Annotated in this window: 60 protein-coding genes (2 of these 60 only partly in view); 32 read left to right on the top strand and 28 right to left on the bottom strand. The window is 37.7% G+C overall.

Going from position 1 to position 57,671, the window contains the following annotated elements; all coding sequences use genetic code 11:
* The 10 genes from LC457_RS08340 to LC457_RS08295 form a co-directional block, all read left to right on the top strand.
* Window positions 1–40: the final stretch of a type I polyketide synthase gene (locus tag LC457_RS08340; RefSeq protein WP_223599415.1), read on the top strand. It extends 4,226 nt beyond the left edge of the window; the window shows 40 of its 4,266 coding nt (coding positions 4,227–4,266); the start codon falls outside the window, past its left edge; its stop codon occupies window positions 38–40.
* Window positions 28–327, top strand: a complete 300-nt coding sequence (locus LC457_RS08335; protein WP_002977699.1) for an acyl carrier protein — start codon at window positions 28–30, stop codon at window positions 325–327. The genes LC457_RS08340 and LC457_RS08335 overlap by 13 nt, the downstream gene beginning before the upstream one ends.
* Window positions 318–1,100: an alpha/beta fold hydrolase gene (locus tag LC457_RS08330; RefSeq protein WP_223599414.1), complete on the top strand. Its 783-nt coding sequence runs from the start codon at window positions 318–320 to the stop codon at window positions 1,098–1,100. The genes LC457_RS08335 and LC457_RS08330 overlap by 10 nt, the downstream gene beginning before the upstream one ends.
* Window positions 1,093–3,495, top strand: coding sequence for a glycosyltransferase (locus LC457_RS08325; RefSeq protein ID WP_223599413.1), 2,403 nt, complete (start codon window positions 1,093–1,095; stop codon window positions 3,493–3,495). Before LC457_RS08330 ends, LC457_RS08325 begins: the two co-directional genes overlap by 8 nt.
* An 85-nt stretch (window positions 3,496–3,580) precedes the next feature.
* The gene (locus tag LC457_RS08320; RefSeq protein WP_223599412.1) at window positions 3,581–4,852 is read left to right on the top strand and encodes a condensation domain-containing protein; all 1,272 of its coding nucleotides are present in this window, start codon (window positions 3,581–3,583) and stop codon (window positions 4,850–4,852) included.
* Window positions 4,849–6,102, top strand: a complete 1,254-nt coding sequence (locus LC457_RS08315; RefSeq protein ID WP_223599411.1) for a hypothetical protein — start codon at window positions 4,849–4,851, stop codon at window positions 6,100–6,102. The genes LC457_RS08320 and LC457_RS08315 overlap by 4 nt, the downstream gene beginning before the upstream one ends.
* Window positions 6,099–6,635, top strand: coding sequence for a hypothetical protein (locus LC457_RS08310; RefSeq protein ID WP_223599410.1), 537 nt, complete (start codon window positions 6,099–6,101; stop codon window positions 6,633–6,635). Before LC457_RS08315 ends, LC457_RS08310 begins: the two co-directional genes overlap by 4 nt.
* Before the next feature lie 91 nt (window positions 6,636–6,726).
* A complete protein-coding gene (locus LC457_RS08305) occupies window positions 6,727–9,534 on the top strand; it encodes a DEAD/DEAH box helicase family protein (protein ID WP_223599409.1) in 2,808 nt (935 codons plus the stop codon).
* Window positions 9,534–10,871, top strand: coding sequence for a restriction endonuclease subunit S (locus LC457_RS08300; protein ID WP_223599408.1), 1,338 nt, complete (start codon window positions 9,534–9,536; stop codon window positions 10,869–10,871). Before LC457_RS08305 ends, LC457_RS08300 begins: the two co-directional genes overlap by 1 nt.
* Before the next feature lie 26 nt (window positions 10,872–10,897).
* A complete protein-coding gene (locus LC457_RS08295) occupies window positions 10,898–12,412 on the top strand; it encodes a class I SAM-dependent DNA methyltransferase (RefSeq protein ID WP_223599407.1) in 1,515 nt (504 codons plus the stop codon).
* A gap of 18 nt (window positions 12,413–12,430) precedes the next feature.
* Here the strand turns inward: LC457_RS08295 and LC457_RS08290 are convergent, their stop codons facing one another.
* Window positions 12,431–12,802 carry an XRE family transcriptional regulator gene (locus LC457_RS08290; protein WP_223599406.1) on the bottom strand — a complete coding sequence of 124 codons (372 nt, stop codon included), beginning with the start codon at window positions 12,800–12,802 and terminating at the stop codon, window positions 12,431–12,433.
* A 234-nt stretch (window positions 12,803–13,036) separates the two neighbouring features.
* Between LC457_RS08290 and LC457_RS08285 the strand changes: the two genes are divergently transcribed.
* From LC457_RS08285 to LC457_RS08265, 5 genes are all read left to right on the top strand, one after another.
* Window positions 13,037–13,540 (top strand): hypothetical protein, encoded by a 504-nt coding sequence (locus LC457_RS08285; RefSeq protein ID WP_223599405.1) that lies wholly within the window; start codon window positions 13,037–13,039, stop codon window positions 13,538–13,540.
* A 776-nt stretch (window positions 13,541–14,316) separates the two neighbouring features.
* Window positions 14,317–16,953, top strand: a complete 2,637-nt coding sequence (locus LC457_RS08280) for an AAA family ATPase (RefSeq protein WP_223599404.1) — start codon at window positions 14,317–14,319, stop codon at window positions 16,951–16,953.
* Window positions 16,953–18,212 carry an McrC family protein gene (locus LC457_RS08275; RefSeq protein ID WP_223599403.1) on the top strand — a complete coding sequence of 420 codons (1,260 nt, stop codon included), beginning with the start codon at window positions 16,953–16,955 and terminating at the stop codon, window positions 18,210–18,212. Before LC457_RS08280 ends, LC457_RS08275 begins: the two co-directional genes overlap by 1 nt.
* A gap of 763 nt (window positions 18,213–18,975) precedes the next feature.
* The gene (locus LC457_RS08270) at window positions 18,976–19,263 is read left to right on the top strand and encodes a GIY-YIG nuclease family protein (protein WP_308116401.1); all 288 of its coding nucleotides are present in this window, start codon (window positions 18,976–18,978) and stop codon (window positions 19,261–19,263) included.
* Between the two features lie 1,170 nt (window positions 19,264–20,433).
* Window positions 20,434–21,576: a 1-acyl-sn-glycerol-3-phosphate acyltransferase gene (locus LC457_RS08265; RefSeq protein WP_223599402.1), complete on the top strand. Its 1,143-nt coding sequence runs from the start codon at window positions 20,434–20,436 to the stop codon at window positions 21,574–21,576.
* Between the two features lie 135 nt (window positions 21,577–21,711).
* Here LC457_RS08265 and LC457_RS08260 read toward each other — a convergent pair whose 3' ends face one another.
* On the bottom strand, window positions 21,712–22,761 hold the full coding sequence (locus LC457_RS08260; protein WP_223599401.1) for an alpha/beta fold hydrolase: 1,050 nt from the start codon (window positions 22,759–22,761) through the stop codon (window positions 21,712–21,714).
* A 226-nt stretch (window positions 22,762–22,987) separates the two neighbouring features.
* Here LC457_RS08260 and LC457_RS08255 point away from each other — a divergent pair, with 226 nt between their 5' ends.
* The gene (locus tag LC457_RS08255) at window positions 22,988–23,533 is read left to right on the top strand and encodes a hypothetical protein (protein WP_223599400.1); all 546 of its coding nucleotides are present in this window, start codon (window positions 22,988–22,990) and stop codon (window positions 23,531–23,533) included.
* A gap of 17 nt (window positions 23,534–23,550) precedes the next feature.
* Here LC457_RS08255 and LC457_RS08250 read toward each other — a convergent pair whose 3' ends face one another.
* The 3 genes from LC457_RS08250 to LC457_RS08240 all read right to left on the bottom strand — a co-directional run bounded on the left by LC457_RS08250 (window position 23,551) and on the right by LC457_RS08240 (window position 26,218).
* A complete protein-coding gene (locus LC457_RS08250) occupies window positions 23,551–23,979 on the bottom strand; it encodes a DUF3592 domain-containing protein (protein ID WP_223599399.1) in 429 nt (142 codons plus the stop codon).
* A gap of 91 nt (window positions 23,980–24,070) precedes the next feature.
* Complete coding sequence (locus LC457_RS08245; RefSeq protein WP_223599398.1) at window positions 24,071–25,558, bottom strand: class A beta-lactamase-related serine hydrolase; 1,488 nt, start codon at window positions 25,556–25,558, stop codon at window positions 24,071–24,073.
* Between the two features lie 87 nt (window positions 25,559–25,645).
* On the bottom strand, window positions 25,646–26,218 hold the full coding sequence (locus LC457_RS08240) for a helix-turn-helix domain-containing protein (RefSeq protein ID WP_223599397.1): 573 nt from the start codon (window positions 26,216–26,218) through the stop codon (window positions 25,646–25,648).
* A gap of 188 nt (window positions 26,219–26,406) precedes the next feature.
* Between LC457_RS08240 and LC457_RS08235 the strand changes: the two genes are divergently transcribed.
* Window positions 26,407–27,300, top strand: a complete 894-nt coding sequence (locus LC457_RS08235; RefSeq protein ID WP_223599396.1) for a CPBP family intramembrane glutamic endopeptidase — start codon at window positions 26,407–26,409, stop codon at window positions 27,298–27,300.
* 85 nt (window positions 27,301–27,385) lie between these two features.
* On the opposite strand, the gene LC457_RS08230 is transcribed toward LC457_RS08235, so the two are convergent.
* Window positions 27,386–28,855 carry a hypothetical protein gene (locus LC457_RS08230; RefSeq protein WP_223599395.1) on the bottom strand — a complete coding sequence of 490 codons (1,470 nt, stop codon included), beginning with the start codon at window positions 28,853–28,855 and terminating at the stop codon, window positions 27,386–27,388.
* A gap of 422 nt (window positions 28,856–29,277) precedes the next feature.
* Between LC457_RS08230 and LC457_RS08225 the strand changes: the two genes are divergently transcribed.
* From LC457_RS08225 to LC457_RS08215, 3 genes are read left to right on the top strand one after another with little or no spacing between them, the layout of a single operon-like run.
* Window positions 29,278–29,493, top strand: a complete 216-nt coding sequence (locus tag LC457_RS08225; RefSeq protein WP_034697211.1) for a RebB family R body protein — start codon at window positions 29,278–29,280, stop codon at window positions 29,491–29,493.
* A 17-nt stretch (window positions 29,494–29,510) separates the two neighbouring features.
* Window positions 29,511–30,026, top strand: a complete 516-nt coding sequence (locus LC457_RS08220) for a hypothetical protein (protein ID WP_223599394.1) — start codon at window positions 29,511–29,513, stop codon at window positions 30,024–30,026.
* Between the two features lie 38 nt (window positions 30,027–30,064).
* Entirely contained in the window at window positions 30,065–30,253 is a 189-nt protein-coding gene (locus LC457_RS08215; RefSeq protein WP_223599393.1) for a hypothetical protein, read from the top strand.
* A 478-nt stretch (window positions 30,254–30,731) separates the two neighbouring features.
* On the opposite strand, the gene LC457_RS23490 is transcribed toward LC457_RS08215, so the two are convergent.
* A complete protein-coding gene (locus LC457_RS23490; RefSeq protein WP_374200542.1) occupies window positions 30,732–30,794 on the bottom strand; it encodes a Vmc-like lipoprotein signal peptide domain-containing protein in 63 nt (20 codons plus the stop codon).
* A gap of 324 nt (window positions 30,795–31,118) precedes the next feature.
* On the opposite strand from LC457_RS23490, the gene LC457_RS08205 reads away from it, so the two are divergent.
* From LC457_RS08205 to LC457_RS08175, 7 genes are all read left to right on the top strand, one after another.
* A complete protein-coding gene (locus LC457_RS08205) occupies window positions 31,119–31,502 on the top strand; it encodes a hypothetical protein (RefSeq protein ID WP_223599391.1) in 384 nt (127 codons plus the stop codon).
* Window positions 31,503–31,525: 23 nt separating this feature from the next.
* The gene (locus LC457_RS08200) at window positions 31,526–31,753 is read left to right on the top strand and encodes a RebB family R body protein (protein WP_223599390.1); all 228 of its coding nucleotides are present in this window, start codon (window positions 31,526–31,528) and stop codon (window positions 31,751–31,753) included.
* A 456-nt stretch (window positions 31,754–32,209) separates the two neighbouring features.
* Window positions 32,210–32,467 carry a RebB family R body protein gene (locus tag LC457_RS08195; protein WP_047378383.1) on the top strand — a complete coding sequence of 86 codons (258 nt, stop codon included), beginning with the start codon at window positions 32,210–32,212 and terminating at the stop codon, window positions 32,465–32,467.
* A 79-nt stretch (window positions 32,468–32,546) separates the two neighbouring features.
* Window positions 32,547–32,804, top strand: a complete 258-nt coding sequence (locus tag LC457_RS08190; protein WP_223599389.1) for a RebB family R body protein — start codon at window positions 32,547–32,549, stop codon at window positions 32,802–32,804.
* 82 nt (window positions 32,805–32,886) lie between these two features.
* Window positions 32,887–33,144 (top strand): RebB family R body protein, encoded by a 258-nt coding sequence (locus LC457_RS08185; RefSeq protein WP_223599388.1) that lies wholly within the window; start codon window positions 32,887–32,889, stop codon window positions 33,142–33,144.
* Window positions 33,145–33,228: 84 nt separating this feature from the next.
* Window positions 33,229–33,486: a RebB family R body protein gene (locus LC457_RS08180; protein ID WP_105703711.1), complete on the top strand. Its 258-nt coding sequence runs from the start codon at window positions 33,229–33,231 to the stop codon at window positions 33,484–33,486.
* A gap of 83 nt (window positions 33,487–33,569) precedes the next feature.
* Window positions 33,570–33,833 carry a RebB family R body protein gene (locus LC457_RS08175; protein WP_223599387.1) on the top strand — a complete coding sequence of 88 codons (264 nt, stop codon included), beginning with the start codon at window positions 33,570–33,572 and terminating at the stop codon, window positions 33,831–33,833.
* A gap of 67 nt (window positions 33,834–33,900) precedes the next feature.
* Here LC457_RS08175 and LC457_RS08170 read toward each other — a convergent pair whose 3' ends face one another.
* The 4 genes from LC457_RS08170 to LC457_RS08155 all read right to left on the bottom strand — a co-directional run bounded on the left by LC457_RS08170 (window position 33,901) and on the right by LC457_RS08155 (window position 36,647).
* Entirely contained in the window at window positions 33,901–34,578 is a 678-nt protein-coding gene (locus tag LC457_RS08170; protein ID WP_223599386.1) for a response regulator, read from the bottom strand.
* A gap of 8 nt (window positions 34,579–34,586) precedes the next feature.
* Window positions 34,587–35,231, bottom strand: a complete 645-nt coding sequence (locus tag LC457_RS08165; RefSeq protein WP_223599385.1) for a sensor histidine kinase — start codon at window positions 35,229–35,231, stop codon at window positions 34,587–34,589.
* Window positions 35,232–35,305: 74 nt separating this feature from the next.
* Window positions 35,306–35,950, bottom strand: a complete 645-nt coding sequence (locus LC457_RS08160) for a hypothetical protein (RefSeq protein ID WP_223599384.1) — start codon at window positions 35,948–35,950, stop codon at window positions 35,306–35,308.
* Window positions 35,937–36,647 (bottom strand): hypothetical protein, encoded by a 711-nt coding sequence (locus LC457_RS08155; RefSeq protein ID WP_223599383.1) that lies wholly within the window; start codon window positions 36,645–36,647, stop codon window positions 35,937–35,939. Before LC457_RS08155 ends, LC457_RS08160 begins: the two co-directional genes overlap by 14 nt.
* A gap of 205 nt (window positions 36,648–36,852) precedes the next feature.
* Here LC457_RS08155 and LC457_RS08150 point away from each other — a divergent pair, with 205 nt between their 5' ends.
* The 3 genes from LC457_RS08150 to LC457_RS08140 all read left to right on the top strand — a co-directional run bounded on the left by LC457_RS08150 (window position 36,853) and on the right by LC457_RS08140 (window position 39,341).
* Complete coding sequence (locus LC457_RS08150; RefSeq protein ID WP_223599382.1) at window positions 36,853–37,488, top strand: LysE family translocator; 636 nt, start codon at window positions 36,853–36,855, stop codon at window positions 37,486–37,488.
* Window positions 37,489–37,664: 176 nt separating this feature from the next.
* A complete protein-coding gene (locus LC457_RS08145) occupies window positions 37,665–38,537 on the top strand; it encodes an AraC family transcriptional regulator (RefSeq protein ID WP_223599381.1) in 873 nt (290 codons plus the stop codon).
* A gap of 81 nt (window positions 38,538–38,618) precedes the next feature.
* Complete coding sequence (locus LC457_RS08140) at window positions 38,619–39,341, top strand: siderophore-interacting protein (protein ID WP_223599380.1); 723 nt, start codon at window positions 38,619–38,621, stop codon at window positions 39,339–39,341.
* A gap of 96 nt (window positions 39,342–39,437) precedes the next feature.
* On the opposite strand, the gene LC457_RS08135 is transcribed toward LC457_RS08140, so the two are convergent.
* The 4 genes from LC457_RS08135 to LC457_RS08120 all read right to left on the bottom strand — a co-directional run bounded on the left by LC457_RS08135 (window position 39,438) and on the right by LC457_RS08120 (window position 43,889).
* Window positions 39,438–40,016 carry an NAD(P)H-dependent oxidoreductase gene (locus tag LC457_RS08135; protein WP_223599379.1) on the bottom strand — a complete coding sequence of 193 codons (579 nt, stop codon included), beginning with the start codon at window positions 40,014–40,016 and terminating at the stop codon, window positions 39,438–39,440.
* Window positions 40,013–41,035: a saccharopine dehydrogenase gene (locus tag LC457_RS08130; protein WP_223599378.1), complete on the bottom strand. Its 1,023-nt coding sequence runs from the start codon at window positions 41,033–41,035 to the stop codon at window positions 40,013–40,015. Before LC457_RS08130 ends, LC457_RS08135 begins: the two co-directional genes overlap by 4 nt.
* Before the next feature lie 53 nt (window positions 41,036–41,088).
* A complete protein-coding gene (locus LC457_RS08125) occupies window positions 41,089–41,655 on the bottom strand; it encodes a Crp/Fnr family transcriptional regulator (protein ID WP_223599697.1) in 567 nt (188 codons plus the stop codon).
* A 464-nt stretch (window positions 41,656–42,119) separates the two neighbouring features.
* On the bottom strand, window positions 42,120–43,889 hold the full coding sequence (locus LC457_RS08120; RefSeq protein ID WP_223599377.1) for an aminopeptidase P family protein: 1,770 nt from the start codon (window positions 43,887–43,889) through the stop codon (window positions 42,120–42,122).
* A gap of 307 nt (window positions 43,890–44,196) precedes the next feature.
* Here LC457_RS08120 and LC457_RS08115 point away from each other — a divergent pair, with 307 nt between their 5' ends.
* Window positions 44,197–44,634, top strand: coding sequence for a DUF6526 family protein (locus LC457_RS08115; protein ID WP_213280177.1), 438 nt, complete (start codon window positions 44,197–44,199; stop codon window positions 44,632–44,634).
* Between the two features lie 197 nt (window positions 44,635–44,831).
* A complete protein-coding gene (locus LC457_RS08110) occupies window positions 44,832–45,938 on the top strand; it encodes a DNA topoisomerase IB (RefSeq protein WP_223599376.1) in 1,107 nt (368 codons plus the stop codon).
* Window positions 45,939–46,072: 134 nt separating this feature from the next.
* Here LC457_RS08110 and LC457_RS08105 read toward each other — a convergent pair whose 3' ends face one another.
* The 13 genes from LC457_RS08105 to LC457_RS08045 form a co-directional block, all read right to left on the bottom strand.
* Entirely contained in the window at window positions 46,073–46,963 is an 891-nt protein-coding gene (locus LC457_RS08105) for a helix-turn-helix domain-containing protein (RefSeq protein ID WP_223599375.1), read from the bottom strand.
* Between the two features lie 170 nt (window positions 46,964–47,133).
* Entirely contained in the window at window positions 47,134–49,380 is a 2,247-nt protein-coding gene (locus LC457_RS08100; RefSeq protein WP_223599374.1) for a TonB-dependent receptor plug domain-containing protein, read from the bottom strand.
* Between the two features lie 106 nt (window positions 49,381–49,486).
* Window positions 49,487–50,374 carry an urea transporter gene (locus LC457_RS08095; RefSeq protein WP_223599373.1) on the bottom strand — a complete coding sequence of 296 codons (888 nt, stop codon included), beginning with the start codon at window positions 50,372–50,374 and terminating at the stop codon, window positions 49,487–49,489.
* Between the two features lie 216 nt (window positions 50,375–50,590).
* Window positions 50,591–51,292: a hypothetical protein gene (locus LC457_RS08090; RefSeq protein WP_223599372.1), complete on the bottom strand. Its 702-nt coding sequence runs from the start codon at window positions 51,290–51,292 to the stop codon at window positions 50,591–50,593.
* A gap of 177 nt (window positions 51,293–51,469) precedes the next feature.
* Window positions 51,470–52,258 (bottom strand): urease accessory protein UreD, encoded by a 789-nt coding sequence (locus tag LC457_RS08085; protein ID WP_223599371.1) that lies wholly within the window; start codon window positions 52,256–52,258, stop codon window positions 51,470–51,472.
* The gene (gene ureG / locus LC457_RS08080; RefSeq protein WP_223599370.1) at window positions 52,259–52,897 is read right to left on the bottom strand and encodes an urease accessory protein UreG; all 639 of its coding nucleotides are present in this window, start codon (window positions 52,895–52,897) and stop codon (window positions 52,259–52,261) included. It lies immediately after the preceding gene.
* Between the two features lie 261 nt (window positions 52,898–53,158).
* Window positions 53,159–53,857 carry an urease accessory protein UreF gene (locus tag LC457_RS08075; protein ID WP_223599369.1) on the bottom strand — a complete coding sequence of 233 codons (699 nt, stop codon included), beginning with the start codon at window positions 53,855–53,857 and terminating at the stop codon, window positions 53,159–53,161.
* Complete coding sequence (ureE, locus tag LC457_RS08070) at window positions 53,850–54,359, bottom strand: urease accessory protein UreE (RefSeq protein ID WP_223599368.1); 510 nt, start codon at window positions 54,357–54,359, stop codon at window positions 53,850–53,852. Before ureE ends, LC457_RS08075 begins: the two co-directional genes overlap by 8 nt.
* The gene (locus LC457_RS08065) at window positions 54,349–54,993 is read right to left on the bottom strand and encodes a hypothetical protein (RefSeq protein WP_223599367.1); all 645 of its coding nucleotides are present in this window, start codon (window positions 54,991–54,993) and stop codon (window positions 54,349–54,351) included. The genes ureE and LC457_RS08065 overlap by 11 nt, the downstream gene beginning before the upstream one ends.
* Before the next feature lie 109 nt (window positions 54,994–55,102).
* Window positions 55,103–56,824, bottom strand: a complete 1,722-nt coding sequence (ureC, locus tag LC457_RS08060) for an urease subunit alpha (RefSeq protein WP_142718677.1) — start codon at window positions 56,822–56,824, stop codon at window positions 55,103–55,105.
* 1 nt (window position 56,825) lies between these two features.
* Window positions 56,826–57,194, bottom strand: coding sequence for an urease subunit beta (gene ureB / locus LC457_RS08055; protein ID WP_047378418.1), 369 nt, complete (start codon window positions 57,192–57,194; stop codon window positions 56,826–56,828).
* 11 nt (window positions 57,195–57,205) lie between these two features.
* Entirely contained in the window at window positions 57,206–57,508 is a 303-nt protein-coding gene (gene ureA / locus LC457_RS08050; protein ID WP_223599366.1) for an urease subunit gamma, read from the bottom strand.
* A 155-nt stretch (window positions 57,509–57,663) separates the two neighbouring features.
* Window positions 57,664–57,671: the end of a hypothetical protein gene (locus LC457_RS08045; RefSeq protein ID WP_223599365.1), read on the bottom strand. The gene runs 358 nt beyond the window's last position; the window shows 8 of its 366 coding nt (coding positions 359–366); the start codon falls outside the window, past its right edge — the gene reads right to left on this strand; its stop codon occupies window positions 57,664–57,666.

Below are 57,671 nucleotides of genomic sequence, written 5' to 3'. Positions count from 1 at the left end.
TATTAAACATAAAAATTATATTATCGGATGGACACTGTAAACGCAACATTAAAAATGAACCACGAAGAACTTTTTACTTTATTAAAAGGTTTTATTACTGAAGTGATAGGTGCTGAATTTGTAGAAGAGATGGACATTACTCCTGAAAGTTCATTCACCAAAGATCTTGAAATGGACAGCATCGAGATTGTCTCTTTCTCTGAAAAGATCAAGGCGCATTTTGGCGATCAGATCGACTTTACGGGTTGGTTATCTTCTATGGATCTTGACCAGCTTATTAATCTTGACCTTAGTATGATCATCAATTATATCTACGAATGCCAATAATCACTGTCAATAACAGACAAGTTCATATACAGGAACTCAACAAAGGAGCCGAACAAACCGTGGTACTCATCCACGGTATGTTCAGTAACCTGTCCATTTATTATTTTAATATTGCCCCGGTGCTGGCCAAGCATTTCCATGTGGTGATGTACGATCTGAAAAGTCACGGTATGAGTGAACGCTTTTTGGATGGGTACGATCTTGACAACATGTCATCCGATTTAATAGGTTTAATAGATCACCTTCAACTGGAAAAAGTACACCTTGTCGGCTATAGCTTTGGAGGTCTTATTGCGCTGAAAACAGCTTTGGAATACCCAGATCGCGTGAATCAGCTTGTAGTGACGGAAGCTCCCGATCCTCAGGACGAAAAAGCCCGTAACATCATTGATGAATACAGCAAAGAATTTCTTGAGCATTATGTAGCCAACTTTACAGATACCACCAAAGTGCAGATGGGGAAAAGACAAATGGAAAAGAACCATCGTATGTATGAATTTCTGTTTAACCAGACCACCATTAAAGCAGATATGATTAAGGAAAAACATTTCCTGGGTGAAACCGACTTCAACAAACTGACGGCTTCTACTCTATTGCTTTATGGCGCTGATTCCAACTGCAGACCTACCGGTGAGTGGCTGCAATCCCAAATCAGCCAGTCTGAACTTGAATTAATTCCGGGTGATCATAATATTCCTATTCAGGAACCTCAGCTCATTGCTGAAACGATCGCTCAATTTTTATCTAAAATTTTAACACAAAACCATGGCTAAATTTGCATTTATAGTTCCACCCTTGACAGGACATGTCAATCCTACCTTAAGCATCGGTGCTACCCTGCTGGAGAGAGGACATGAAGTAGCCTGGATCAGCCTTGACCCTACTTTAGAGGCTAAACTTCCCGAAGGAGGAAAATTATTACTGATCCAATATGATCAGACTGACGAAGAAAAAAAAGAAAGTGAACAGTATCTTGATATTATTTCCAAAAAAGTAGTGTATGGTATAGACAGCGTTAAGTTCCTGTACGAAGATGTTCTTATCCCGCTGAACAGACATTGCTATAATGGAGTTATTGCTTTACTGAAAACATATCAGCCTGATTTGGTTATCGGGGATCATCAGTTATTTGCAGCCCCGGTTGCTGCGAAAATGCTGGGAATTCCTTATGCCACTTCCGTTACCGCTCCGGCTGCCATTAAAATCATGAATGAGCTGCCTAAAGTACACGAATGGGAAGTGAATCAGATTGTAGCACTACAGAAAGAATTAGGAATCAATGAAGAACGTTCTCTAGCAACTTCAGACCTTCTGACACTCGTTCTGACCTCCAAGTATTTCTTTGGTGACATGGAAGATCTGGCACCTCAATATAAATTCACAGGTCCCGTTCTTACAGAACGTCGTCTTTCTTGTGAGTTCGATTGGGACAGATTGAAAAATGCTACCAACAAAAAGATCCTGATAAGCATTGGGACTACCTTCGATCATGATCATAAAAAAGCATTCTTCCAGAAGGTCATTGATGCCTTTAAAGATGAAAACTTAACCGTTGTAGTCGTTTCTGATCCACAGCTTTTCGAGCAGTGGCCGGAAAACTTCATGGTCTATCAACAAGTTCCTCAGCTGGATCTGTTACCTCATCTTGACGGTGTAGTTTGCCATGGTGGTCATAATACCGTATCTGAAACCTTATCAAACGGAATTCCTTTGGTTGTGATCCCGATTGCGTATGACCAGTCGCATGTTGCGGGACGTGTGGTTCGTACAGAAGCGGGTGAGCGTCTTAATTTTAACAGATTTAAAGCCAATCACCTGAGAGAAGCGGTACAACAGATTTTAAATAATCCAAGCTATCGTGAAGCAGCCCAGAAGGTAGGGCAATCTTTTGTGGAAGCAGGAGGTGCACCTACAGCAGCTAATCTATTGGAACAGGCTATATCAAAGGCTTCAAAACCTGAAAAACCGTCTAAGTTTTTATTCGTTGTTCCTCCGTTTTTCGGACATGTGAGCCCTACTTTAAGCGTGGGAGCGAGTCTGATTGCCCGCGGACACGAAGTAAAATGGTTCGGAATTACGCCTTTAGACAGTAAACATATTCCTGAAGGCGGTTCTTATTTCTACCCTGAAGAAGATCTTATCCCATATCAGGAGGAAATTGCCCGTATTTTAAAAAGACAGGATGACGGCCCGGCCTGTTCCGGACCTGAAGTGATGAAACTTGCACTGGAAGAAACCTATGTTCCTTTCGCTAAAATGATGATGCCGGGATTAACCAGACTGACAGAAAGCTGGATGCCGGATGTGATCGTGAACGACTGTATCACTTTCGGAGGGGCTCTTTTCGCCCACAAACACAATATTCCTTGTGTAACCACAACTCCGGTTCCGCCGGATGTGATGGGAGACACGGAAAAAAGTGCGCCAAAAATCTGGGAATGGCAGCAAAACCTCATCAAAGACCTGCAGAAAGAAGTGGGAATTCATGAGGAAGGAATTTACATCCATTCTCACAAGCTGAATATGGTGTTTACATCTCAGGCTTTCGCTGGTTTTGAAACCGTTCCGTCTCATATGAAATTTGTAGGTCCGGTAAAAGGCCGTCCAAACGATGCTCCATTTGACTGGGATAAACTGAACGCTTCTACCACTCCAAAGATTTTCGTATCATTGGGAACGCTGCTCGTAGATATCAGAAAAGCTTTCTTTGAAAAAATTATCGCTGCATTCAAAGACCAGCCGGTAACAGTGATTGCCGCTACTCCACCTGAAATCTTTGAAGAATGGCCGGACAATTTTATCGTGAACAGCTTTGTTCCTCAATCTGCAGTAATGCAGCAAATGGACATGGTAATCTGCCACGGTGGTTTCAATACGGTAAACGATACTTTCCGTAACGGATTACCGATGCTGATCACACCTATTGCTTACGATCATTTCCATATTGCAAAACTGATCGAACAGGCAGGCTGCGGAATCAGCATCCGGTACAAGAGACTACGTGTAGATGCCCTTCGTGAAACCGTTTTTGAATTGTTGGAAAATCCAAAATACAGAACCGCTGCTCAGGAAGTCAGAAATACATTTACCCTTGCCGGCGGTAACGATAAAGCAGTAGAATTATTAGAAAATTTTGTACAGGAACATTCAACATTAGCTTCTGTATAATGATGAAATCACAATGATTTATAAACACAAAGGCAGATGAAAACATAAGGATTCATAAGGCCTTACAAAAGACAGATATCAGCATATGAAAAGAAGATTGCTATTTGGTGAGCGCATGTTACTGGGAGACGGAACAGAACCTTTTAACGCGGTCATTCCGTTCAGACTGAGAGGGACTTTTACCTTAAAAGAGATCCAGCAGGCTTTAGCCAAAATTCAAAATAAACACCCATGGCTGAGAGCATTGATCAGTCATGATGAAAAAAATATTCCGTGGTTCAATGTTCCGGAACAACCCGTTTCCATTCCTGTAAGAATCGTCACCAGACAAAATGAAGATCAGTGGCAGGAAGAATCCAGGAAAGAATGGAACACCACTTTTAATTACGAAAAATTACCCCTGATCCGGTTTATCTGGATCAAGGGGGAAGAAGTTTCCGATATGCTGTTTGCATTTCACCATTGTTTATGCGATGGTGGCTCTGCAATGGCCTTTTTAAAAGAGTTCCTGGTAGTACTGGACAATCCGGCTGTCGATATCGGGACAGAAAACCCGATCTTAGGAATCGAAGATGTGGTTCCTCCCAATATTCTGAACAGCCGCAGACAGAAACTGAAAGCTAAATTTATCGGAAGACTGGCGGCTACTGCCATCAAATGGATTCCGGTAGGCAAAAAAGCTGTGGAAAGACAGAGTGATTACCTGATCAACTGGAAGCTGGATGAAACGGTAAGCAAGGAACTTATCGCTTACTGTAAATCCCAGGGGGTAACAGTGAACACATTTTTGAGTGCAGCGGTATTGCAGGCATTTAAAAAAGTAAGAGGAGAAAAATCCTTCAATAAAGTTTCCTGCCCGGTAGACATCAGGCGTTTTGCCCAACAGATCAAAGAAGACCATATTTTTGCTTTCGGGCTGATGATTGTGGTTTCTGCTGATGAAAAGCTAAGCTTTACAGACAATCTCCGTGTCATGCAGAAATCTGTGGAACAGAAGACCTCAAAGCTGAATCCTTACCTCACCATGATGGTTATGGAATCCGGACATCATGCGCTGAATAATTTCACCAAATTGCTAAAGAACGGAAAGTCATCCAACGACTGTATGTTTTCCAATCTGGGCCGTATTCAGATCCCTCACGAGTACAAAGAATTTACGATAGAGACTATCTTCAGCCCTTCTGTCATTGGTCCTCTAGGGAATACCACTACCCTGGTGGTTTCTACCTACCGTGGAAAAATGGATTTTTCATTCATGGGAAGCGAAGGCTATTTACCGTATACTGATGCTATGGCAGTACGTGACGAAGTTATGCAGACCATTCATTCACAACTAAAACAAATGGCAGTATCATGATCAAAAGACCTTTAATGATGGTGGAAAGGATCATGTATGTAGATCCTGAAACGCCTTTAAACTGTATTTATACCGCAAAGATCAAAGGGCAGGTTTCTGAGGAAACTTTTAAAACAGCTCTGATCAAAATCCAGCAGAAACATCCTATGCTGAGGGCTATCGTTGATCACAAGGTCGGGCGGTATCCTTATTTTATGGGACAGAAAGATATTGAACCTATTCCACTCCGTATTGTAGAACGAAAAACAGACGATGACTGGTTTAAAGAATCCGAAAAAGGATGGTTCAAACTGTTTGACCAACCCAAAAAGCCTCTGGCCGAAGTAGTATGGGTGAAAGGTCAGGATACTTCCGAAATCCTCTGGATCATGCCTCACTGTATTTCAGACGGAACCACCGGAGTGACCCTGATGCGTGAACTTCTGAGTTTGCTGGACAATCCTTATTCCCCGTTAATTCCTTATGTTGCTTTTGAATCGGTAGATGATTTTCTCCCTTCCGATTTTAATACAGGAATTAAAAAATACAAGGCCGGTCTTTATCTCCTGTTCGCCAGAATATTCTTTTCTATCCAGCGAAAAAGCAAAAAGAGAAACCTTGGAAAAAGTTATGCCATCCACTGGAAAATGACTCCGGAGGATACCAAACTGATCACTGAAAAATGTAAAGCCAACGGAATTTCCGTCCATGCTTTGCTGTGTTCTTCCGTGATGCAGGCCTTCCGTGATATTCAGGGAGACCGTGCGAAAGGTAAGGTGATCAGTCCCGTAGATGTACGACATTTCATTCCCGAAATCAAGGAAGATCATTTGTTTGCTTTCGCCCCAACGGTAGAGCTTTCCATCAGGAAAGACAGCAAGGGTGTGATGGACAATGCCAAGCAAATCAAAAAAGACCTTATTGAGAAAATCAGTAAGCTCGAAGCCCGTGAACTTCTTTGGATGGGAGAACGTATGCACCCTGTTGTGAGCCGTATGATCAGGATGCTGAAATCCAGCGAAGGCGGACATGATGTGACCTTATCCAATATGGGAAAGGTGAATATCCCGAATGATTACACCAATTTCAACCTGGAAACCGTGTTCAGTCCTACCGTGGCTTTCCCATGGCTGAACTCCAATACTTTAGTTGCCAGTACGTACAACCAGCAGATGGACTTCACCTTCATGTCCAATGAAAATTTTCTTCCCAAAGAAGAAGCCCATCTGATAAAAGATAAAGCCATCGAGCTATTGACCACCTCTGTATGAAATTTAAAATAAAGCCTCCGAAGCCAAAACCCATCAAGAAAACCACCCTGAAACGCTTTCTCATTAAGCGTACAATTTACTATGTCCTTCCGAATGTATTTTTTAATTTCATCATCGCCTATGCCAGCTTCAAAGAATTAGGTTACACCCATTTTTTCTCAGGAACACAAAACCTGGCCCGCCTTACCCTTCCGATGGCCATCTTCCTTCCTGTAGTCCTTACCATTGATATCATCAAAAGAGTAACCGATGCCGCCAGCCAGGAAGCCATAGAATTTACCGTAGACGAACAGCTGAATATTAAAAAGTTAATGACCAAACTAAGCATATTACATGGCTTAATTACAGGTTCATTAGTACTCTCCCTACTCTTTATAGGACAGTATAATTTCTCAAAGGATTATAAGCTGGATGCTACGGCAATGGCCGTGGTCGTGGGTGTATTGGCTGGGATTTTGTCTGTTGTGTTTGTGTATTTGCCGGTGTGGAGATTGAGGAGGTGGATGTGTAGGAGGATTAAGATTGTAACATAAATTCATTTGAACTCTTTACAATAGTTTAAGGCTTCATTTGGCTTTCTTATTGAGGTTTCCTTATATTTACCTCTTAAACTAAGAAGACCAAATGTTTAATCAAAACCCTGAACAAATTGCTCGTGATCGTATAGACGAAATGCTTCGTCAGGCAGGATGGGCTGTACAATCTAAAAACCAAATAAATTTTAATGCTGCAAAAGGTATTGCTGTTCGTGAATATCAGACTTCGGTAGGTCCTGCTGATTATGTTTTATTTGTGGATCAAAAGCCTATTGGTATCATTGAAGCCAAAAAGGAAGAAGAAGGGTTTAGGTTAACAACAGTTGAAGAACAATCAAAGAATTATGCGCAAGCTCAACTTAAATTTTTTAAAAGTACAGAAGTAATTCCTTTTGCATATGAAAGTACTGGTGTAATCACTCGTTTTACAGATTATCGTGATCCCAATCCACGTAGCCGGGAATTGTTTCATTTTCATCAACCTGAAATGTTAATGGAATGGTACAAAAAGGGAAAAACATTACGAGGACGCTTCAACGATATACCGACGTTAGAAGAAACAGGATTACGTCCTGCTCAGATTGTTGCCATAAATAATTTAGAAAAATCATTTAGACAAAATAAGCCTAAAGCTTTAGTACAAATGGCAACCGGAGCTGGTAAAACATTTACGGCAGCAACATTTATTTACCGCTTACTTAAGTTTGCAAAAGCAAAACGTATCTTATTTTTAGTTGATACTAAAAACCTTGGAGAACAGGCGGAGCAAGAATTCATGGCTTTTCAGCCAAGTGATGATAATCGTAAATTTACAGAGCTATACAATGTACAACGATTAAGCTCAAGTTATATCGCACCAGATAGCCAGATATGTATTTCCACTATTCAAAGAATGTATTCTATTTTGAAAGGTGAGGAAATGGATGAAAGCGAAGAAGAAAATAGTCCTATTGAACAATCGTCCTGGCTTCAACAAAAGCTGGCTGAAAAAAAAGCTGTTCCTGTTTCTTATAATGAAAAAGTACCCATTGAACAATTTGATTTTATTGTCATTGATGAGTGTCACCGTTCCATTTATAACCTATGGAAACAAGTTTTAGATTATTTTGATGCCTTTTTGATTGGGTTGACAGCTACTCCAGATAAACGTACTTTTGGTTTCTTCAATCAAAATGTAGTAAGTGAATATACTTACGAAGAGTCTGTAATTGATGGCGTGAATGTTCCTTACGAAATTTATTCTATTGAAACAGAAATCTCCAAGAAAGGAGGTCTTATAGAATCAGGATGGTTTGTGGACAGAAGAGATAAACTTTCCCGAGCTAAACGTTGGCAACAAGAAGATGAAGATACAGAATATCTGCGTAATGATCTGGATAAAGCTGTAGTAAATGTATCACAAATCCGTACAATCATTAAAGAGTTTAAGCAGGCTTTAGAAACCAAGATATACCCCGATCGTTGGCAGAATGATGAATATGAAGTACCAAAAACTTTAATATTTGCCAAAACAGATTCCCATGCAGACGATATCATTAATATTGTGCGGGAAGAATTTGGGGAGGGCAATGATTTCTGTAAAAAAGTAACTTATAAAATTGATGAAGATCCAAAATCTTTATTAAATCGTTTTCGTAATGATTACTATCCTCGTATAGCAGTTACAGTAGATATGATCGCAACAGGAACAGATGTAAAGCCATTAGAAGTATTGCTCTTCATGCGTGATGTGAAAAGTGTCAATTATTTTGAACAAATGAAAGGACGTGGTACACGAACTATTAATGATGATAAATTACAATTGGTAAGTAAAACAGCTCGTGTAAAAAATCATTTCGTTATTGTAGATGCTGTGGGAGCTACTAAATCTAAGAAAACAGATAGTCGACCGTTAGAACGTAAACCTTCAGTCTCAATGAAAGAATTGTTGGGGGCAGTTACTATGGGAATTTCAGATGAAGATGTATTTCTGTCTTTGGCCAATCGACTTATTCGCTTAGATAAACAATTGAGTGAAAAGGAAAAAGAACATATTATTGAGCTTTCCGGAGGCAAAGCATTACTGCAGATTATCCGTGAGTTAATTGAAGCTTTTGATATTGATAAAATAGAAGAAAATGCCCAAAAACTATTACAGGTTATTCCTATACAGGAACGCACACCGGAAAAAATAGAAAGAGCAAAAGCAGAAGCCCACGAAGCTTTGATCAGAAAAGCTTCATTATCATTTAACGGTCCGTTGAATGAATATATTGATAATGTAAGAAAACAACACGACCAAATTATTGATCATATCAATATTGACACTGTACTAACTTCAGAATGGGATACAACAACAGTTGATAAAGCTGAAAGTTTAATTAATAATTTTGAAGAATATCTGCGAACTAATAAAAACGAAATCACCGCATTAAGTATTTATTTTGATCAGCCATTTCGAAGAAAAGAAATAACTTTCAAAATGTTGAAAGATCTTATGGAGAAAATACGACTGGAAAAACCGATATTTGCACCCCTGCATATCTGGGATGCTTATAAAAATATTGGAGCAACGACCACTCATGCTCCTAAAGATGAATTAACAGCTTTAGTCTCATTATTACGGAAAATCTGTGGAATAGATGATGTTCTAAAACCATATGATAAAACAGTAGATGACAATTTTAAGCAATGGATATTTGCTCAAAATGCCGGACAACATAATAGGTTTTCATCTGAACAAATGGAGTGGTTAAGGATGATTAAAGATCATATTATTAGCTCTTATCATCTGGAATTAGATGATTTAGACTATACACCATTTGATGTACAAGGTGGGCGTGGTAAAATGTATCAATTATTTGGCAACGATATGCAGACTATTATTAATGAATTAAATGAAGCTTTAGCAGCATAATGAAAGAAGATTGGGCAGAGTGTAAGATAATTGACATAGCACAAATATTGAATGGAGATAGAGGTAAAAACTATCCATCACGTGCACACTATACAAAATATGGAATCCCATTTATAAGTGCCGGTAATATTACTGAAAAGAATTCTTTAAACATTGAAACTCTTAACTATATTTCACAAGAAAGGTTTGAATTATTGAGAAGTGGATTGTTATTAAAAAATGACATTATATATTGTATAAGAGGGAGCTTAGGCAAATATGCTATTTTTAATTTGGAATCTAAAGGTGCAATTTCCTCCTCTTTAATGATTATTAGAAACTTACATATAAATAATCTTTTTCTTTATTATTATTTGGGATCACCTAGCGTTAAATATCAAATAAGTATTTTTGATAATGGAACGGCACAACCTAATTTAGCTGCAAAGGATTTTTGCAAGTTTAAATTTCCACTCCCACCACTTCCTGAACAAAGAGCAATTGTCAAAAAAATAGAAACTTTGTTTTCCTCTTTAGATGCTGGTATTGCAGATTTAAAAAAATCTCAAGAACAACAGAAAATCTATAGACAAGCTGTTTTGAAAAAAGCTTTTGAAGGAGAATTAACAAATACTAAGATTATAAGAAAAAAATTTAGTGAAATTTCAAGTACTATTGGAGATGGATTGCATGGAACACCAAAATATGACATAGATGGAAAATATTATTTTATAAACGGTAATAATTTAAATGATGGGGTAATCATTATTAAGCCAGAAACAAAAAAAGTAAATGAGACCGAATATTTGAAATACAAAAAGGGATTAAATAACCTTACAGTTTTTGTTTCTATCAATGGTACTATTGGTAATACTGCTTTTTATAATAATGAACCTATTATTTTAGGAAAAAGCGCTTGTTATATAAATCTATTAGAGGATATAGATAAAAAATATATTCATTATCATTTAAAAACGACAGAATTCTTAAATTATGCATTGAAAAATGCCACAGGAAGTACAATTAAAAATGTAGGATTGAAAACCATGCGTGAATATTTAGTTCCTATTCCATTATTATTAGAAAACCAACAACAAATCGTCAAAGAAATAGAGTCCCGTTTATCAATTTGTGATGCAGTAGAAAAACAAATCAAAAATAGTTTGGATCAGGCAGAAGCTTTACGCCAAAGCATTCTGAAAAAAGCTTTTGAAGGAAGTTTACTTACTGAAGAAGAATTAAGAGCTTGTAAAGCAGAACCAGATTATGAACCAGCTTCAGTTTTATTAAAAAGAATAAAGGCAGAGAAAGAGGTTCATAAACCTGTAAAGAAAATAAGTAAGAAAAAAGTGTCTTAAATAAGGGATTAAAAGAAGTTAGAAGAATGACTGAGTCAACAATTATATCAAAAATATGGAACCTTGCTAATGTGATGCGAGATGATGGTGTAGGTTATGGAGATTATCTTGAACAAATTACCTATTTACTATTCCTGAAAATGGTGGATGAATTAAATAAGCCACCTTATAATAAAAATATACCATTACCTAGAATAAAAGATGTTGAAGGGAAAGAGATTCCTAACGGAGATATTTGCAATTGGGAAAATCTAACGTCAAAAAATGGAGCTGAATTAGAAAGTTTTTATGTACAGCTTTTACGTACCCTTTCAAGTGAAAAAGGGATGTTGGGGCAGATTTATGCGAAAAGTCAAAATAAAATTCAAGATCCATCTAAATTATTACGCATCATTACATTGATTAACAATGAAGAATGGTCTGTAATGGGTTCTGATATTAAGGGAAAAATCTATGAAGGTTTACTTGAGAAAAATGCAGAAGATACCAAATCTGGTGCTGGACAATATTTTACTCCCCGTGCATTAATCAATACTATGGTGAAGTGTGTACAGCCTAAACCGCTGAAAACAATTATAGATCCAGCGTGTGGTTCAGGAGGATTCTTTTTATCTGCTTATGAGTATATTACACATCACCACAAGTTAGATCGTGAAGAAAAAAAGTTTTTAAAAGATGAAACTTTTCATGGTAACGAAATCGTAGCAAGCACACGCCGTATGTGTCTTATGAATTTGTATTTACATGGCATTGGTGAGATTGATGGTGAACCTTTAATTAAATCTTCCGATGCACTAATTGCAGCAGAGTCTAATACGTATGATTATGTATTGGCCAACCCTCCTTTTGGAAAGAAAAGCTCCTATATAGTAACCAATGAAGAAGGAGAAGTAGAGCGTGACGATATGAGTTATAATCGTCAGGATTTTTGGGAAACAACTTCCAATAAGCAGCTGAATTTCTTACAACATATTAAATCTTTGATGAAAATTGATGGTGAAGCCGCAGTTGTTTTGCCTGATAATGTTTTATTTGAAGGCGGAGCCGGAGAAGAAATCCGTAAGCAATTATTAAAATCTACAGAATTACATACCATTTTACGTTTACCAACTGGTATTTTTTATGCTAATGGCGTAAAAGCGAATGTTTTATTTTTTAATAATAAAGTAGCATCTAAGAAGCCGTGGACAAAAGAAATTTGGATTTACGATTACAGAACAAATGTACATCATACACTAAAGAAAAAACCTTTAACAGAAGCTGACTTAGAAGATTTTGTTACCTGCTATAACAGTTCTAATATAAACAACCGTAAGGAAACCTGGTCGGAAGAAAATCCAGATGGGCGCTGGAAAAAATTCACCTATGAAGAGATCATAGCCAGAGACAAGACTTCTTTGGATGTATTTTGGATTAAAGATCAAAGTCTTACAGATTTAGATAACCTACCAGAACCTGATATCTTGGCACAAGAGATTATTGATAATATAGAATCTGCCTTAGCAAGCTTTAAAGAGATTATGAAGGATTTGGAAAATTAAAATCATATACAAAAAGGTTCAGCATATGCTGAACCTTTTATAATATCTTAAATTACTTTTTATCAATAAGCTTTTCAAGTCTCCCATCATCTCATCCTTCTCCTTCAGCATCCTTTCATAAAGCTCCATCTTTTCTTCATGCATTTTCAGAATAGCTTCTACTGGGTTAAAAACAGGATGTCTATTAATTGCTGAAGCTCCATCTTTGAAATCACTAAACGTATTAGAAATAATATTCACTGCCTGTTCCTCATCAAAATTCTGAAATGCTTCTACTGGAATTTTCAATACTTCAGAAATTCGTTTCAGTAACAGGTCTTCAATAATTTCTTTCTGTTCCAGCAGAGAAACTTTCTTCTGGTTCCAGTCGTCCCCAAGGTCAAAAGCCAATGCTTCCTGCTTGATGCCCAGTATTTCTTTGAACCCTTGAAATTGATCTCCTCTCCTATTTCATCATTTCCTTCATTACACACTCTTTTTTTCTTCAAAAATCCATAAAAAACAAACTCTATTATCTCGTTTTAATTTTCTGATGAACGCTCCTCGAAAATCTTACAACACCCTATTTTTCTATGCTTTACACTCCCTATATTTGATCATAGTAACAACCAAAAACACAAAATCATGGCACTAGACAATTTAATCAGTGTAAGCTTTTCAGAAAGCGATTTACAAACCATTGACAAAGCAATTCAGGACATCCAGACCGTCCTTACCGGGAAAACCATCAACCTTACACCGGATCAGAGACAGCAATACGGAAGAATTGCAGAACAGAACAAACTCTTCGTAAATAAAGCCAAAACCTATATGGAACAAAACGTTCAACATATTCCGGGTTTCCTCGATAAGGCAGAATTCGACAGAGATTATATAGCCAGAGAACAGATAGAACAAAGGCTGCAACTGTTAGATTCCCTGGTCGAGCAGCTTTCAGATACCAAGGTATTACTGGATCACGATAATTATCATAATGCCATCAGTTTCTACCGAAGCATCAGATATCTTTCTGAAGAAAATGTACCGGGTACCAATGTAATTTACGAAGGAATGAAGCAGTTTTTTGTAGCGGGACAGACTCCAGGACAAACTGAAACACCTCCACCCACTTCTAATAACAATCAATAAGAATATACCCTTTTTTTGAGAGCGCGTGAAAACGTGCTTTTTTTGTGGTTATCTGTTTACCATATTTTGGTTGGAAATCGCAAAGACGCAAGTTCTTATTATAATGACGCTTTTTAAGGCGCAAGGATTTTATCTCCGATAAAATTTCTATACCCCGATCTATTCACCTGCTGAAAATCTTTGATTTTCTTGCGCCTTAAAAAACAGATCAATATTTAAAACTTTGCGACTTTGCGTTTAAAAGAAAATAATAAGCCATTGTATCTGAAGAAGTAAGATATTTTTAAAACGTAAAGTTTTCATTGGTTAGAATTTATGATTAGAGGGAGCAAAGGAATGGTGGCTACGCCACTATGAAGTCAGATGGACAGTGCTCATGATTCTTACAATAGTATTTTAATCCTCTTACCTTTACTAACACCCTCCAGGTAGTATAGCAACGGTCTCTACCCTCTTAGGTAACAGTCTCTATCCCCTTATATAAGTCCCTGAAGCCCCTTGCACAACACCCTTTACCCCCTTACCCAAGGGGGTATAGCCCCTTCATGAAGGGGGTGGAGACCGTTCATGAAGTCCCTCCAGGGGCTTGATGAAGGGGCTAGAGGGACTTCCGAAGGGCCTATGGGTATTTTCTGAGCAATATTTATAGTGACTTTAAAGAAAATTTACGCTTTCCCGTAAGTAGAAACTGGAGATTTTTATTATTATTGCTACTTCTAATGAAGAATCTGTTCTTTCGCTAAGAAGACAGCTAAACTAAACACCCAGAAAACCAAATGTCAGTAATAGAAACAGCAACAAGTTATTTTGAACGTCTTATCCAATCCGATGAATTTTATTTTCAGAAAGGAAAAGATGCATTAGAAAAATGGATGGATCTTTATTTATCCAATGAGGGACAGGTAGAACTGCAAAATCTTTTAGAGGACTATACTGCTTTTGCTGAAATTAGAGAGGGACATCAATTCTTTTCAATAAAGGAAATTCTCTTTAGCATCATTTCTTATTGTGATATTCACGCCCGTGGTAAAGCTATTTACAATCAGTATGACGATAAAAGAGTATTGGCTAAAGCAGGGGTAAGAATGAAACCATGGGTCATCAATACTTTTAATTACAAGTATCATAAAGATGATGTAAATATCACCGTAAAAAATGCCTTAGATATGCTGGCTATGCCAGAAAACAATATCAATTCTATAGCATTAAGCCATAGAGAACTTATCTCCAACCATTACCTTAATCATTCCTATAACCCGGACACTTTTGTTTCTGAACTGAAAGAAAAATTCTCAGATCTTGACAGAACCAAAAATCCGGAAAATCAAACATTATTAATAGCTGCCCATATCTATGATCAGAAAAAAGAATGGGATAAAAAACAAATGGATTTTAAAACCTTTATTGCCAATCTAAAAGAATATGCTGAGAAAAACCAACTGGAGTACGGTTTTGGAGATCTTAAAGGAAATAATATATGGATCTTTGATAAAGAACAGCATTTTAATCATAAAAGAGCTCATTATGAAGTGATTGTTAAAAAGGGAAGTATTTCCGTTGACCTACATTTTGAAGACGAGAATGAAAACGCAGAAATAATGAGAGCGTTATTAGGAACTCTTCCTTCCTTTCTGGAATGGAAAAAGTGGCACTTCGGAAACTCTGTTTCTCACATTAAGAAATTTACACTCTCCGATGAAGACCTTGTAGAAAAAGTGGTAGAATGCTTAGATGAGCTTTATGATGCCACCTCAGAAAAGCTAATTGCCTCCATAAAAACAATGAAATCAGAACTTAATATGAATAATACAATCCTCCATCCTCTTAATCAGATCTTATACGGTCCTCCCGGAACCGGAAAGACCTACAATACCATTAATAAAGCTATTCAGATCGCTAACCCTGATTTCTTGCTGTCTGAGCATACCAGAAAGCAAATCAAAGACGAATATAAAAAACTGGTAGATGAAGGAAGAATTGTATTTACCACCTTCCACCAGAGCATGAGCTATGAGGATTTTATTGAAGGGATAAAACCTAAAATTGATGAAGATGAGGACGGTAATAAAAAAGTGATTTACGAGGTAGAAAGTGGTATTTTCAAAAGAATTGCTGATAAAGCCAGAAAACCAAGATTAAAGAGTGAAAACTCAACCAAGCCCTACACTTTCGACGATGCATGGAGCGACCTAGTTCTGGATGCCAATACACACCTGGAGGATAAAAATCCGCTTGTATTAACCATACAGACTCCTGATTTAGGATTGAAAATAGTGGATGTTTCTGACAAGGGAAATCTAAATCTGAAACCCATCTATTCTGAAGATTCAAAAATCTATACCGTATCCTATTCCAGAGCTGAAAAACTGCAACAGGCATTTCCTGACCTCTCAGTGATTAAAAATGTGAATAAAGAGTTCAGAGCCGTAATCGGAGGTTCCAATTCTACGGCTTACTGGTCTGTTTTAAACTATATCAATACTAAAATAAAGGAAAAGTCTATTACCGAAGTAAAAGAAGAAACTCTTCCTCCGCTTCCCCATGTGCTTATCATTGATGAAATAAACCGTGGAAATGTTTCTCAGATCTTTGGAGAACTCATTACTCTTATTGAAGAAGATAAACGCCAGGGCAATAATGAAGCTTTAGAAATTCCCCTTCCTTACAGCAAAAATAAATTCGGAGTTCCTTCCAATCTATATATTATCGGAACCATGAATACGGCAGACAGAAGTGTGGAAGCTTTGGACACCGCATTGAGAAGAAGATTTTCTTTTGAAGAAATGCCTCCTAAGCCTGAGCTTCTGAATCCGTCAACAATGGTAGAAAATCTTTTATGGGAATATAAAAGTCACGAATGGACCGATGAAGAATATCTGGCTGAAGAGAATAAGTTATTCTCTGCTTTAGGTGTTTCTGAAGATTTCAAGAGTAAAAAAGAAGGCATCTGGGAACAGATGAAGAAAGATAAGGAAACGAAAACAGAAAAAGAATCCAGATATTTTCAGGATTTTATCTATAACAGGATAGATTTCGAGAAATTACTCAATATTATCAACAACCGTATAGAAAAACTGATTGATAAAGACCACGCCATTGGACATGCTTATTTTATCGGAAAAGACAATGCAACCATTAAAGATTCTTTTTATAAAAATATCATTCCTCTTTTACAGGAGTATTTCTTCGGAGATTATGGTAAAATAGGATTGGTATTGGGCAAAGGATTTGTAAAAAAGAAAGTTACTGCATCCTCTGTTTTTGCAACATTCGATGATTATGAAAGTGAATATTCAGAAAGAGAATCCTATGAAATTATAGATTATAGAAAACCAAATCATAATTATAAAATCGGAGAAACTGACATGGATTTCTCAAAAGCAGTTCTTTTGCTAATGAATCAGGCTATTTAATGAAACCAATAGAATCCATTGTTGTTTTTGAGCATGAAAAGCTCTACTTTACTGACGAACACAAAAAACTAAAGCTGGACCAGGCTTTAGAGAATTATTATGGTGATGGGACACCGTTTTTTAGCCTTATAAAAAACGGTGTAAAATTTAATCAACATGTCGGAGTCATAAAAATCGGCCAAACAACCATTGAAATTCTTCCAAAAGCAGATCATAATGGCAAAGATGAATGGAGACAATTATTGTACGACATGATACGGACAGTATGGGGATTTGAAGTAAAGATTTCCAGCAGTGCCTCATTAAAGTTGAAAAAAAACTCCATTCTGGATCTTTATTATGAACTGTATATAAAAGAATTAGAGTACCTTCTTCACAGGGGACTCATTAAAAGATATAACAAAAAGGAAGGAAATCTTCATGCTTTAAAAGGGTCTCTGCAATTTTCAAAACATATAGCGCAGAATCTGGTTCACCACGAAAGATTTTATGTAAAGTATTCTCATTATGATGCAAACCATGAAGTACACCGTATTCTATACAAGGCTCTGAAGCTTATTGAACAGACGAATAGCAAGCCGGATCTGAGCAGCAGAATTGGTACATTACTGTTGAATTTTCCCGAAATGAATGATCTCAAAGTCACAGATTCAACGTTTGAGAAAATCAACTTTGACCGAAAAAATCAACATTATGAAAAAGCTCTGCAGATCGCAAAGCTGCTTCTACTCAACTACCATCCTGATGTATCGAGAGGAAAGAATAATGTATTGGCTTTACTATTTGATATGAACCGTCTTTGGGAACAGTTTGTATATATAGTATTAAAGAAAAATATAAAATATACTGACGTAAAAGTAAAAGCCCAACAATCAAAGGAATTCTGGAGATCAGAATCCTCAGCCAGCAAAATGAAACCGGATATTGTTCTTGAAGCTAACGGTAACACAATTGTTCTGGACACGAAATGGAAAAACCTAAACGGAAGTTATCTTCCGTCACCCGAAGATCTGAGACAGATGTATGCTTATCACCTGTATTTTAAAGCAACAAAAACAGCCCTGGTATATCCGGGAGAAGAAAGTAAACTGATTAAAGGTGATTATTCGGCTATAGAAAATGATATGACAACTGATAAACTTACCTGTGGAATAGCTTTTATCTCAGCTCACAAAGATATTCACCAATGGAAACAGAATATTGTATCATTTGTAAAAGATCATTTTATTAGCTCAGCCAATTCGGAGGAGATATTTTAAAAGATTGATTGGGATATAAATTTTTATAACAAAAAGTTTAGATTCCTTCGGAATGACAAAGTGGGCGGGTATCATGCGTATATGGATATTTATTTCCTTAAGACTTTACCACAAAAACTATTCGCTCAGACTCTACACGCAGTTTGTCATTCCGTAGGAATACTGATACAGAAAGGTTTTTGATAATGAATAGTCATAAAATAAAAGTTTAGATTCCTGCAGAATGACAAGGTGAGTGGGTATCATGCATATCTGGAGACTTATTTACTCAAGACTTTATCACAAAAACTATTCACTCAGACTATCCACACAGTTCGTCATTCCGTAGGAATCCAGATTCAGAAATGTTTTTTGAAATAAATGATTATAAAATAAGGGTTTAGATTCCTACGGAATGACAAAGTGGGCGGGTATCATGCATATTGGGATACTTATTTGCTCAAGACCTTGCCACAATACTTATTCGCTTAGACTATCCGCACAGTTTGTCATTCCGTAAGAATCCAGGCACAGAAAGGTTTTTGGATAATAAATGATGATAAAAAGAGTTTAGATTCCTGCGGAATGACAAAGACTGTGTTTTATGACTTTGTTTAGGTTGAAGGTACATCTTAATCTTACTCCATTTCTTACAAATTTAAATGAGAGCTTATACTCAATTCAAAACGAAACTCCTATTTCTTCTTTCAATTACATTGATTAAATCCAATTGAAAAAACAAGTAGAGTATATTTTTTGTAACTTTTGTAAAACAAACACACAAATGATTGAGTTTTCAAGAGGAAGATATACCTACTATATCTATATTCTCACCAATAAAAACAGAAAAGTACTTTATACTGGCGTTACAGGAAACCTCCACAGGAGATTACATCAACACAAAACAAAGCTAAATCCCGGTAGCTTCACAGCAAGATATAATCTTGAATTTCTAATTTATTACGAGAAATATGATTGGATTCATCATGCCATTGAAAGAGAAAAGGAAATTAAAAACTGGTCAAGAATTAAGAAACTTGAACTTATAAGGAGAACAAAAATACTAATTTAGAATTTTTGAATTACCTGTTTGAAAATTAGTTTTGATATGGACTATATTCACACAGATTGTTATTCCGTAGAAATCCAGATACAGAAAGGTTTTTGATAATAAATGATCATAAAATAAGAGTTTAGATTCCTACGGAATGACAAAGTGGGCGGGTATCATGCGTATTTGGAGACTTATTTAATCAAGACTTTACCACACAAACTATTCGCTCAGACTATTCCACACAGATTGTCATTCCGTAGAAATCCAGATACAGAAAGGTTTTTGATAATAAATGATCATAAAATAAGAGTTTAGATTCCTACGGAATGACAAAGTGGGCGGGTATCATGCGTATCTGGAGACTTATTTACTCCAAACTTTACCACAAAAACTATTCGCTTAGACTCTCCACGCAGTTTGTCATTCCGTAGGAATCCAGATTCAGAAAAGTTTTTGATAATGAATGATCATAAAAATGAGCGTTTAGATTCCTGCAGAATGACAAGGTGAGCGGGTATGATGCGTATGTGGATACTTATTTGCTCCAGAACATGATACAAACTATTTCGCTCAGACTATCCGCACAGTTTTTCATTCCGTAGGAATCCAGACATAGAAAGGTTTTTGGATAATAAATGAGGATAATATAAGAGTTTAGATTCCTGCGGAATGACAAGGTGAGCGGGTATGATGCGTATGTGGATACTTATTTAATCCAAGACATTAATACAAACTATTCGATCAGACTATTCACACAGTTGTCATTCCGTAGGAATCCAGATACAGAAAACTTTTTGGATAATAAATGATGATAAAAATATTAGTTTAGATTCCTGCGGAATGACAAGGTGGGCGGGTATAATGTGTATGTGGAGACTTATTCACTCCAGACCTTGGTACAAAAACTACTCACTTACACTATCCACAATATTCGTCATTCCGTAGGAATCCAGATTCAGAAAGGTTTTTTGATATTAAATGAGGATAAATAAGCGTTTAGATCCCTGCGGAATGACATGGTGGGCGCTTATAGCGTGACAAAGTGGGCGCCATTATATGGATTTATTTGTTATACACAGTTATTTCAATTAACTCCTACGCCCTTCATAATACTTTAACAAGCATTATACCCATTCCCCAGATAAATTTTCGTTCTTTTGCAAAAAGTTTTAATTTTTAAATAATCGCATGTCGAAGTTTGATGAAATACGGTATTTTCATGATCATGAAGTGAATGAAAGATTGCAGAGTGTAGCCCGTGATCCTATGATGAAAGCACTGATGAACTTTACTTTTCCCGGTGTGGATGAGCAGGTCTGGCTGGAACAGTTTAAAGAGATCCACTCTATAAGTGATTTTCAGCATCATTTTGTAGCGTATACCGTTCGTCAGATCCTTGCAAAAAGTTCTGAAGGTTTAACGACCTCAGGCTTCGATAAACTGGATAAAAATACTCCATACCTTTACATTTCAAATCACAGAGATATTGTACTGGATACTTCCCTGCTTAATCTGGCTCTTCTGGAAAGCGGCCACATTATGACTGCTTCAGCCATTGGGGATAATCTTGTGAAAAGAAACTTTTTGAATGTATTGGCTAAACTGAACCGTAACTTTCTGGTTCAAAGGGGACTGTCGCTTCGTGATCAGCTTAAAAGTTCACAAACGATGTCTGAGTATATTGATCATCAACTGCACCACGAAAACCGTTCTGTATGGATCGCCCAGCGTGAAGGCCGTACCAAAGACGGTAATGATGCCACTCAACAGGGTGTTTTAAAAATGCTTGCCATGGCATCAGGAGATCAGTCACTGATAGAGTATTTTAAAACCTTAAAGATTGTTCCTATATCTATTTCTTACGAATATGATCCTACAGATTCTTTGAAAATGCCTCAGCTTCTCGCACAGCACAGGGATGAGGAATACATCAAAGGTAAAAATGAAGACTTTACCACTATGCTCAGCGGAATATTAGGACAAAAGAAACGAATTCATCTGCATGCCGGTGATGTTATTGATACAGAACTGGATGAAATTGCCACTACGATTGAGAATAAAAACAAACAATTGCAGGCCGTTGCGCAGGTGATTGATCATTCTATCATTAAGAATTATAAGCTTTGGCCGACAAAATATATTGCTTATGATCTGATTCATAACACAGATACCTATGCTTCACAATATACTGAACAGGAGAAACAGTTATTTATCCGAAGGCTTGAAATGCGTATAGACCCGTCAGATCCAGTTTCTAAGGAGTATTTTCTGGCGATGTATGCCAATCCTTTGGTGAATAAACTGAAGCTTGAAGAAGGTTTTGAAGGATAGTTTACGATAAGAAAGAGACTGTCTCATAATTAAATCATTTGACTATGTCATTTTACGAAGGAAGAATGTTATTAATGAGATTCTTCCTTCGTCAGAATGACACTTTTAACAAAGCCTCTTAAATCCAACAGATTTTTATTTAGACTGTGACATGAAGTCTGCTTCTATAATGGCATCTGCAAATGCTTTTGGAGCTTCCTGTGGTAAATTGTGTCCAATTCCGCCTGTGAGGGTATGATGGGCATATTTTCCTGTATATCTGGAAGCATAACTTTCGGGGGCAGGAAATGCAGCTCCGTTGGCATCACCTTCCAGGGTAACTGTTGGGACTGTAATGGAAGGAGATTTTGCCAGTTTAGCTTCAAGCGCATCGTATTGTTTTTCTCCTTTCGCCAATCCCAGACGCCAGCGGTAATTGTGGATCACAATATCAACATGATCAGGATTATTGAATGCTGCGGCAGAGCGTTCGTAGGTCTGGTCATCAAAACCCCATTTTGGTGAAGCTGTTTTCCAGATCAGTTTATTAAATGCTGTAGTATTGGTTTTATAGCCTTTATACCCTCTTTCAGTTGAAAAGTAATACTGATACCACCATAAAAATTCAGCATTTGGAGGGAGAGGTTTTTCGTTGGCCTTTGGGCTTCCAATTAAATATCCGCTTACGGCGACCAAGCCCGTACAACGTTCTGGCCACAATGCTGCCATGATATCTGCAGTTCTGGCTCCCCAGTCAAAACCGCCGATGATCGCTTTATCAATTTTCAGGGCATCCATAAAAGCAATGATATCTAATGCAACAGCACTTTGCTGACAGTTTCGTTTTGTATTGGGTGAAACAAAGGTCGTTGTACCGTAACCTCTTAAATAAGGGACCAAAACACGGTACCCTTTTTCGGCAAGGATAGCTGAGGATTGTTCAAAACTGTGGATATCATAAGGCCATCCATGAAGAAGGATGACAGGTTTCCCATTTTCAGGTCCTACTTCTGCGTAGCCTACATCCAGTAGTCCGGCTCGGATTTTCTTTGTATTCTGGAAAGCTGATCTGACAGCTGTATTTTCTGTATCTTTCCCGCCAGTGGCAGAAGTCTGTGCTTTTAGAGATAGTAACCCCATTCCTATAAAAATGACCATGGATAAAATGGCCTGTGTTTTTTTACTGAAGTTCAATGTAGTATTCATAATAGTGATGTTTTGTGATGGTAAAATTATGATATAACAGAGTCAGGAATAAGTGTAAATACTTTGAACAGGTCATATTGAACGTTGAATGCTGATTTTCGGGCGGTAAACCGGACAGCAGAATATATTAAGATGTCTAGCATTAATATTAAATATGCAAAACATAGTTCATCATCAAGCAGTTTTTCCAAAAACATTATCTTCGTATCTGAAAAAATTTGACAAAATGAAGAAAATAATATTTCTGGCTTCGGCGGTCCTTGTTCTCAATTCATGTGTGGTAAGAACGGCTACAAAAGTAGTATCTGGAGCTGTAAGCTTAAGTTATAAAGCAGTAAAAGGAACGGTAAACGGAATCAGCTGGGCGGTAAGCAAAGCGAAGGGAAAGATTGATGAAGACCGTGTGGACGGAACCTGGAAAGTGGTAGGTGTTTACCGTGGTTCTTTCGAGGATTTTTCAAAAGATCAGAATCCTGACGGCTCATTCACCTCAGAATGTACGGAAGGTTTTGATCAAATTGTGTTCAAGGCTAAAAAGTCTAAATTCAAACCGGTACACTGCAGTTCACAGGATGAAGACTGGGTAAAATATTCTATGGAGTTCGGAAAAAATCCTTCAACGAAAGAAAAAGAGAATTATATAGAATACAATTCCAACAATTATATTTCTGTCATAGATGCCAATAATAAGACTATGATTCTGGAAGGAAACCTGATGCCTAAGCAGGCATTTTCCGGAGCTAAGCTGTATCTTCTGGAAAAGGTAAAATAGAATACAGAAGGAGCAGGTTATTTTAAAAACTGGTGTGCAATAAAATAACCTCCTCCTACCACCAGTAATGGCAATGCAATAGAAATCAATATTAAAGGCCAGGCAAAAATTCTGAAATACGTATATAATTCTACGGAAGAAGGATCATCCGGATCATAGATAACGGTCTCTGTCTCTCCTACCGACCATGCTGAAGGATTGGTGCCTTCCGGCAGTTCGTAGGTATATTCAATATTATTTCTGGTACGGAAGGTAAAGAGAGGACTGAATACTATTCCATCCGAATCAAATTCCCGCAGTGAAGTAACAGTTGCGGTGGTCTTTTCTGCTTTCTTTAAGAATGAAAGAGTGTTTCTAAAACTTAAGAATGCAAAAATAAACAGCACTATTCCCGCACCGAGAATTAAATAATATTGCCACATAACTTTCTTTTTATTTCTGCTCATATCTGTTATATTCTGAAAACAAATAGTATGTTATTTCATTTGTTTTCAGATCAATAACCGAATATACAAAGATTTATTATAGCATGAATAGTTATTTGGTTTCTATCTTAATAATTTTTTGCCCCTGCTCTCCTAAGTAATGAAGGACCAGTTTTTCATAGACTTTGTAGCCATCATCTACATTGGTAAATATCACAATTCCTTTTCCTGAGTTGGGCAGTACAATAGCAATACACCTTGTTCCCTGGTCTGCTCCACCATGGGATAAAGCATATTCACCATTTCCCAGATCGTAGATTTCAAGTCCCAACCCAAAATATTTACCCTCTTTTACTTTTACCTGTTTTTTGATCATTTCCTGAAAGACTTCCGGTTTCAGATTTTTTCCTTTCATAACGCTGATCATAAAATTCCCGTAATCTTCTATCGTAGTATGCAGGTCATCGGCAGCATTTGCGGTTTTAATTTTTTCTATTGGATATGCATCTCCTTTTTCGTTGTATCCCGTTATAAATCTTGACTCATCCGTGTTCTGATCCCAGATATAGTTTGTATTACGCATTTTGAGAGGCTGAAAGATCAATTCTTTTGCAAGCTGGTCCAGTGATTTTCCAAACTTCTTTTCCAATGCTTTCCGAAGGTATTCAAAACCTTCTCCTGAATATTGGTATTTTGTACCGGGATCAAACTGAAAGTTCAGTTTTTTGTCAGCATTCATCCATCTCCAGTTGGGAAAGCCGGTCTGGTGGGTCAAAACTGTTCTGGTGGTCAGTTTGTGATGTCTGGGATCGTTGATGATATCGGGATCTGTCCAGTAGGTATCTAAAGGTTCGTCCAACTTCCATTTTCCTAAACTTATCAGCCTTAATGCTACCATTGTAGTGACAGGTTTGGTAAGGGATGCTACATTAAAATAAGCGTTGACGTGAGCTGGAATTCCTTGTTTTGTACCTCCAAAAACTTTTACCTGCTGTAATTTTCCCCCTTCGATAATTCCTAATCCCAGGGTTGGAACCTTATTCTCTTTCAGCCAGCTTTGCATCGACTGATCGTTATCAAACATGGTTTCACTATCAGTAGTCTGCTTAGGATGGTGATCAAAGCTCAATGAATTTTTAAGTTTCCACTCAGCATTTTCTAAGATCCACAAGTGAGTAAATTTTGCTTCCCCGACTAATTTCTCGGCCTGATCTCCTATTTTTTCATAAAACAGATGGTCTCCATTCTGAATGGCAGCATATATTTTTCCCTCTTTATACATGGGATAAATCTCAGTACTTTTATCAACCAGGACTCTTTTTAACTGATAGGTTTCCGGAGATTTGCACAATCCATTTTTAAAATCAATGATGAATTTCTTTTTATCCTCAAAGCCGCCTTTATCATGATAAAATTCAAACCCGTCGCTTAACATGCTTTCCATCTTTCCTATGTTACAGGTATTGTAACCTGCTGAAAAAAACAGGCTGTCTTTTGATATAATTGTTTTGTAAAGAGGATCTGTTTTTTCTGTCTGCGCTTGAACGATATTCATCAACAGAATAAGAAAAGGAAGGATAAGCTGTGCCGATTTTGTCATTGTTATTTTTTTGACAAAGATTCAATTTCATTTTGTTTTTCAAATAAAAAAGAACCCGACAATAACCCGACAAAGCCCCGACAATAATTATAACATACTGAATTTCAACTTAAAATACAATTTCTTTTTACGGTCAATCTCAGCAGCATTCCGGAGGATCATGAATACATTGGACAATGCAATAAGGATCATCAGAATAAGAGTAAACTCTTTTCCAAGCTTTAAAAAGATACCGAGCATAAATACAATGGGTGCTATAGCAGTCCAAAACATCTGCAGAGAGATAATCTGTTTAGTAAGACTATTTCTCTGTTTCGTAATAAACATCAACAGAAAGGGAGCCAGAATATTTAATGGTGGTACTACCACAAATAATAAGGAGGATAGATTGATCATCTTAATCATAGAATAATTGACCGTTTCAGATTCTTCTGCGGCTTCTGTTTTTACCTCATCATTTTCCTGGGAAATAATGATTTCTTCCTGCAGTAATAAAGATTCCTCTATTTCCAAAGTCTGCGCCAACGCTCTTAAAGTATGTCCCTTAGGTTCTGTTCCGGATTCTATCCGCTGAATGGTTCTTACAGAAATTTTTGATTTTTCTGACAGTTCCTCCTGAGTCAGATTTTTTTGTTCTCGTATCGCTTTTAGTCTGGACATGTTCTGGGGTAATTCGGAAAAAAATGTTTTGGCTAATTTACAGTTTTCCATTATTAAAAACAGAAGACCTCTTTTTTTAAATTGAATAGTGCTGAAAATTATTATTCATATAAGAAATAAGTGTACTTTTATTAAAAAATAACCTTCTATTTTTCAACCATTTATAAACATCAACACCAGATCAGTTTATGGAAAATACAATATCCAAATCCGAAATCAGGAAGAATATTGCCACTTACCTGTGCCTTACCTTGCTTTTCTGTCTCCCTGTCTATTATATGTGTATTCGTACGGGGAAACTCGGCGGCGGGATTATATCTTACGCTACGATTGTAATGTGGTGCCCGGCTATTGCAGCACTTCTTACCTGTCGTATCCGGAAAATTCCTGTTTCTTCCCTGGGTTGGAAATGGGGCCTTACGAAATACCAGATCATGGCTTACTGTATTCCAATTGTCTACTCTTTTGTTCCTTACCTTATCATCTGGATCACTGGGGCTGGCGGATTTTATAATCATCAGTTTGTAGCAGAAGCTGGTAAAGGGATGGGATGGAATCTTTCCGATGGTCAGACCATTATCCTGTATGTCATTCTGATGAGCAGCTTTGGTATGGTACGTTCTGTGGGCTCGGCGTTGGGTGAGGAAATAGGCTGGCGGGGTCTTCTTACTCCGCAATTGGCTAAGATCAATTCTTATACTGTCACCTCTCTTTGGATGGGGCTTATATGGGCTATTTATCATTATCCTCTTCTGCTGTTTTCCAATTATAACACGGGTGGCCCGAAATGGCTGGCTCTTTTATGTTTTACGGTGATGATATTTGCTTCTTGCTTTATTTTCACCTGGCTGCGGTTAAAATCAGGAAGCTTATGGACGGGAGCTATTTTGCATGCCAGCCACAACCTTTTTATACAGTCTATTTTTACACCGCTTACTGTAGATACGGGAAACACCAATTATTATATTGATGAGTTTGGTATTGCTCTGCCCATTGCAACTGCTGTTGTAGCTTATTTCTTTTGGAGAAAGAGAAAAGAGTTGCCTGAAAGGGATTCTGAAGATGCTCTTCTTTCTGCATAGCATTATAGTCAAAAAAACAGCCTTCTGTGTAGAAGGCTGTTTTTTTGAAATATCAATGAAAATTCAGCAGAGTTCGGCTTACTGTTTAATTGGCAATTTCTAACAGTTTTTTGTAATCTTTTCTTTTCTGTGGGATGATAGGGTCGTAAGTAATTTGTTTGTAAATCCAGCGTTCAGGTCGTAAGAAAGAGAGTATAAGCTCCATATCTTTGTCATTAAACCCTTCATAAAACCTACTTTTTTCTTCTTTTGATATAGGTGTTGGAGGTGTTCCATCTTTTTTACGAGGAGCATAATGTGCCCCTATATAATCTCTTTTTTCTCCTCTGAATTTTTTTTCTATTTCAGGTTTATGTTTTATTTTCAGATCTGCTATCTGTCTGTCTGTTTTGGGTCCGGTTGTCCTTATTATTCTGCTAATTTCTTCATTAAGTTCTTCCTCAATTTTTGTATTTATTTCTTTTATTTTTTCCTGAAGAAATTTACCTGATCGTGTTGGAGGTTGACTCAACAGTAAGCGTTCGTATCCGGTGGCATCTCCTCTTTTTAAAGTCTTACCTCTGCCTATATCCTTCCAGGCAAGCATTCTGCGGCCACTCTCGCTTCCTTCTTCTTCCATATACCTTACCGTGTATCCTAACATCGCCATCACTTCAAGGTTACCGCTTCTGAAGCCCAGATGCTTTACATGGGTAAAGTTTTTCTCAAAGTACTCATACAGCTTAAACTGTCCAAAACGGGTATTACCTCCCCATGCTAATAAAGATGGTGTTTTTTCATCCCAAAATTCGGTGATATTGAATACTTTGGAAGGGTGAATAGTACTTTTGACCTCATTAACAATATCATCAAACTTAGATCCTCTCTCTTTCACATAGCCTTTGTCACCCGTAATAATAATTGCATCATACATATCTGCTACCCTATAAACAATCTGCCTGATTCCTGTATAGCTGGTATCGTGTTCTATATGGATATCTCCTCCTTTCCCACTGAAGCGGGACCATAAAATAAGTAAGTTGTTTCCACTGGTAGGGATTCCTTTTTGTTCCAGCCATCTTTTTATAGCCTGATTCTCATCGTCATTGATATTTACCTTCCATCTTTCTTTTAGCTTATCCCGTAAGGCCGGTGAGTATTTTCTGGCAATGTAATCTGTTCCATAGTTCACCCCTTTAGTATATCCTTCTCGCTTATACTTGTGTGCTTCATTTTCTAATTTTCTATTACCTGCTCCCCTTAGCTGTTTTACTTTTACAATATGTATTCTTTCCTCACCTATTCCGGAATCTTCATAGAATTTTTTTATAGAATCTGCTTTATCCGTATGGTCTGTGAAAGTACCGTCGCCTTTTGAAATGACAACATGAAGTTCCTCATCATCAATTAAAGCCGCGGCAATCCCAAACATATCACCTGTAGCATATCCGGGTTGGGTAAGTACTTTAACTTTAGGTTTAGGGGTACGTTGAGGTGCTGGTCTTGGTGCTGGTCTTCGATTAGCATCAACTGTATTGGAAGCACCTTCTTTCTTTTTTTTCTTATTTCTTGGCATATCGTTTATTATTACGTTAGGAAACAAATTTCAAGGTAAAGCTCCCGACTCAGTAGAGGGGATCCACCCATTTTCAGAAATTCAGGGTTTACCCGTATGGGTAGACAAGGTATTTGTGTATTCACCTGTTATGATTATTAAATACACTTATATATGTGAGTCTGTTTTCGGGATTTTAATTATGCACGATATGATATTGTATAAAAATTTCACTCATAGGAGAATTCCCTTATTTTTTAAAATTCAGTTTTTTCCCTTAATGAAGATTTATTTCGTTTGATGAAATTTGTATCAGACAAAAGAGATCAACAGTCTCACAGTTAAGACTTAATCAGGAAATACTATTAAGGTTGAGTTGAAAGAAAGTCTTTGAAAAAAGATGTTTGAAAATAAAAATAATAATAACCCATTAAAACCAGAATATGGCAGAAACAGTAAACACCCAGACTACAGATGCAGTAACGCAGACCAATGTTACCGTACTTGGTGAGTCTCCCGCACAGGCTATGAGTATGCTTTACCAGATGGCCACCCATGCCAGTGGAATATCCATTCAGAATTCTGTAACGAATCAGCAGAACTTGAACCAGCTCAACCCTGCGATTGTTGCAGATGCCATTAAAATTTTAAAAGGATAATATAAAACCTTACGATCATGAGTGAACACAACAGTGAAACCCAACAATCCCAGGCAGCCAATGCTACCACTCCGGCGGAGAAAGCTGTAGTATTTGTGAACAGTGAGGTACTGGCCCCTCCTAAGGCTTCCCCAATGACCGGAGTAACAAAAGTAATGATAGAACAGTCTACAGGAATGATGGTTCAGGATTTACAGTCTTTTTTGAAAGGATTTGAGCAGGTAGGTTTGATTGCATTAAGCAGATTGGCCAATAATCTACTGACGTATGGAACGACTTTCGGGCCGGCTCCCGGCAGTAAGGAAACCTCCACTCAGATGGCAGAGCACCTGCAGGGTCAGGATGCAGGAAAAGGAAATGAAATGATGAAGGATTTATTCAAAATGGTAAGTGAATATGCTGAAGTGAAGGCTAAAATTTCCAATACTATTTACAATGTCAACACATCTCCGGTTCCAGCCGCACTTCCTTCTCCCCCTTCGTTTACGGAAGTTTCTCCTGAGCCTGAAGATCCCGAAAAAAAAAACGAGTAGATCCGGTTCCGGAAGAAATCTCATCAGAAAAGGAAGGTATGAGAAAAAGCTTTATCACGGCTGATCATGGGGGAAAATTAGTATTAAAGTCAGTAAAACTGACACAGCCACTCGTAAAACCAGAGATTAAGGAAGCAGTAATTCCTTCAGTAGAACCTGAAGTTAACCGAAAGAAAAAAACAATAATAAGCCAACTCCTTGAAAAAATTAAAATAAATAAAATATGAATTATTCTTCAACAACCAAACCCGCCAAAATTTTAAACCTGGAAAATTTAAATGATTTAAATGAACGACTTTACCTGACCCGAAGCAGTGATATTTCTTATTTTGACACGAGAAGTGCTGATGTGAAAAAGACGGAACATAATGCAGAGCGAGTTGTATTTAATCTTCAGACCTCAAACATTAATATTCAGCCTGCCATAAGACTGGTGAACTGCATCAACAGAGGAAATAAAAGATACAATCATTTCCAGTCTTTTGTAGTGGAGCCCATAGATAGATCAACGGGAATTGCCGTCATCATGGTGAAGCTGGATGATCCGAAAGCTTTTTACTGTAATGTGAGAATTTTACCTTTTACCACCTTAAACGAAATTGCAGTTTCAGATCTTGATTCAAAACTTCTTACGATTAATCTTGAAAAGGCAAAGTGGATTCTTAAAACAGATATCACGATCACCCCATCTGATACGGGAGAAGCTCAGTATTCGGTACATGATGTGGATGTAGCTGCTATTGCCGAACTGGTAAGCCAGGAAGAAATAATTGAATTAAAAAGAGAACTGGAATTTCAGGCTTCTAAACTGATCGCACATTATTTCCAGGAAATCCTGAGTATTGTAGTGAATGAAAATCCTCCCAACAACGGCCGACTTCCTGTGATTCCGGATGATTATATCCTTACCCTTCCTCCCAACCAGTTAAAAGAAATGTTGTCAGCTACTGCTATTTCAGCATGTATAGCATTGGAGATAACAGGTTATAATGTAGTAAAAGATATTAACCACGACTGGAAGGCTGCGGCAGCATTTATTAATTATCTGCTGTAAAGTAAACGCTCATTTTTCAACTTTATAAAACAATACTTATGCGAAGAAGAATCCGCAAAAAGGCACCCGCTCACAAACCTCCGCTCCCAGTAACGGAACCTGAAATCATAGAAAAAGAAATCATGCCTTTTGTTTTAAGACATGAAGATGAGATCATTACTTATATCAGGGATAAAGCCATCAAAGAAACGATGAAATCACTGGCTCCTTTGCTGGAAAAGCTGGAAGAAGCCGTGAAACAGCAAGAAATTCCTCAGGTACAGACTGCCACACCTGCCCAGGCTGATCCTCCCATGATGAACTACGAAGAACAATTGAAAAGACTTCAGGAGGCATCTACGGCAAAGGTAAAGGAGAAAGAGCTCAAAATAATGGACAGAATGAACAAGCTGAGTGCCAGATTTGGTAATATCCGCCCATAGAAACATCAAAACCCAAAGATATTATGAACGAAATTGATACTATAATTATGGGAATGTCTACTGCTGTACCTAACGCTATTTCAACACAGGTAAGTGCACATTCTACAGGTGCAATGCAGATCAATTCTGCCTTGAACCAACAACGAAACAACATGACCGCCATCAGCAACTATGTCATGGGAGTAAAAAAAATGGGATCCGGAAAGCTGAAACACAAAGAATCAGGACTATTTAGAAAAGGACGTTTCTAATTCCGGTTTCACCACCACGGATGCGGTTTATTTTCTCTGCAAAGATGAATTCCGGTGCCCTCAATATATACAATCAGGTCAACATTTATTTTGCACCGTTTTTCAGATGCTGTCTATTTGCAGAAGCAATTATTCAGAATCCATCTTTAGCCCAAAAGAATCCAGCATAGCCAGTATACCTGCAGCAGATATTTATTTTTAAGACAGATATTAAAAATGAAAACCGCATCCTTTTTATCAAGAAATATGCTTTAAACTCACGCAGATTTTACAGATAGGGTCTCAACCATTGTATTCAGAGCCACCTTCAGATCCAATCACTTATAACCTGTCAATATCAATGCTTTTGAAATGTATCCATCTGCAGGATCTGTAGTGAGTTTAAAATAAACATAAAACTAGTTTACCTCAATAATTATTAACCGAGATCACATCTCAACAAAAACAAAAACAATTATGCCAGTTAATGAACAAATCACAGACGCAGTAACGCAATCGAACGTGAAAGTAGTAGGAGAATCTCCTGCAATGGCTTTAGCCAACGTGTACCAATCTGCAGCACATTCTACAGGAATCATGTTTGAAAATGCAGTGAATGCACAAAACCAACAGAACATTTTAGGCCAGGCAGCTACCACTCAGGGTATTCTGCAGATCTATAGCCTGGATACGGTAGCAGATGCGGTATCAATAGCTAAGATTCTTAAGCCTTAATTTTTAAGCTTTTTTGATAAAAAGTAATTCTCAGCCGGAAAATCCGGTCGTTTTTTAACCTAAATAAACAATAATCATTATGCCAGTTAACGAACAAATCACAGATGCAATAACGCAGTCGAACGTAAAGGTAGTTGCGGAATCTCCTGCAATGGCTTTGAGTAATGTATACCAGACCGCAGCACATTCTACGGGAATCATGTTTGAAAATGCGATGACCAACCAAAATCAGCACAACATTGTAACGCAGGCAGCTACTACACAGGGTATCACTCAAATCTACAGTAAAGATACTATTGCAGATGCTATCTCAATTGCTAAAATTCTTAAACCTTAATCTATTCCTGCCAACCGCAGAATATAACCATTTTCAGATCCGGAACATCCGGGTATTTTAATCAAAATAAACAATAATCATTATGCCAGTAAACGAAAAAATCACAGACGCAGTAACACAATCCAACGTAAAAGTAGTAGCAGAATCTCCTGCAATGGCCTTAGCCAACGTATATCAATCTGCTGCACACTCTACAGGAATCATGTTTGAAAACGCAATAAATACACAGAACCAGCAGAATATTGTCTCTCAGGCAGCTACTACACAAGGTATCACTCAGATCTACAGTCTGGATACCATTGCTGATGCTGTTTCTATGGCTAAAATTCTTAATCCGTAATTAATTTTAGCGAACAACTTAAATTCCATTCTCCGAACAACCGGAAAATCCGGTTGTTTTTAATCCCAATAAACAATAATCATTATGCCAGTAAACGAACAAATCACAGACGCCGTAACACAGTCGAACGTAAAGGTAGTTGCAGAATCTCCTGCAATGGCTATAGCCAACGTGTATCAGACAGCAGCACATTCCACAGGAATTATGTTTGAAAATGCAGTGAGCGCACAAAACCAACAGAACGTTGTTACTCAGGCAGCTACTACACAGGGTATCGCACAGATCTACAGTCTGGATACCATTGCAGATGCTGTTTCTATGGCTAAAATCCTTAATCCATAATCCATTTGCGGACCCCTTTAAAACTATTATCCGAACAACCGGAAAATCCGGTTAATCTTTAACCCCAATAAACAATAATCATTATGCCAGTAAACGAACAAATCACAGACGCAGTAACGCAATCAAACGTAAAAGTAGTAGCAGAATCTCCTGCAATGGCTTTAAGTAACGTATATCAGTCCGCTGCACATTCTACAGGAATCATGTTTGAAAATGCAGTGAATGCACAAAACCAACAGAACATTTTAGGTCAGACGGCTACCACTCAGGGTATTCTGCAGATCTATAGCCTGGACACTGTAGCAGATGCAGTATCTATTGCTAAAGTATTGAATCCTAAATTATAGTGTATTTTTAGATTTCTTGTTATCAGGGAGTACATTCATGTGCTCCCTGATTCTTTTTGAAGAGAAACTACTTATCAAATAATACGATTTCGTTCGGATCTATAACCTGATTCTGTACTGCGTAAATCACAAGCCCGGCCATATTTTTCACTCCTGTTTTGATCATCAGGTTGGTTTTATGGGTTTCTACCGTTTTGGGTGAAATAAAAAGAGAATCTGCAATTTCCTTGGTACTGAGCTGCTGGCAAACCAGTCGAAGAACATCAACTTCTCTATCGGTAAGCTCATTCTTAGAAAAGGCATGAAACTCCGGAAGCTTGTTGGAAAGCTGGCTTCTCATAACATCAATCTGATCATTGGAAAAGTAATGTCCTGTGTGATGAACGGTTTTGATGACAACTAATAGTTCTTCCAGTTCAATTTCTTTAGGCAAAAAAGCATGGGCTCCCATTTTCAGCATCTGCCCCATAAATGAACGGCGGTAAAAACTGGAAAGAACAATAATTTTTGTTTCAGTTTCCCTTTTGGCCAGTTCAGCCATGACTTCAAGACCATCACCGTTCGTCATTCTCAGATCCAGAATCAGAATGTCTAAAGATCCGGAATCCTCAGTGAGAAACTGATAACCGCCCGTTGAGGTCAGTGTAACCTGATAATCTCCATTATTATCAATATAATTTTTCAAAAGCTGTACAAACAGCAGGTCGTCATCTACAATTCCGATTTTAATTTTTGCGTGTTCCATGTTTATTTTTATTGTATTGCCATACAGGCTATGAATTTTGTGCCTTTTTCAGGCTGTGTTTTAAGTTTATAAATGGCTTTAATTTTCTGTGCTCTTGACTGAATATTCCTCAATCCAATACCTCCCGAGTGGGTTTCCATAATAAAACCCCGTCCGTTATCTTCTATAGTTAGCATCAGATAGTTCAGAGATATTCTCAGCGATACATCTACTCTGGTAGCTTCAGCATGTTTCAAAATATTGGTGACCAATTCCTGAACGATTCTGAAAAGGTTCAGTTTTACCGGACTGCTGATTGGAGTTCTTATGGTAATATGGCGGAAAATGACTTCTATATTTTTATTAACCTGTTCAAGATAATCTGCAATTAAATCTGCCAGTTCAACCTCATCAAGGTCCGGTGGTGTAAGATTATGGGAGAATTCCCTTATCAGCTGCATCGATTTTTTCAGATCACGATTAAGCTCTTCGGGATTTTTATCTGTAAGATTCAAACGGATGAGGTTCAACTGTGAGATAATATTATCATGAAGTTCTTCCGCCAGGCGCTCCCTGTCCTTTTCCTGTATAAGCAATGTATTCTCCCAATATTCCTTTTTTGTATTCCGGACCAGCTGAGAGACTTTCTGTTTATTTTTCTTTATACTTTTCAAATAATTAATGACCAATAACGTAATGAATAACGTTGTTAAAAAAAATAGTCCAATACCGATCCATATCCATAGAACTATCTGATCCTGATTTTCCCAACGCCACATCCCAGATTAATAAAAGCAATATAAAATGACAATAGCAGGAGGCCTCTGAAAAGCCAGATAGGAGCTACCCAACTCAGATGGTTGCTGATTAAAAAATTAAAGGTCGTGGATATGATACATTCAATAGAAAAAAACAGGAAAACAATGATGTTCACGATAAACATATCCCTGTCTGCCCTGCCTTCTCTGATGATCTTCATAAAATAAGAGGCGGCATAACTGCAAATAATAATACTGGTGATAATATTGGAATAAAAAGTAACCTGTGTATCGTCTTGCACATACAACAAATTAATAATCAATGCCAGTATTGCATACCCATAGATCATCCATTTTAATTTACGGGAAAGCTGGATGTAGTAATTGCTATAAATCACAGTAAGGATCATTAATCCAAAAAACTGGCTCAATGTATAGTTGTAAATATTGAGTGTATTTAATTTCATCATCCGGTCCGCTAAGTCCGTCAGCTCCAGCATGAACTCTCCTGAGAGAAGTATAATCACAGGAAGTTTTGTTTTTATCCCTTCTTTTACCAATAGAATCAGTCCTGTACACAAGACCAGGTTAATAATAATTTGTAAATACAGGGATAAACTGTTATACGAAAACACTGGTGCTTTGCTTCAAAAGTTGATAGTCATTGGGAGTATCAATGGTAAAAGGAGGTCTTGGGGTAGAATAATTTTCTGCAGTCTCACTCATATGGTTAATCGCAAGACTTTTCACGGTAATAATTTCGATATGAAAAGGAAAATCCGGATCTTTTTTCTCCAGATCATCAGTAAGCCCAAAGAAGCTGGTACAGGTCTGCCCTCCTGTAATCCCCATTTTGTCATAATCTGAAAACGGAATAGAAATAAGCTGAAAAATATCTTCTGTTTTCTGGGCCTGTATCCATGAGGTTCCAAACATATTCCATCTGAAATTACGGTTAATGGCAGATTCAGCTGTAATTGGAGGTGGAGTCACTTCTTCGTGATTGCTGCTTTCCATCTTTTCTTCAGTGAAGTTTCGGGAAAATTCTTTAATAATGATGTTACTAAAATTGGCATCCTTATCACTTTTAGAATCAATCAGAAAAAATTTCAACTGTTCTTCATGAATACCTACATACGCATGGATCGTCTTAAATTCTACTGTTCCAAGGATTTGTTTCCATTGTTCAATTTCCTCACCTGAAACACTGAAATGAGTTCCCTGATTTAAAAAATTCAAAATTTCTGCCCCATTTATATCAATTCCATTTTTATAGGAATCAATAAGATTTTTCCATTTTCTGATGGCTTCAAAGATGTTTTCAGTAGTCATGATAGTATTTATTTGTGAATGATAATTATTTTATGTGTTGAAATTTACAAAAAAAACAGACTGGTATTTATTTTAAATCACATTCAAGTGGAAAATAAAATTCAATTGAGTGAAAATTAATATTTCTTGAATTTTTTATAATAACGGATAAGGGACAGTCTGTATCTTTGTGCCGGGAATACGCCCATTTAAATAACTACTACCAATGATTCCATTTCACGAACTGATATTTTTCATCCTGGCAGCACTCATCTTAGTGATCAGTCCCGGCCCTAATATGATTTACCTGATTTCAAAGTCTATAACACAAGGGAAAAAGTCCGGATTTATTTCCCTGGCCGGAGTGGTGTGTGGGTTTTTATTCCACATTATCATGGTATCTTTTGGCCTTACTGCAGTTTTGCTGGCCGTTCCGTTGGCTTATACTCTACTAAAAGCCGTGGGAACTGTCTATCTCTTATATCTGGCTTATCAGGCTATAAAACCCAAGAGCAGAAATATTTTTGATGTTGATAGAAATGTGGCTCATGACAGTCCTAAAAAGCTTTTTACCATTGGTTTTTTAACGAATGTATTAAATCCGAAAGTGGCCGTTTTTTACCTGTCTTTCTTTCCTCAGTTCATCAAACCTGAGTATGGTTCCATATTTACCCAAAGCTTTGAACTTGGAGTTATTCAGGTTCTGATCAGCTTCAGCATTAACTTTATCATTGTATTAACGGCTGCAAGAGTTGCCCTGTTCTTTTCCAATAATCCGGTCTGGATAAAGGTTCAAAAATGGTTTATGGCCAGCGTGTTAACCTATTTAGCAATAAAAATGGCACTTTCAAAAGCAAAATAAAATCCGGAACAGGTTTCTTTCTGTTCCGAATTCCGGTGTATATTCATATAAAATCTGATCTAAAGAAAACATTATCATTATGCACCGCGAATTTGAGATTAATATTCCGACTGTAAAACCGTGAAAATACGTAATTTTACAGTTGCGTATTTATCCTCATAACAACAGGTTTACAGATGAAGCAGACAATTCCTACTTATGATTTAAACGGCATTTCTCACCACAGATTCCATGTCAAAAGAATGGATAAGCGGACTCAGAATGCGGAGGATATTCTTCTGGACAAAGGGATACACAGGGACAGTCATTACATTTTCACCTGCATGGAAAGCGGTCATGTAAAAATGATGGTAGATTTTAAAACAGTTGAATCAAAAGATTCCACTCTTTTCTGTGTATTGCCGGGACAGGTACATCAGGGGCTTTTGATGAAAGACGTTTGCGGATGGTTTGTAGCAGTAAAAGCAGAACTTGTTCCCGATACCGTACGTTCTTTTTTTGATGAATCTCTGGGTGAAATACAGCCGCTGCCGATAGACAAAAGTCTCATCCAGGAAGTGAATACAACAGCCAGTATGCTCCATGCTTCTTATACAGACGAGATGCTTTCCTCTAAAGAAGGATTTCTGGTTGTACAGTCATTGCTTAATGCGTTCCTGGGAATGTTTGCCCTGATCTATTCCCGGAATAATCTGTCTCCTTCTTCCAGTGAAAGCAGAACTTTACAACTATCAAGAACATTCAGAAGTTTGGTTAGAAAGGATTTTAAAACCTCGAAAAGTCCATCCGAATATGCAGAGATTTTAAATATTACAAGAGGATATTTGACGGAGGCAGTTCGGGAAGCAACGGGGAAACCTGCGCAGCACTGGATTCACCAGGAAATTTTAATTGAAGCTAAAAGATTATTGGTCTTTACGAGCCTAAGTATAAAAGAGATCGCTTATGAGCTGGGATATAGTGACCACACTTATTTCAGCCGCTTATTTTCTAAACTGGAAGACCAATCTCCATCAGAATTCCGGAATTTGCATATAAACAAACACTAACCACGAATAGTCCAATTATTCCCCCGAAACAGCTATCGGTATTTTCTGATTTTGCAACGTCCTTTGCAATAAAAATGATTTATGCCGAGTTTACCAAAATGGATCAATGACACAGTAGAAAATGTCTGGTCCTCAAAATTTAAAGACTGTACGGTTATCCATATAGAAAAAATCACGAATGATCTTCGTCTTATACGTTTTCAAACAGATTTACAGGATGTTTCTTATGAACCTGCATATGCAATAGCGATAAGAATCAATGGCCGCGATTTCCGGAATTATTCTCCTTTCAACTTCAATCAGGAAGCAGGAACTTTTGATGTTTTATTTCATCTGCATGACTCTTCTGCTGCCGGAAGTCATTTTGTGGCCCAACTTTCTCCCGGAGATTCTATAAAGCTTTTAATGCCCAGAGGAAAACAATTCTTTGCTCCCAATGCGAAAATTCATTTCTCTGTGGGTGACGAAACTTCACTGGGAAGTTCTCTTTCAATCAAAGAAGCCGTGGAAGAAAATGGTTCTTTATTTATCTGTCTTCATGAACTGGAAGAATGTTCTGCTCTTGAAAAACTGAATTTATTTGGTTACCACAGCCCGAAAAACAATACCATGAGAATGATTGAAGCTTTGAATGATTTTCTAAGGGAAGAAAAAGAATCTATCTCTGATGATGAGGTTATTTTTTATCTCACCGGAAACGGAGGAAGAATGTCTCTGATCAGGAAATTTCTTAAGGCCAGAGGAGTTTCTCCCAAGTGCATAAAATCACAGGCGTATTGGATTGAAGGAAAAAAAGGACTGTAAAACAGCAAAACAACTGTATTTAAAAAAATGAAACTTTATCTGACAATAGGAAATTATTGCCGGATAAAGTTATCATTACACATCCTAAAATTTAAATTATTTCTGTTTCTTCCCTAATTCATTCACTTTTCTCAGCCATTGAACCCTTTGCTCATCTTTAGAATTCCGGATGATTCCGATATAAGTCAGTTTTACAGGTTTTACCCCACAATATTCCAGTATGGATTTCTTAAGCTGATTGACGCTGGGTCTGCCAAAAAACAGACGGTAATACCAACCCGGCTGGTCTAATGTGGTAATTATATGTGCTGTTTTACCTTTTAAAAGCTTATCCCACCATACAGAATTCTCACGGTATTTATAGGCCAGTCCCGGTAAGAAAAGACGATCTATGAATCCTTTCATCAAGGCTGGAAATCCTCCCCACCAAACGGGATGCACCCAAACCAAATGGTCAGCCCACTGAATAATTTCCCATGCTTTCATCAAATCCGGTTCAAGTTCCATTCTTTTCTGGTATCCAAACTGCAGATTGGGATTAAATTTCAACTCTCTTATGACAATTTCCTTCACTTCTGCTCCTGTTTCTACTGCTCCTGTCTTATAAGCTTCTGCAATTCCAAAGTTGAAAGAATCTTTATTGGGATGCCCGTTGATAATTGCTATTTTTTTCATTGTGTGACATTGATATTGATGGTTTCATAGGTATGAAGCTGTGCCATTAATGATAGAGGCTCATGCAGCTGATGGCTGAAATACACATTGTTTTCATGCGGATTTCTCAGCAGTTCTTCGGTGTGCAGCACAGCAGATAAAGCAGTAAGTTCCGCCTGTCCTTTCATACTTCGTAAGCTCAGTTTCTTCTGACCTTCTTTATCTTTTACCACAATTTCAAACACAGCCTGATCTCCGTTTCCACTGGATCCAAAAATCATTTTTCTTTCTTTTAATGATAAAATATTGAATATTCTCAGGTATTGAAAGGATCCCAGCAGCCAGGTAATGAACCTGGAATTATAAGTCATTTTTACGCTTACTCCGGGAATTCGTTCCACTTTGTTAAGAATATAGAGATCCGGCACATCAAAATTATAAGCCTGTCTCTCTCCTATTCCAAAAGAGAATTTAAAAGATTCAGTATCCAAAAAGTGTCTGATAGAAACTGGCTTGTCATTCTTATAATGTACAAAAGGAACGGCTACATTTTCTGCCATAAAATGGGCTGAACTCTCCCCTGCCAGGTCTTTTACTGAATAATATACAAAAACTTTTACTTCCTTAATATCATCTGAAGGGTAAAGGGTATTGACCAATCCCGGTACAATTCCGCCCATCCAGCCTGAACTGAAGACAATTCTGCTGTTTACCTCTGATTTTCTGGCAATATCATAAGCTTTTACCAAAGCCGGAGTAGGTTTTGTAATATCCAGATAATCTATGTGGTGAGCAATTGCGAAACGAAGGACATCATCTTCTCTATCATTCACAGAAAGAATAATGAGATTTATTTTTTTTTCCAGAATAACATTGAAAGAAGAAGGATCTGTAACGTCGATTTTCAGGTCTTTATCCGTCTGTCCTCCTTTTCGTCCGCCAATATAAACAGTAAGATGAGGGTTTCTTGATTTCAGAATGCGGGAAATAGTTTTTCCGACCAATCCATTTCCTCCAATGATTAAAATATTTTGCTCCATAACTTTTTTTGACAAAAGTATAGCGCGTCCATTTCAATAAGCAGGACAAATGTCTAAAAAGAAATTTCCTTTCTGATACGGCTCAAATGCCGTTGTGTAATTCCAAGGTAAGAAGCCAGATACTGCAATGGTATGTTTTGAATATAATCAGGATGATTCTTTAATAATGTTTCGTATCGTTGCGCTGCACTGTCTCTCTGAAGCTGAAAAAAACGTGTTTCAAGTTCAAGATATTCCTGTTCTGCAATGATTCTTAAAAATTTCGTCCAGTTAATGCTATTCTTTACCAACTCATCTACTGCTTCTTTTTTAAGAATAATCAGCTCTGCATTGGTAATAGCCTGCATACTTTCTTTACTGGGGCATCCTGAAACAAATGATGAATAGGCAGCGATCATATGATTGGGAAATCTGAAGCAATAGGTCATGTCTTTTCCTTCATCTGAAGTATAAAAGGAACGGAAGATACCGGATTTCACCAAACCTACTTCCTTGCAAAGCTCTCCTTCCCGTATGAAATAATCATTTTTATTAACGAGTCTTAGCTCAGAAAATTTCAGGAATTCTTCAATTTCATCCTCTGAAAACAGGTTAAAGCTTCGAAAGTAATCACGTATCATCATTCTTCAAATTAAATGCATTCTAATGAACCACGAAAATAGATAAAAGATGAATGCGACATGCTTTATAAACGTAAAGTTTTCATTTTTTCTAAGATTTTATTTTAAGTGAGCAAAGATGAGATCAATTCCATCCTTTTTAAGCTAATGTATACCCCATACAAGTTTCAATTAACAGCAAAAAAAATCATCTCAGGACGAGATGATCAACCGTTTTGAATTTACTTGAGTTATTTATGAAGATATGAATGATGTTTTGTTGTAACAAAGATAGGTCAACGCTGTTTTTTATCCATCAGTAGAATCCCTAGAATTATATCCGTAAAAATACGGTTGTATAAAAAGAAAAGCCCTGCAGGAAATACCTTACAGGACTTTGGTTTATCTAACAATATTCAGTTTAATATTTAAAGTTCAAGGTTTAAAGTTATGATTGTCATTTACTTTTCACCTTTGAATTTTTATTAAAGAGGGCTTACCAATTGCAGGAACCATTCTTTAACTTCTCCATCCAGATGAGGAGCCAGCTTTTCTTCACATGTTTTATGGTAACCATTTAACCATGCGATTTCACTTTCTGAAAGGATTTCTTTCACTACGGTATCTTTAAAGAACGGGCAGAATGTTAATGTTTCAAACTCATAGAATGTTCCATGAATTGTTTTTTCTGCTTCTTTTACTGCGATCAGATTTTCATGACGGATTCCATAATGTCCTTCAAGGTAATATCCAGGTTCGTTTGAACATACCATTCCCGGAAGAAGTTCCTGAGGATTCAGGTCTTTTCTGATGTTTTGCGGTCCTTCATGTACATTCATGAAGCTTCCTACTCCATGTCCTGTTCCGTGATTGAAATCTTTGCCTTCCATCCATAACGGAAGTCTTGCAATAGCATCAAGGTGTACTCCTTTTGTTCCTTTCGGGAATTTTACCATTGATAAACGAATCAGTCCCTGTAATACCAATGTTGAATTTCTTTTAAACTCTTCCGAAGGTGCTCCTAAGGCGAAAGTTCTTGTAATATCTGTAGTTCCTTCAAGGTACTGACCTCCTGAATCTACCAGAATGGTTTCCTCATTGGTTACTTCTTTACTTCCTTCTTTTTTGGCAGAATAGTGCATGATGGCACCGTTATCTTTATATCCTACGATAGAACCAAAACTTTCTCCCACAAAGTTTTCTCCTTCTGCACGGAATCCTCTCAGTTTTTGTCCGATAGAATATTCATTCATGGCTTCTTTTCCTGCATTGTGAGTTAACCAATAAAGGAATTTCACCATAGCAACTCCATCTCTTACCATTACTTTTCTGAAACCTTCCAGCTCAGCTTCATTTTTCTGGGCTTTCATCAGGTTACCCGGAACCGGAGCTTTGATAAACTGGTTGTCTGCTTTTAATGTTTCAAAAATCTGTTGGTTGCTGTTTGGAGAAACCAGTACTTTTTCATTTTTGAAGGTCTTCAGGTAATTGTAGAATTCTTCGTAAGGCATCATTTTCACAAAGGAATCATCCATTTGCTTTCTTGCTCCTACTTCCATTTTTTCTAATCCTGTGAAGAGTACAGCATCGTTTTTAGTAATTACAATATACCCTAAAAATACAGGATTGCTTTCTACATCACTTCCTCTCAGATTAGCAGTCCATGCTACATCATCCAGACTTGATATGATGTGTACGGTAGCTTCCTGATCTTCCATTTTCTGGCGGATGGCAGCAATTTTATCAGAAACAGATTTACCTGCTCTTTCTACCGGATGTACAAAAATAGGATTGGCAGACGGCGTTCCTCTTTCTTTCCAAACTTCTTTTAAAAGTGGAAAATCTACCAGCGTAATATTTTTTGAATTAAATTTCTGAGAAAGCAGTTCCCAGTTGGCATTAGAAGCTGCCAAAGCATTTACAGCCACTTTACCGCCTGAAGGGATTTCTGAAATGATCCAGTCAATATAATTAGGAGTTCCTTCCATACCATCTTTGAAAAGATCGATTCCTGAACCATCCAGCTCTATAGCGGCTTGTGTAAAGTATCTTCCGTCTGTCCAAAGTCCGGCTTTGTCTTTGGTAACTACCACAAAACCAGCAGAACCTAAGAAACCTGACAACCAAGCTCTCTCCTGCCATTCCTCGGGAAGGTATTCGCTCATATGCGGGTCTGCAGAATATACTATAAATGCATCAACATTATTTTTCTGCATTTCTTCACGAAGCGCAGCAACTTTTTCCTTTGAAGTCATTCTTTTCTTTTTTAAACACCGAAAGTTACGAAAAATTTAAAGTCGGGAGCTGAAATCTAACGGCTATTTTGCTTAATAATCTGTTATTTTAACTGGAATTCTTTTTGAAGAGATCTGCAATTTGATTTTTTATGGTTTTATATTAAATCATGTTAAATTATTCCCCCCTTAAAGTCGCAAAAACGCTTTTGACATCCTCATTAAAATGTTAAACATATTTAATAAAATAAATCATTTTCATCTAAAAAAAACTACCACATTATTAAAACAATAAATTTTTGGAAAGATTATTGCTATATTCAACTCCATGAAACAGCAGAACTATAATAACCACAGGAAGTTTTATCCACCTCATCATTTTATTTATCTTCCTTTGCTCATCCTATTGGAGATTTTCGGAATTTATAAAATCTGGGATGATCCGGGAAATCAGCTGACCTGGATATTATTTTCTATCGTGATTTTTCTGCTTTTTTATCTGGCATTTATGACACGGCAGCATTACGCATTGGGACTTCAAAACCGAATGGTAATTCTGGAGTTTCAACAGCGGTATTTTGAAATTTTCAATAAAAGATCGGATGAAGTTGCTGAAAAACTAAGATTTGATCAGATTGCTGCACTGAGATTTACCTATGATGATGAATTCAAGGAGCTTTTATACAGAGCTCTTCATGAAAACATCTCAGGAGATGAAATTAAAAGGTCTATTAAAAAATGGAGGGCTGACCGACTCAGAATCTAACACCTCAACAAAATATAAATATGAAAAAGTGGAGCTTTTACAGTATTACGATATTAAGTTTGTTGACACTAACAAGTTGTGAAGCAGTAGAAACAATTTTTAAGGCAGGAATGTGGTGGGGAATTCTCTTAGTCTGTGTAATAGCAGGGATTCTTTTACTGATTTTTTCGAGGGGTAAAAACTCTTAACCATGCTTTATGGAGAAGAATACAGATTTGGAGATGATTTCTCACCTTAAACCTTCCAAAATTGTTAAAATAATGAAGGACCCGGAAGCTTCTGCAAAGGCGGTACATCTTGTATATACCACCGATGCAGAAACCGCCGGAATTACCCGTAAGAAAACAGGAAAGAAATATTCCTATTATAAAGACGGTGAAAAAATAAAGGATAAGGACGAAATTACAAGAATCAACAGCCTGGTACTTCCTCCCGCCTGGGAAAATGTATGGATCTGTGCCCTTGACAACGGGCATCTTCAGGCCACCGGCTTTGATGTCAAAAAAAGAAAACAATACCGCTACCATCCTCTTTGGAGCGCTTTAAGAAATCATACGAAATTTTACAGGATGCTTCAGTTCGGATATGCATTACCGGATATAAGACTGCATGTAGAACAGGATCTTGCGCTGAGAAATTTTGAGAAGCGGAAAATTCTGGCCTTAATTGTAAGCCTTATGCAAAGAACCAATATCCGTATTGGTAATAATGTGTATGAAAAACTGTACGGTTCTTTTGGACTGACTACTTTAAAGGATAAGCATGTAAAGGTAAAAGGACAGAAAATCACTTTCTCTTTTAAGGGAAAGAAAGGCATTATGCATAACGTTGACCTCAGAAGTAAAAGGCTGGCAAGACTTATTCAGAAATGTAAGGATATTCCGGGGAAAGAACTTTTCCAGTATTTTGATGATGAAGGAAACCGTCATTCTGTGGATTCCGGTATGGTGAATGAGTATATAAAAGAGATCAGCGGCGAAGATTTTACCGCTAAGGATTTCAGGACATGGTCCGGAACGGTAAGTGCTTTGATTGCATTTAAAGAAATTGGCTATGCTGAAAATGACAGTCAATATAAAAAGAAAGTAAAAGAAGTCCTGGAGATGGTGGCAGAAAACCTGGGAAATACATCGGCTGTCTGCAGAAAATATTATGTTCATCCTTTAGTCATCAATCTTTACGAAAACAATACCATCAAAAAATACCTTGACGAACTTGAAATCATAGAAGAAAACGACGGAAAAGCCGATCTGACAAAAGAGGAAAGGCTGGTGCTGAAAATTCTTGAAAATGAGAGGATGTAGGGAATTTTTGGTCAATAGTGAATGGTGAATTTGCTTCGCAGTGAATTTTTTATTCTGTACTTCATCAACTCATTGACTATTCACTTGCGCAGCAAAAATTGACCATTGACATTACACAAATTCGATTCTTTATATCAGACTGAAATCCTGCTGGTATTCAAAAACTGGATTCTGTATTCCTTCGGGGTAATGCCTGCGATCTTTTTAAAAAGCTGGGTAAAATGGGATGCGGTATGAAAGTTCAGTTCGTAAGCAATCTCTGCAATATCTTTACTGGAGTGAAGTAATGCCTTGCTGTAATTGATATCTATCTCATTAATCCACTGTTTGGGGGATTTCTGGGTAACGCCTTTTACACATTTATTCAGATAGCTTTCTGTTACAGACAGTTTATCGGCATAAAATGCCACTCTTTTTTCTCCCACATGATATTTAAACAAAAGATCCCGAAACTGAAGGGACAGTTCCATAGGACGTGTCGCAGACTTGTGATGGGTATCAGAATCTGTGCTCAGCATTTTGATCAAAATAAGGTGAAGCATCGTAACGACAACATCATTAACATTTAAATTATTCAACCATAACTCCTGTTCCATAATGGGAAGAAGCTGGATAATGGTACCATAAGTCAGGCTGTCCAGATTCAGGAATGGAGTCATGAAAAAAATACTGCTTTTGTGCTTGGGCAGCTCTTGCTCGGACAGAATATTATTTTCATAAGCAAGGAAAAAACCTTCAATATCATCGGATAGTTCTACGGTTGCCGTGATGGTTCCCTGTTTAATGAAGATTACTCCCCCTTTCTCGGCATGGTATTCTTTATTTTCAAGGTATTGTCTGATATGACCGTTGGTAACGAAAATAATGAAATTAAACGTTGTACGGTACGGAATCACCGGCATCAGAATGCCTTTAAGGTAATTTTCTATCCGATAGAGCTGTATATCAGCATTATTGGCTAATATTTTGTCCGTAATATTCGGAAGAAAAAGTTTTTTATATTGAAAATTGGATAGAACTTCCATATCCTGGTTATGATTATTTAAAGTTATACAAAATATTTTAAAGCAAAGGAGGCAAGTAAAAGAGTGAAAAAGCTAAAGCGTAAATGGTAAAAACCCCGAAACAAAGTATCCCGAAACTCATAATTTACTCTCTCAAACTCTCTCACTCTACTACTCTCCTACTCTCCCACTTAGAACTTATAATACACTCCCATTCTCACTCCAAAAGGGCTTCCCGGTGTGTAGGTAAGATCTGTAACAGGCTCTGCTTCTCCTTTCAACTGAGTTTCTGTTGCAAACTGGGCTTCATTCCATTTTACATTGAAAAGATTGTTAAGCTGAACATTTGCTCCCCATTTCTGACGGTTATAAGAAAGCATAAGGTCATTTACAAAGTAAGCTTTGGTTCTGATACTGTTATCCTCTACTGCTGGTCTTGCTCCCAGATATCGGTATTGAAGTCCCAGAGAAAAGCCATCCAGGAAATCCCAGTTTACAGATCCTGTACTGGTGACTACCGGAGCTAGCGGAACGTAATCCTGTCCTTTTTCTTCTTCTGTAAATCTTGCGTGAGAATAATTGATATCAGCATTCAGATAAAAGTTTTCCAACGGCTGGAAACGAACTCCAAGATCGGCACCGAAGCGTCTTGACTTCCCGGAAGGTTCTACTACAGCATCATCTCCTACATAAACAAATTCCTGCTGCAGATCCATATACCATAATGCCGGAGTAATAATCAATGATTTGAACGGATGTAATCTTACTCCAAAATCTGCTCCGATAGAGTATGGAAGTGTATTTTCGTTTTTATTAGGAACAACTACTCTCAGGTCATTGGAGTGGAAGCCCATTCCTGTTTTCAGGAACCACATTACATTGTCGTTCTGAGCGTAAGAGAAGTTCAATTTTGGGCTTAGTCTTGTTGCTTCTTTTGATTGTCCGGACGGCAATTGTTCTGCATCCAGCAGATTGTGCATATTAAAGATAAAATGATCTATTCTCAAAGCAGGGTTAATCGTCCATTTTCCTGTTTTCCATACCAGCCCTGAGTAGGCATGGAGATTGGTTTCTGTTCCTGTCACATCTGATAATCTGTCAAGCAGCAGATCTCTGTGATAAACGTGGTTAAGCTGTAAAGTATTAATATCATCATTTCTTAACCCTATTCCTGAAGTCCAGTTTAAAGAGCTGTTTGCAAGGGAAAACGTTTTTGTATATTTCACTTCGGCTCCGTAAATATTTCTTCCGTCTGTCTGCTGAATTTCATCTCCGTGATCTTTATCTTTTAAATTAAAAGTGAAATCGGAATACAGATTGAAATTATATTTTGAATAGAAAGCCATGGCATCAATCTGCTCGGAAGGAGAAATAATGTGCTTAAAGTTCATCTGAAGGTTTGTTCTGGAAGTTTTACCACCTTCTGTAGGATCTATACTTCCCCATCTTCCAATGATTCCTTCATCTACGGCACGTTCCGGAATCTGTCCGGAAGCATTCCAGGAAGAATTGAATGTTGAAAACTGAATATTGAAATAATCTTTATCCGTAAGCCACTGGTTATATTTCCCGAAAATATTGACTCTGTTGAAATTCTGTTTTACATCAAAAGGCCCGTCTGTATAGTTGTATTCTGCTGCTATATAGGCATTTTTCTTTCCCAGATCATCATGCAGAATATTGAACATTCCCAACACTCTTTTTGAATTGAACGAACCTCCTTCCAGTTTAATCATACTGTTTTTCAATCCATTGTAGGTCTGAAAATCTACATATCCGGCTGTGTTAAAGTCTCCGCGGTCCATGTAATAAGCTCCTTTTCCAAAGTCTATATTGTTTACGGTTTCAGGAATTACAAAGTGCAGGTCAGAATATCCCTGTCCATGGGCATGGGATACGATATTCACCGGCATTCCATCTACATTAACGCTTACGTCCGTACCATGATCGGCATCAAATCCTCTTAAAAAAAGTTGTTCAGCCTTTCCTCCTCCGGCATGTTGTGCAATAAACAATCCCGGCACTTTTCTTAATAAATCCTGTGCTGAATTTACCGGAAATTTATTCAGATCCACTTTGGTAACGGCTGATAAAAACGAACTGTGATTGATGGCCACTTCAGAAATCTGAAAAGGCTTATGCTGTAAGAAAATAACTTTATTTTTATCTTCATCGCTAGTTACCAACCATTTTACCTCATCATATCCCTGACGACTAATCACTAGGGTATCAGGAAGTGATTTTACAGGAATGGCAAACATACCATCTGCCGCTGTATGAGTATGGCTGTTCCCGTGGTCATATTTTACCAAAGCATCTGCAATGGGAAATTTGTCATCTGCATCTTTAATCAGCAACTGTTTTTCTGTTTCCTGCGCCATCATTTTTCCACTGAATGCCATTATCAGAAATACGGCTGCTATTTTTGTTATTTTCATTTTTTGTTTAGTTAAATTAGATATAAGATGAGAGATGAGAGACTGGGAACATTTCCACACGTAAAACCCCACAACCTTCAAACTCTACAACTCTCAAACTCAGAAGCTACGCTTTCTCTTTAATAAATACTTTCTGAATTAAAAGGGTAATCCACGTTCCGGCTACGAATGGGAAAGTAAATACTCCACCTACAATATCCAGACAGTGATTGTCTATTAAAAGATCATCAATGGCAATAGTGATAAGAACGGCAATAAGTACCCATAAACCGTCTGTTTTTTTGACTCCTGAGAAAACGATTGCTGAAAGCACAGCATTAAATCCAAATAATCCCATATGGATTTCTTTAATAGGTTCTCCGTTCAACTGTGATAATCCTGCACCGAGAATAGATGCTGCCAATCCGTATAAAGCAGCTATAGGAGAACTGATGAAAACGGCAAGAAAGAAAATCATTCCCGAAAGTACTCCACCCTGAAATATTACTTCACCAAACCCATTGGTACAGGCAAGAAAATCATCATATTCTGTAGGCACCACTTCACTGCTTAACATCGCGGAGGGTGGAATATGGGTGAAATGATGGAGTGCAAATACCAAAATCCATGTGATGATAATGAAAGGAAAAGTAAAGACCGGAATTTTCTTCTGAATAAAGAAATGCTGAAAAACAGCCGCCAATGCTCCACCCAAGACTATTAAAATCCAGATCAGTAATGTAGTCTCAAATAGAAAGGATAATGCTACTCCTACAAGTGCCGCACTGAAGCCATAAAGTCCGGCATTGATTTCAGACTGATTGTATTTAAGTTTCATTGCAGTGAAAGTTCCGGCTGCCGTTGAAAGCAATACCGCTACCCCGCACTGCCAGCTTCCCATAAAGATTCCTATAAGAAACAGAAGTCCCGTCCACCTGTTTTCCTGGAGCATAATCTGTCCGATTCCTTTCAAAACATGGTCTATAAAAGGTAGTTTTTTGAAAAATTCGTTCATAGTTTTTTTAATTGTATTAATAATTGTGGATATTAAGATAAGAGACGGATAGATGATAGACACTGGAGGCAGAATCAATTTTGCTTCGCAAGTGAATGGTGAATTGTCAATTATCAGTGAAAGAATAACAACCTTGAACTTTAAACCTTAAACAATTCAACTCTCACCCCCCTACCCTAAAACTCTACCACTCGTATCCCGAACCTCGAATCTCGTTTACCATCCAAGAAAGACCATTCCCACTCCGCAAACGGTTACTACAGCTCCGCTCACCACTCCCATGTATCTTTCCAGTTTTTCGGTATTGAACAGTGTTGAATAACCATAACGTCCCAGAAGAACCATTCCAAGCATTGTCAAGACGGTAGTTATAGTGAAAGAAGTTACCAGAACAGCAATTTCAGACATTGAGTGTTTTACTCCTGAATAGAATAATAAAGGAAGCAAAGGTTCGCTGGGGCCCATTACGAAAATCATGAAAAGTACAAGCGGAGTCACTTTTATTCTTTTTTGAGGCATTACCACTTCACTGTGATTATGTTCGTATACATAAACATCATCACCCATTACATCAAAATGCTTATGAGGTTTGTTTCTGATTGCCTGAATGAGGCCATATACCAGATAAACGCCTCCAAAAATAAGCAGCGCCCATCCTGAGAAATTCCCTCTGATATCCTGAAACCAGGAGATTTTATTGAGCTGCCATCCAAGGAAAACCCCGATAAAGCCTAAAATCAGAGAACTGAATACATGTCCGAAACCACAGACAACCGTTAATATTGCTGTTTTCATTCCGCTCCACTTCTTTGATTTTGAAATTACGATGAACGGCAGGTAGTGATCCGGCCCGGAAGCGGTATGTATGAAACTTATTGAAACGGCACTCAAAAGAAGTGCCCAAACTGTACTATTCATTTTTTATTAATTCTGTTATTTCAGATTCTTTATTAAGTTTTGGCTAAAGCCAATGGAAAATTTCTTTTTTTAAGCGGGCTAAAGCCCCCTTCTATTGAATATGCTTCTCACAAATTTTGTAGACAAATCATCATGAGGATCCTTGTCAAGGTTTTGAACCTTGACAAGGATCTCTTTTTACTCCAATGACCAGAGAATTTCCTGAATATGCAGGAAGAAGTTGTACATCAATTCTCCTCCATGTCCCAAAGCTCTTACTACAAAACCGTTGTTATCCATTGCAGAGACTCCAACCTCCATTTGTTCATGATGCTGCGCGGCTGCTTCAACTATCTCTTCAATCAATCCGTTTTTATCTACATTTTCCTTCGTACTATAGAAGATCAGGGTTCCCTGGTGGGTATACTGCTCCAGATTTCCGATGATGCTGATCGGAATCATATCAGGCTGAATGAGAACATTATCTTTCACTACCAGCTTATTGTTGTGGTAGATTTCCATTATATTCTGAAAACGCTTCAGTTTAAAAACTTCTCCATAATGTTTTCTTCCGCAGGTGATGATCTCACTGATGATAATCTGACTGTTGTTCCCAATATGAATATTCGCTTTACTCTTAAAATTGGAGTCTTCATGCGGGACTATAGGATGAGGAACGTAAGCAAAAGACGTTTCATCTTCCATAGAAACATTAAGTTCCTGAAGCGCTTTATCCTTCATATTGAAAAGCCTCTGATAAGATTGCGACTGCAGTTGAAGGGCAGATCCTTTTTCAAGAGCAACATCCAGATGATAATGGTCTCCGTCCAGAATTCCCGGAGAGGAGCTCATCACCATCTGATAGAGCTTTTTGTCACTTTTCCGCTGTCCTACAGAAACTACTCTGAAAGGAAGTGAGACATAAAGGTCTTTCACATAGGATTCTCCTCCCTTAAATCCTGCGATTATATTTAAACGACTGTCCATTTATCTTACTAAGTTCGGTTCTTCAACTTCTTCCAGAAGAGCATATTTTTTAATCCAACCTATTACTTTGTCCAGTCCTTCATCTGTTTTAAGGTTTGTAAATACGAAAGGACTTCCTTTTCTCATTCTTCTGGCATCATTTTCCATTACCTCAAGGCTGGCTCCTACGTAAGGGGCAAGGTCAATTTTATTGATAATCAATAAGTCTGATCTTGTAATGCCAGGACCACCTTTTCTAGGAATTTTTTCTCCTTCTGCTACATCAATAATAAAGATCGTAACGTCTGCAAGATCCGGGCTGAATGTCGCTGAAAGGTTATCTCCTCCACTTTCGATAAGAACCAGTTCGATCTCAGGGAAACGTGCTGCCAATTCATCTACGGCTTCAAGATTCATACTTGCATCTTCGCGGATGGCAGTGTGAGGGCAGCCTCCTGTTTCTACTCCAATAATTCTGTCGTGGGGAAGAAGGCTATTTTTAGCCATAAATTCAGCATCTTCTTTGGTATAAATATCATTTGTGATGACTCCAAGGTCATAAGTCCCGAATAATTTCCTGCTTAAACGTTCCAGTAATGCAGTTTTTCCTGAACCTACAGGTCCTGCCACTCCTACTTTTATATATTTTCTGTTTTCCATTTTCTTTAAATTTTATTTTTTTAACGCTATAGGCGCTAAGTTTTTTTGATTGTGAATATCTTTCGATCGCAAGGGCGTTTCACTTAGCAAAGAACACCTTATTTCACATATAATTTTTTATTAATTGAGAATATTGTAAAAGGTGCAAAGGCATTTCATTCGGCTTAGAAGCATTCATATTCATTGGGTCCCACGCTTTTTCACTTTCTTAGCTTTCCTTCTTTCTTTTTTCATCCTGCCTTTACTTCCTTTTTGCCTTTTCTATGACATATAAAGCCGTGAATAAAGCCTTTCATGCTGCATACACCTGATATCGAAAGCGGTATTACAAAGTCCTACCATATCTCTGTCCAGTTCTATTGTCTCTAAAGCTGTTTTTTCCATTACAGGATAAAGGGAAAATAAAATATCCTGTCCGTCCAGCTGCCCAAGAGGAACAAGTTTTACCGCATTGGTAATCATTCCTGCCACTGAGGTATAATAGAATCCTAAAAGAGCTTCGTATAAAGGGATTTTCATCAGGTAAGCATACACTCCAAACACAATACAGTAATGGGAATTGGCTTCTTTATTCTGCACTGCTTTTTCAAACGCTTCCATAAAAGGAAAACTGTCTCTCCTTTTAAAGATTTTGATCAGCCTGATCCCTAATTTCTGACTGGCCTGACGGATTTCTTTTGGGCATTTTATAGCATTGCATTCATTATCAAGAAGTAACAATTCCTCCAAATCTCCTTTTTCAGCTGCTTCATAAGCCAGTTTTACAAAAGCCCCATCATTGAATTTAAGGTTGTACTGAAGCATGTTCTGTACAAATTCTTTCGCGGTAGCTAAATTATGTACGATCCTTTCCTGCACATAGGTTTCAAGTCCGTTGGAATGGGTATAGCCCCCGATGGGAAGTGTAGGATCTGCAAGATGAAGCAGTCCTGACAGGAAGTTTATGTTGCTGTTATTCATCTTTCGGGGCGGCCATTTTTAAGATTTTTGTAAAGATTGTTGATCCCAGACTTCCGTGTCCGTGAGGTTCTACATTAGATTTAAGAAGATTCAGCAATTTCACAGATTGTTTTTCCGGTTTGAACCCGCTCGCTTCCAGCCATCTGAACATTGGCATTTCAAAAGGAAGCAATACTTGATCATTCTGAATGAAAAGCGGAATATGTTTGTTTCCGATCTCATAACATACGGTACCCATTTCCAACAATGATGTGGGTGACATTACGATAGCTTCTGTTTCCAGAACATTGACCGCAATTATTTTTTCTGCGTCCTCAAAAAGAATATCTCCTTCACGCAAACGCTGGCCTTCTCTGAGAAATTTGATAGCCACATCAATTCCCTGTCTGGTTTTTTTACGCTGGATTCTTTTGGTAGTTTCAAACCATTCCAGATCAAGATAATCTATGGTTTTCCCTGTAGGATTTTCTGAGAGATTGCCTATGATTTGATTAATTATCATTTTTGGATTTTTTTCTAAAGTCTAAGTTTTTGGAGATTCCTACCCCGAATGTTGAACCACCGATTCCAGCTACATAGCTTTTCGTCCAGCCTTCTTCTTTTGTTTTAGTCTGAAGCATTGAAAGTTCTGCAAATTTGAATTTCAGAGCCCAGCCTCCTCCAAGCAATATTCCAATCAAAGGATAGGCACGAAGACGGAATCCGTTAAAGTTCTGCATCGCATCAGCAGCCGTTGACAGTTGTTGTCCCCAGACATAATGAGCATCTACCTGCCCGATCAGTACAAAGTATTTTCCAAGCATCAGTGAAGGACTATACCAGATACCGGCTTCATTTTGTTTATAAACTACATTGTGGTCAACCGTATTCTGTGAATAAGCATAATTGACTCCAATAAGATCATTATTCTTGATGAAGTATCCCACTCCAAGTGGCGCACTTGATACTGTACTGCTGCTGCTGGATGGAGTTGTAAGTTTAGAATAGTCTAATGAACCGTAGACCATAAACTGTCCTTTGGGCCCATCTTCATCACTTTTAAGCCTGTGTCCGCCCAGAAACTGAGCACTTAAATTTCCTGAAAGCATAGACATTCCGGCTACGGCAAGAGAAACAACTGTTTTTAAATATTTCATTTTAAACTTAGTTCTATAATTGTTTTACATTGAATTGGATAAGTTTTGATTAAACCTTATAGGTTTTTGAAACCTATAAGGTTGGTATCCATTATTGTTTAAGTTTATCTTAGAACAAGTAATAAAGCTGTGTTAAGGGCAGTGTTTCCGCCGGTTCGCAAGTGATGTACTCACCGTCTACCGTTACTTTATAGTTTTCAGGATTCACTTCAATTAAAGGCGTCTTATCGTTATGAATAAGGTCTTTTTTGGAAATATTTCTACAGTTTTTTACCGGAAGGATCATTTTCTCCAATTTATAAGAAGCGATGGTTCCATTGTCGATAGAAACCTGGGAAACGAAGTTGGCGCAAATACCAAACTTGGCTTTTCCGTGTGCTCCGAACATATTTCTGTAAATAATCGGCTGAGGTGTTGGAATGGATGCATTCGGATCTCCCATTTTAGCAGCAATTACAAATCCTCCTTTTACAATCATTTCCGGTTTTACCCCGAATAATGCAGGTTTCCAGATCACTAAATCTGCCAATTTTCCTTCTTCAAGAGATCCTACATATTCTGAAATACCATGAGCTATAGCCGGGTTGATCGTATATTTTGCCACATATCTTTTTGCACGGTAGTTATCGTTTCCACTGTCTTTATCTTCAGCAAGGTCTCCTCTCTGTTCCTTCATTTTACTTGCTGTCTGCCATGTTCTTGTGATCACTTCTCCCGGTCTTCCCATCGCCTGAGAATCTGAACTCATAATACTGAAAACTCCCATATCATGAAGGATATCTTCTGCGGCAATAGTTTCAGGACGGATACGGGAATCTGCGAACGCCACATCTTCAGGAATATTTTTGCTCAGGTGATGACAAACCATCAGCATATCTAAGTGCTCATCGATTGTATTTACAGTGTAAGGACGCGTAGGATTTGTAGAAGCTGGCAATACATTTGGATACATTGCTGCTTTAATGATGTCCGGTGCGTGACCTCCACCAGCTCCTTCTGTGTGGAAGGTGTGGATTACTCTTCCGTTGATCGCTCTCATTGTATCTTCAAGAAATCCTCCCTCATTCAGAGTATCGGTGTGGATGGCAACCTGAACGTCATATTTATCAGCTACTTTCAATGCTGCATCAATTGTTGCAGGAGTTGCTCCCCAGTCTTCATGGATTTTTACTCCCAAAGCTCCTGCTTCCACCTGTTCTTCAATAGGTTCTTCTGCTGAACAGTTCCCTTTTCCGAAGAAACCAAGGTTCATAGGATATTCTTCTGCCGCTTCGAGCATTTTCTGCATGTTGAATTTTCCCGGAGTTACTGTTGTTGCGTTGGTTCCGTCGTTTGGACCTGTTCCTCCGCCAATCATAGTAGTAATTCCGCTATATAAAGAGGTTTCGATCTGTTGAGGGCAGATGTAATGAATGTGAGTATCAATACCTCCGGCTGTTACGATATATCCTTTTCCACCGTGAACTTCAGTAGAAGCACCGATGATCATATTAGGAGATACACCATCCATCGTATCAGGGTTTCCTGCTTTTCCGATTCCTACAATCTTTCCGTCTTTAATTCCGATATCCCCTTTTACAATTCCCCAGTGGTCAATGATTACAGCTCCTGTGATACAAAGATCCAGAACACCTTCATCTCTTTTAGCAGTAACATTCTGCCCCATCCCGTCACGTACGGTTTTTCCCCCTCCGAAAACGGCTTCGTCTCCGTAATGCGTGAAATCTTTTTCAATTTCAATAATAATTTCAGTGTCTCCCAGTCTGATTTTATCTCCGGCTGTAGGCCCCAATATATTGGCGTATTGTTTTCTGTCTACGTGTAAGCTCATCTTAGTGATTTTTAAAGTTTAATTCTTCAACTTTTGCAAGGCTTGCTTTTTTCTGTTCTTCAGAATCTACCTGTCCGTCCACAAGATTATTGAAGCCCATTGCTTTTTTGGTTCCTCCTATTTCTACCAATTCCACTTCTTTTTCTTCTCCCGGTTCAAAACGTACTGCAGTGCTTGCTACAATATTCAGTCTCTTTCCGAAAGCTTTTTCACGGTCAAAACTCATCGCTTTATTGACTTCAAAAAAGTGGAAGTGTGAACCTACCTGAATAGGGCGGTCTCCCGTATTGGTTACTTTTATTTTCACAGTTTCTCTGCCTTCATTGCAGATAATTGTGCCTTCTTTTACAAAAATTTCTCCTGGTATCATCATCAGTAGTATTAGCGGATTGGGTTGTGTACGGTTACCAGCTTAGTCCCATCCGGGAAAGTGGCTTCAATCTGAACATCGTGGATCATTTCTGACACGCCGGGCATTACATCCTCTTTGGTAAGAAGATTAGCGCCTTCCTGCATCAGTTCAGCTACTTTTTTACCATCTCGTGCTCCTTCAAGCAAAAAATGGCTGATCAGAGCTATTGATTCCGGGTAATTTAATTTAAGGCCTCTTGCCCTTCTTTTTAGAGCGAGTTCGCCTGCCAGAAATAGCATAAGCTTCTCCGTTTCTCTCGGTGTTAAGTGCATAATATTTTTATTTAAAATTGGACAAACAATATCCTATTCACCTCTCCGTAAAGGCAAACAGATATGTTCAAAAATGTAAAATGGAAATGATTTTTGCGGATCTGTATTGACATGAATACAAACCACAACGGATCATTAAAAATTAAGAAAAGGGATTAGCAGC

Origin of the sequence: Chryseobacterium sp. GVT01B, assembly GCF_019970045.1 — a bacterium.
Taxonomy (GTDB): Bacteria; Bacteroidota; Bacteroidia; order Flavobacteriales; family Weeksellaceae; genus Chryseobacterium.
This window is presented reverse-complemented; position numbering and strand designations above follow the sequence as displayed.

Bases quoted from the DNA above. Each gene is read 5' to 3' on its own strand.
- LC457_RS08335 (WP_002977699.1), top strand. From the start codon at position 28: ATGGACACTGTAAACGCAACATTAAAAATGAACCACGAAGAACTTTTT.
- LC457_RS08330 (WP_223599414.1), top strand. From the start codon at position 318: ATGCCAATAATCACTGTCAATAACAGACAAGTTCATATACAGGAACTC.
- LC457_RS08325 (WP_223599413.1), top strand. From the start codon at position 1,093: ATGGCTAAATTTGCATTTATAGTTCCACCCTTGACAGGACATGTCAAT.
- LC457_RS08320 (WP_223599412.1), top strand. From the start codon at position 3,581: ATGAAAAGAAGATTGCTATTTGGTGAGCGCATGTTACTGGGAGACGGA.
- LC457_RS08315 (WP_223599411.1), top strand. From the start codon at position 4,849: ATGATCAAAAGACCTTTAATGATGGTGGAAAGGATCATGTATGTAGAT.
- LC457_RS08310 (WP_223599410.1), top strand. From the start codon at position 6,099: ATGAAATTTAAAATAAAGCCTCCGAAGCCAAAACCCATCAAGAAAACC.
- LC457_RS08305 (WP_223599409.1), top strand. From the start codon at position 6,727: ATGTTTAATCAAAACCCTGAACAAATTGCTCGTGATCGTATAGACGAA.
- LC457_RS08300 (WP_223599408.1), top strand. From the start codon at position 9,534: ATGAAAGAAGATTGGGCAGAGTGTAAGATAATTGACATAGCACAAATA.
- LC457_RS08295 (WP_223599407.1), top strand. From the start codon at position 10,898: ATGACTGAGTCAACAATTATATCAAAAATATGGAACCTTGCTAATGTG.
- LC457_RS08285 (WP_223599405.1), top strand. From the start codon at position 13,037: ATGGCACTAGACAATTTAATCAGTGTAAGCTTTTCAGAAAGCGATTTA.
- LC457_RS08280 (WP_223599404.1), top strand. From the start codon at position 14,317: ATGTCAGTAATAGAAACAGCAACAAGTTATTTTGAACGTCTTATCCAA.
- LC457_RS08275 (WP_223599403.1), top strand. From the start codon at position 16,953: ATGAAACCAATAGAATCCATTGTTGTTTTTGAGCATGAAAAGCTCTAC.
- LC457_RS08270 (WP_308116401.1), top strand. From the start codon at position 18,976: ATGATTGAGTTTTCAAGAGGAAGATATACCTACTATATCTATATTCTC.
- LC457_RS08265 (WP_223599402.1), top strand. From the start codon at position 20,434: ATGTCGAAGTTTGATGAAATACGGTATTTTCATGATCATGAAGTGAAT.
- LC457_RS08260 (WP_223599401.1), bottom strand. From the start codon at position 22,761: ATGAATACTACATTGAACTTCAGTAAAAAAACACAGGCCATTTTATCC.
- LC457_RS08255 (WP_223599400.1), top strand. From the start codon at position 22,988: ATGAAGAAAATAATATTTCTGGCTTCGGCGGTCCTTGTTCTCAATTCA.
- LC457_RS08250 (WP_223599399.1), bottom strand. From the start codon at position 23,979: ATGAGCAGAAATAAAAAGAAAGTTATGTGGCAATATTATTTAATTCTC.
- LC457_RS08245 (WP_223599398.1), bottom strand. From the start codon at position 25,558: ATGACAAAATCGGCACAGCTTATCCTTCCTTTTCTTATTCTGTTGATG.
- LC457_RS08240 (WP_223599397.1), bottom strand. From the start codon at position 26,218: ATGTCCAGACTAAAAGCGATACGAGAACAAAAAAATCTGACTCAGGAG.
- LC457_RS08235 (WP_223599396.1), top strand. From the start codon at position 26,407: ATGGAAAATACAATATCCAAATCCGAAATCAGGAAGAATATTGCCACT.
- LC457_RS08230 (WP_223599395.1), bottom strand. From the start codon at position 28,855: ATGCCAAGAAATAAGAAAAAAAAGAAAGAAGGTGCTTCCAATACAGTT.
- LC457_RS08225 (WP_034697211.1), top strand. From the start codon at position 29,278: ATGGCAGAAACAGTAAACACCCAGACTACAGATGCAGTAACGCAGACC.
- LC457_RS08220 (WP_223599394.1), top strand. From the start codon at position 29,511: ATGAGTGAACACAACAGTGAAACCCAACAATCCCAGGCAGCCAATGCT.
- LC457_RS08215 (WP_223599393.1), top strand. From the start codon at position 30,065: ATGAGAAAAAGCTTTATCACGGCTGATCATGGGGGAAAATTAGTATTA.
- LC457_RS08205 (WP_223599391.1), top strand. From the start codon at position 31,119: ATGCGAAGAAGAATCCGCAAAAAGGCACCCGCTCACAAACCTCCGCTC.
- LC457_RS08200 (WP_223599390.1), top strand. From the start codon at position 31,526: ATGAACGAAATTGATACTATAATTATGGGAATGTCTACTGCTGTACCT.
- LC457_RS08195 (WP_047378383.1), top strand. From the start codon at position 32,210: ATGCCAGTTAATGAACAAATCACAGACGCAGTAACGCAATCGAACGTG.
- LC457_RS08190 (WP_223599389.1), top strand. From the start codon at position 32,547: ATGCCAGTTAACGAACAAATCACAGATGCAATAACGCAGTCGAACGTA.
- LC457_RS08185 (WP_223599388.1), top strand. From the start codon at position 32,887: ATGCCAGTAAACGAAAAAATCACAGACGCAGTAACACAATCCAACGTA.
- LC457_RS08180 (WP_105703711.1), top strand. From the start codon at position 33,229: ATGCCAGTAAACGAACAAATCACAGACGCCGTAACACAGTCGAACGTA.
- LC457_RS08175 (WP_223599387.1), top strand. From the start codon at position 33,570: ATGCCAGTAAACGAACAAATCACAGACGCAGTAACGCAATCAAACGTA.
- LC457_RS08170 (WP_223599386.1), bottom strand. From the start codon at position 34,578: ATGGAACACGCAAAAATTAAAATCGGAATTGTAGATGACGACCTGCTG.
- LC457_RS08155 (WP_223599383.1), bottom strand. From the start codon at position 36,647: ATGACTACTGAAAACATCTTTGAAGCCATCAGAAAATGGAAAAATCTT.
- LC457_RS08150 (WP_223599382.1), top strand. From the start codon at position 36,853: ATGATTCCATTTCACGAACTGATATTTTTCATCCTGGCAGCACTCATC.
- LC457_RS08145 (WP_223599381.1), top strand. From the start codon at position 37,665: ATGAAGCAGACAATTCCTACTTATGATTTAAACGGCATTTCTCACCAC.
- LC457_RS08140 (WP_223599380.1), top strand. From the start codon at position 38,619: ATGCCGAGTTTACCAAAATGGATCAATGACACAGTAGAAAATGTCTGG.
- LC457_RS08135 (WP_223599379.1), bottom strand. From the start codon at position 40,016: ATGAAAAAAATAGCAATTATCAACGGGCATCCCAATAAAGATTCTTTC.
- LC457_RS08130 (WP_223599378.1), bottom strand. From the start codon at position 41,035: ATGGAGCAAAATATTTTAATCATTGGAGGAAATGGATTGGTCGGAAAA.
- LC457_RS08125 (WP_223599697.1), bottom strand. From the start codon at position 41,655: ATGATACGTGATTACTTTCGAAGCTTTAACCTGTTTTCAGAGGATGAA.
- LC457_RS08120 (WP_223599377.1), bottom strand. From the start codon at position 43,889: ATGACTTCAAAGGAAAAAGTTGCTGCGCTTCGTGAAGAAATGCAGAAA.
- LC457_RS08115 (WP_213280177.1), top strand. From the start codon at position 44,197: ATGAAACAGCAGAACTATAATAACCACAGGAAGTTTTATCCACCTCAT.
- LC457_RS08110 (WP_223599376.1), top strand. From the start codon at position 44,832: ATGGAGAAGAATACAGATTTGGAGATGATTTCTCACCTTAAACCTTCC.
- LC457_RS08105 (WP_223599375.1), bottom strand. From the start codon at position 46,963: ATGGAAGTTCTATCCAATTTTCAATATAAAAAACTTTTTCTTCCGAAT.
- LC457_RS08100 (WP_223599374.1), bottom strand. From the start codon at position 49,380: ATGAAAATAACAAAAATAGCAGCCGTATTTCTGATAATGGCATTCAGT.
- LC457_RS08095 (WP_223599373.1), bottom strand. From the start codon at position 50,374: ATGAACGAATTTTTCAAAAAACTACCTTTTATAGACCATGTTTTGAAA.
- LC457_RS08090 (WP_223599372.1), bottom strand. From the start codon at position 51,292: ATGAATAGTACAGTTTGGGCACTTCTTTTGAGTGCCGTTTCAATAAGT.
- LC457_RS08085 (WP_223599371.1), bottom strand. From the start codon at position 52,258: ATGGACAGTCGTTTAAATATAATCGCAGGATTTAAGGGAGGAGAATCC.
- ureG (WP_223599370.1), bottom strand. From the start codon at position 52,897: ATGGAAAACAGAAAATATATAAAAGTAGGAGTGGCAGGACCTGTAGGT.
- LC457_RS08075 (WP_223599369.1), bottom strand. From the start codon at position 53,857: ATGAATAACAGCAACATAAACTTCCTGTCAGGACTGCTTCATCTTGCA.
- ureE (WP_223599368.1), bottom strand. From the start codon at position 54,359: ATGATAATTAATCAAATCATAGGCAATCTCTCAGAAAATCCTACAGGG.
- LC457_RS08065 (WP_223599367.1), bottom strand. From the start codon at position 54,993: ATGAAATATTTAAAAACAGTTGTTTCTCTTGCCGTAGCCGGAATGTCT.
- ureC (WP_142718677.1), bottom strand. From the start codon at position 56,824: ATGAGCTTACACGTAGACAGAAAACAATACGCCAATATATTGGGGCCT.
- ureB (WP_047378418.1), bottom strand. From the start codon at position 57,194: ATGATACCAGGAGAAATTTTTGTAAAAGAAGGCACAATTATCTGCAAT.
- ureA (WP_223599366.1), bottom strand. From the start codon at position 57,508: ATGCACTTAACACCGAGAGAAACGGAGAAGCTTATGCTATTTCTGGCA.